Here is a 55910-nt window from a genome sequence, read left to right as displayed (position 1 = left end):
AAATGATTGTGTTCCATTCATTAGAAAAAGAACACTTAAAAGAAATTGTGACATTGATGACTGCACAATTAACAAAACGCTTGAAAGAGCAAGAAATCGAGCTTGAGTTAACTGAAGGAGCACAAGAGAAGATTGCGAAAGAAGGCTATGACCCGGAATATGGTGCCCGCCCACTTCGCCGAGCACTTCAAAAACATGTCGAAGATCGTTTGTCTGAAGAGTTGTTAAAAGGTACAGTATTAACAGGGCAAAATGTTGTTTTCGATGTAGAAGACGATCAATTTGTGGTTCGCATGAAAGAAGCAGAAGCAGAAGCAGTAACTTTATCTAAGTAAAATTAATGGGACATTCCGGCCATCTGTTCGGAATGCCCCTTTTTCTACATAACAGGAGGTACTATGGCTAAACGTAAAACGAAATTCATGTGTAACTCATGTGGCTACGAATCCGCAAAATGGATGGGACGCTGTCCGGGATGTGGAGAATGGAATACGATGGTGGAAGAAGTAGAAGTGGTGGTAAAGGGACCACGCAGAACTTTCCAGCACTCTGAAAAAATCGCACAAAAAGCAACACCTATTACCGCAGTTGAAACAGTCGAAGAACCGCGTGTTGATACTGACCTTTCAGAATTGAACCGTGTACTTGGAGGCGGTATTGTTCCGGGCTCACTCATACTGATTGGGGGAGATCCCGGAATCGGCAAATCAACTTTGCTTCTTCAAGTATCTTCCCTCCTTGCAAACAAAGGGCAGCGCGTATTGTATATGTCTGGAGAAGAATCGATTCGCCAAACAAAGCTACGGGCTGAGAGACTCGGCGTAGCGTCGTCAGAGCTCTATATCTATTCGGAAACAAACTTGGAATTGGTGAACGAGGCAATCGATCAAGTTGAGCCTAAGTTTGTTGTCATCGATTCGATTCAAACAGTTCATCATCCGGAAGTAACTTCTGCACCGGGGAGTGTTTCACAAGTCCGTGAATGTACAGCTGAATTAATGAGAATCGCAAAAACCAAAAACATAGCCATATTCTTAGTGGGTCATGTAACGAAAGAAGGTCAAATTGCGGGTCCACGTTTGCTCGAGCATATGGTGGATACTGTGCTTTACTTTGAAGGTGAACGCCATCATACATACCGTATTTTACGTTCGCAAAAGAATCGTTTTGGCTCAACGAATGAGATCGCGATATTTGAAATGTTACAAGGCGGTTTGAAAGAAGTACTGAATCCTTCTGAATTATTTTTACAAGAACGTTCACAAGGTGCTGCTGGATCTACCGTTGTGGCTTCAATGGAAGGGACTCGTCCAATTTTAGTCGAGATTCAAGCGTTGATTACCCCCACTAGTTTTAACTATCCGAAACGAATGGCAAGTGGAATCGATCTAAATCGTATTTCCTTGTTAATGGCCGTGTTGGAAAAACGAGTAGGCATGCTGCTACAAACTCAAGATGCATATATCAAAGTCGCAGGCGGTGTGAAGCTGGATGAGCCAGCAATCGACTTAGCTGTGTTGACAACAATCGTCTCAAGTTTCCGTGACGTGGCAGCTAGTGCCCATGACTGCTTCATCGGTGAAGTTGGACTAACGGGAGAAGTTCGTCGTGTTTCTCGTATCGAACAACGTGTGCTAGAAGCTGCGAAACTGGGCTTCAAACGTGCCATTATCCCTGCTTCTAACATTGGAGGATGGGATTTTCCTAAAGGGATACAAGTAATTGGGGTGGAAAATGTCAATGACGCATTAAAAGAAGCTTTTCCAAATGCGTAGTCGTTTTAGGGGAAGCTTTTATGAAAGGATAAATTTTGGAGATGCCATGATAGCAGTTGTCGTGGCATTTTTTAGTATTTTGAATTGATTCTTCATGGGGTAAACTGGGTAAAACCGAATAAAGTGAGTTTTAAGCCGATTAAATGATAAATTATGCGGAATAAAATGGTCGACATGTGGAATAAAATACAGTTCATGCCGATTAATTTCACAAATCGGTAGCATCAATTTTTCGCTATTGCTCATTACTAACAAATGGCTAACCCTCTTAGAAAGAAACTTTCCATATTCCTTTTCGTCATAAAGGTGAATCTATTTGAAAACGTGTATAATTAAAAATAGGAGGTGGTCTTGTGTTAAAGTGGATAATTCGCATTGCATTTATCTTGATCGGCGGAACGCTCGGGTTACTTTTATTACCGCAATTATATGAACTTATTAATTTTTCCTCAAACCCGTGGCTAAACAACCCCTATGTCTCTGTTCTCATAGGTGCCGTTCTATTGTATGTTCTTGCCCTACTGATGACCGATTACTTGATTGAATTTTTGAAGTGGATGGAAGACCGTTTGCTGAAAGCTCCGATTGGTGATTTATTATTCGGTACGATTGGTCTTGTTATCGGATTAAGTGTGGCATTCCTTTTAAGTTTTTCCGTGGACGCCATTGAACTCCCGGTGATTAATTCTGTGTTGCCTGTGCTTTTGACGATTATTTTAGGGTATCTTGGTTTCCAAGTAGGCTTTAAAAAGCGTGATGAAATCGTTCAAATGTTTATGGTGGGGAAAGCGACTTCTGCTAAGAAGAAATTTGATGAAACAAATCCGCAGGCGTTGCAACAATCATCTTATAAACTTCTCGATACGAGTGTTATTATCGATGGTCGTATTTCCGACATCTCGGCAACAGGTTTCATTGAAGGCGTTCTTGTAGTGCCGCAGTTTGTCTTAACTGAACTTCAACATATCGCCGATTCTTCCGATACGTTAAAAAGAACACGTGGACGTCGCGGTCTGGATATTTTAAATCGACTACAGAAGGAACGAGCATCAGCTGTGCTCATTACGGATGAAGATTTCGAAGATGTTCAGGAAGTTGACTTGAAATTGATGAGACTCGCGAAGAAAATGGAAGGCATGGTTGTTACGAATGATTTCAACTTAAATAAAGTGTGTGAGTTGCATCAAGTACCTGTGCTCAATATTAATGATCTTGCGAACGCGGTTAAACCGGTCGTGATACCTGGTGAAGAGATGCATGTTGTGGTGATTAAAGACGGGAAAGAACAAAATCAGGGCGTAGCCTATCTAGATGACGGAACGATGATTGTAGTGGAAGATGGTAAATCTTATATTGGTCAAGCGATTACCGTCATTGTTACAAGTGTCCTTCAAACATCTGCCGGACGTATGATTTTTGCGAAAACGAAATAGAGATTGAAACAATGTGAAACGGCAAGACACCATGTCTTGCCCTTTTCCATGAGTTGAGGTGATGGCATCAATGGAATATATCGTTGTATTACCTGCTGCAGGTAGTGGTAAACGAATGAATGCAGGGCATAATAAATTGTTCCTCACATTACGGGACAAACCAATTTTAATTCATACCCTCGAGGTTTTTGAGAAAGACGAGAACTGTACTGGAATTTGGCTCGCGGTAAAACCGGAAGAACGAGAGATTATTCAAGACATGTTGAAGCAGTACCATATAACGAAGGTCAAAGGGCTCCCTGCCGGTGGTGAGGAACGTCAACATAGTGTGTATGCGTGTATCCAAGCTGCTGGTAATGAATCTGAACTCATTCTTGTACATGATGCAGCCCGACCTTTTATCGAGCCGTCTGTAATAGCTCAATTAACCAATGCGGCTCAAAAAAACGGTGCTGCAATTGCTGGTGTGAAAGTAAAAGATACGATGAAACGCGTGCATAACAACGTCATCGAAGAAACAGTGGATCGGGAACAATTGTGGATGATTCAAACTCCGCAAGCTTTTCAAACAAGTATCTTAATTAATGCTCAAAAACAAGCTGCTCAAGACGATTTTCTTGGAACTGATGAATCCATGTTAGTTGAACGACTGGGCATCGCAGTGCATGTAGTCGAAAGTACGTATGATAATGTGAAAATGACGACACGAGAAGATTTACTCATTGGTGATGCCATTTTACAAAAAAGACAACAGGAGGGGATGTAAATGTTTAGAGTTGGACAAGGCTTTGATGTACACGAATTTGCAACGAATCGACCGCTTATTTTAGGTGGAGTAACGATTCCGTATGAGAAAGGGTTAATCGGTCATTCTGATGCCGATGTGTTGTTACATACTGTTACGGATGCAGCGCTTGGCGCGATTGGTGAAGGGGACATTGGTCGTCACTTTCCTGATACAGATCCAGAGTTCAAAGATGCCGATTCGGCTAAGTTGCTCCAATACATTTGGAATATCGTAGAGGAAAAAGGATATAAATTAGGGAACATTGACTGCACAATCATTGCACAAGCTCCTAAAATGGCACCATACATCAATGAAATGCGAGATCGTATTGCTCAACTTCTGAATGCTGAACCTTCTCAAGTAAATGTAAAAGCAACAACGACTGAAAAGCTTGGCTTTACAGGTCGTGGCGAAGGTATTGCGGCACAAGCTACGATATTACTCATTCAAAAATAAGTACGAACTGTGTTAAAATGAACAAAGTTTAGCACGTATCCGAGGAGGAAACACATATGACACAAGAAGTCCGCGTACGCTACGCACCAAGTCCCACAGGGAATCTACATATTGGTGGAGCACGAACAGCTTTATTTAACTATTTATTTGCCCGTCATCACGGCGGTAAGTTTATCGTTCGTATTGAAGATACGGACATTGAACGTAATATTGAAGGTGGCGAACTTTCTCAACTTGAAAACTTGAAATGGCTTGGCATTGACTACGATGAATCTGTGGATATCGGGGGACCTTATGCACCGTACCGTCAAATGGAACGTCTAGACATTTACAAAAAACATGCAGACGAAATGCTTGAAAAAGGACATGCCTATAAATGTTTCTGTACGTCTGAGGAGTTAGAGGCTGAACGTGAAGCGCAAAAAGCAAAGGGTGTAGCCGCTCCAATGTACAAAGGAACATGCCGTCACTTGTCTAAAGAAGAGGTTGCTTCGAAAGAAGATGCAGGCATGTCATATAACATTCGTATGCGTGTTCCAGCTGACGTGACGTATACATTTGAAGATTTAGTTCGTGGAACGGTTTCATTTGAATCGAAAGATGTAGGAGACTGGGTGCTAGTCAAAACAAACGGCATTCCAACTTATAACTACGCGGTTGTTTTAGATGATTACTTCATGAAAATTTCACACGTTTTCCGCGGGGAAGAGCATTTATCCAATACACCGAAACAAATGATGGTGTTTCAAGCATTTGGTTGGGAAGCACCGAAATACGGACATATGACATTAATCATTAACGAAAACCGTAAAAAACTTTCAAAACGTGACGAGTCGATTATTCAATTCGTTGCTCAATATAAAGATTTAGGGTATATCCCGGAAGCCATGTTTAATTTCTTTGGGTTACTTGGATGGTCTCCTGAAGGGGAAGAAGAAATCTTCTCGAAAGAAGACTTTATCCGTTTATTTGATGTTAATCGCTTATCAAAATCTCCATCAATGTTCGATAAAACAAAGTTAACATGGATGAACAACCAATACGTGAAGCAATTATCTCTTGATGAAGTGGTAGAGTTAGCTTTACCTCATTTACAACAAGCGGGTCGCTTGCCACAAAACTTATCCTCAGAGGAAAAGCTGTGGGCAACTGATGTGATCGCGCTTTATCATGAGCAAATGAGCTTCGGTGCAGAAATTACTGAGCTAACTGACCTATTCTTCAAAGAAGAACTAACATATGATGAAGAAGCAATGGTTGTTTTAAATGGAGAACAAGTGCCGGAAGTAATGGCAGCATTTAAAACGCAACTAGAGCAAGTAGAGACATTCGAGCCTGATGCAATCAAAGCAGCAATCAAAGCAGTCCAAAAAGAAACAGGACATAAAGGCAAGAACTTGTTCATGCCTATTCGCGTCGTGACGACAGGTCAAACGCATGGTCCAGAATTACCAAACTCGATTGCGTTAATTGGGAAAGAAAAAGTTCTTGCACGTGTGGAAAAATTCGCAAAACAATAAGTTTGACTTTCCAAGCTGATGATGCAAGAATGTAGTTGAATATATATAAAGCTTTGATGAGGAGAAGTACATATGGGCACGCTCTTTAGAGAGGACCACCACCGGCTGAAAGTGGTCTGAGCATAGGCACTATGGAAATGCACCTCTGAGCGCTCAGCTGAACCTTTTAGTAAGCGAGCCGTATCGTCTACGTTACAGTCGCCAAGCGGGAAGGATCTTAACTGAACCTTCCAACCAGAGTGGAACCGCGCATACAGCGTCTCTGTCATTTCAATGACAGGGGCGCTTTTTAATATGTCCTGGAGTAGTGGAAAGGTTTTCGTCTCGTCTAGTTAACTTGGTGGCGAGACGTGTTTGAGCGATAAACACGCCAGTTCGAGCATTAAATTTATCACGAGCCGAGTCTCTCTGAAAAATTACAAAGCAAAAGAAAAATAGGAGGAACGATGATGTTTAGTCGAATGAAAGAAGATGTCGAAGTCGTTTTCGAACAGGATCCCGCCGCCAGACGTGTCCTGGAAGTCGTACTGACATATTCAGGATTACATGCAATTTGGTCACACCGAATTGCCCATGCACTTTTTAAACGAAAACTTTTTTTCCTTGCTCGTGTCGTGTCACAAGTGAGTCGTTTTTTCACAGGGATTGAAATCCATCCTGGTGCAAAAATTGGTCGACGGTTTTTTATTGATCACGGGATGGGTGTGGTTATTGGTGAAACGTGTGAAATCGGCAACAATGTGACCATATTCCAAGGGGTTACACTTGGGGGAACAGGAAAAGAAAGAGGGAAACGACACCCGACGTTACATGATAACGTCTTGGTCGCTACAGGAGCGAAAGTACTTGGATCGATAACCATTGGAGAAAACAGCAAAGTTGGAGCTGGATCGGTTGTATTGAAAAATGTACCGCCCAATGCGACGGTTGTAGGTATTCCAGGGACTATCGTCGTGCAAGACGGAGTAAAAGTGAAACGAAACTTGGATCATCAAGATATGCCGGATCCGATTGCGGATAAATGTCAGCTGTTAGAAGGCAAGATTGCAGTGTTGCAGGAAGAAGTAGCGTATTTAAATCGACAACAAGAAAAGGAGCGAAACGTGAAATGAGCATTCAAATTTACAACACATTGACACGCCAAAAAGAACCATTTGTACCTTTAGAAGAGGGCAAGGTGAAAATGTATGTATGTGGTCCAACTGTCTACAACTACATCCATATCGGAAATTCGCGTCCCGTAATCGTCTATGATACAGTACGCCGCTACTTATCATATCGAGGATATGAAGTGAATTTCGTTTCAAACTTTACAGATGTTGATGACAAAATCATCAAGACTGCAAATGAATTAGGAGAAGAAGTATCGGAACTAACGGAGCGTTTTATTAAAGCTTACTTCGAGGATGTTAAAGCACTAGGTTGCCAAGAAGCGGACGCACATCCACGTGTAACCGAACATATGGATGGCATCATTGAATTTATCGAAGTGTTAGTGGAGAAGGGCTATGCCTATGAATCACAGGGGGATGTCTACTACCGAACACGTAAATTTGAAGGCTACGGTAAACTGTCTCACCAATCTGTAGATGACTTGAAAATTGGGGCACGTATTGAAACGGGCGAGAAGAAAGAAGATGCACTTGATTTCGCTTTATGGAAAGCGGTAAAACCTGGCGAGATCTTCTGGGAGAGTCCGTGGGGCAAAGGTCGTCCAGGTTGGCATATTGAATGTTCAGTTATGGCACGTGAACTTTTGGGCGATACGATTGACATTCATGCAGGTGGGCAAGACTTAACTTTCCCACATCACGAAAACGAAATCGCACAATCTGAAGCATACACAGGTAAGCCGTTTGCTCGTTACTGGATGCATAATGGGTATATCAATATTGACAATGAAAAAATGTCGAAGTCTCTCGGGAACTTTGTGTTAGTAAATGATATTCGTCAACAAATTGATCCTCAAGTGTTAAGGTTCTTTATGTTATCGGTTCATTATCGTCACCCAATTAACTTCTCACAAGAACTTGTGGAGAATGCAGAAAATGGGCTTTCACGCATTCGCACTTCATATGCAAATCTTTCACATCGCTTAGAAACGTCACCTGAACTTGGTGATCATGCAGATACGTGGTTGCACAAAATTGATGAAGTTCATCAGCAATTTATAACCGCTATGGACGATGATTTCAATTCTGCAAATGGGATCGCAGCACTATTTGAACTAGCGAGCTTAGCGAATATGTATTTAATTGAAAAACATACGGAAGCAAATGTACTTACAACATTTATGAATACATTGAAAGAATTGTCGAATGTCTTAGGTATTGAGGTAGAAGTGAGTGAAGTCGTGCTAGACGAAGATATTGATGCTCTAATTGCGGAAAGAATTCAAGCTCGTAAAAATAAAGACTTTGCACGGGCAGATGCGATTCGGGATCAGTTAAAAGAGATGAATATATTATTGGAAGACACGGCACAAGGCATCCGTTGGAAACGCGGATGAACAATGAATATTCTCTGCGCCCGGCAGATGTTAAACAATTAAATTCACTTGCATTGGCCTATATGGGCGATGCAGTTCTAGAGCAAGCCATTCGTGAACACTTACTTCGTTCAGGGCGTGTAAGACCTAACATACTGCACAAAGAAGCAACCAAATATGTATCAGCAAAAGCGCAAGCCTCAGTAGTTCGCGTTTTACAGGAAGAAAACTTCTTGACGGAAGAAGAAGAAGCGGTTCTCAGACGCGGGCGTAATGCCAAGTCTGGGTCTGTTCCAAAAAATACAAGCGTTACAACTTATAAATACAGTACAGGTTTTGAAGCGGTTCTAGGAAGTTTATATTTATATGGACAACAGGATCGAGTGAAAGAAATTATAGATAAAGCCATACTCATTATTGAAGATGTGAAAGGAGAATCAACATTGTGACAGAAGAACTAAACAATGAAATATTATCAGGAAAAAATCCAGTATTAGAAGCACTCCGTTCAGGACGTGATATGAATAAAGTGTGGGTCGCGGAAGGTGTTAAAAAAGCGGGTATCGCAGAGCTATTGCAACTTGCAAAAGAAGCGGGGATTGTCGTTCAGTTTGTACCGAAAAACAAAATAGATCAATTGACGGACGGAGCAACTCATCAGGGGATTGCCGCATCCGTTGCTGCATACCGATATGCAGAGATAGATGAGTTATTCGAACTTGCTGCATCTCGTAATGAAGATCCATTCTTCTTGATTTTAGATGAGTTAGAGGATCCACATAATCTTGGTTCGATTTTGCGAACAGCAGATGCAACAGGTGTACATGGCGTAATAATTCCGAAACGACGTGCGGTTGGATTAACAGCTGTCGTTGCAAAAACCTCAACAGGAGCAATTGAACATATTCCCGTAGCGCGCGTTGGAAACTTGGCCCAAACGGTGGAAGATTTGAAAAAAAGAGGTGTATGGGTCGCTGGAACAGATGCAAAAGGCTCGGCTGATTACCGTCGAATGGATGCCAAATTGCCATTGGCGATTATCATCGGTAGCGAAGGTAAAGGAATGAGTCGATTACTGAAAGAAAAGTGCGATTTCCTATATAACATGCCGATGGTTGGACAAGTTACCTCACTAAATGCATCTGTTGCAGCTGCCATCTTGATGTACGAAGTGTTGCGAAACCGTCAACCAGTTAATGGGTAATCAAAATGGACATATTGCTCGTCGATGGATATAACATAATCGGAGCATGGAAAGAGTTACGCGAGTTAAAGGCCAATAAACTCATAGATGCAAGAGATCGGCTTATTGAAATGATGGCTGAATACAAAGCGTTTTCTGGATTGCGAGTTATCGTGGTCTTCGATGCTTATCTTGTGCCAGGCATTGAAAAAAAGAAAAACAATTTGATGTCGAGGTAATTTTCACTCGGGAAAATGAAACTGCTGATGAACGTATCGAAAAGTTAACATCGCAATTAATGACGCGACGCGTTCAAATACATGTTGCAACATCAGATCTCACGGAGCAATGGGTAATCTTTGCTCAAGGTGCACTCAGAATATCTGCCCGCGAATTAGAAATTGAAATGGATTTAGTACATGAAAATATCACCAAGAAAGTCAAGGCTATACAAGACCAGCAGCCAATTTCAAAAATACAGCTCACCAATGAAGTGGCAGAAATTTTTGAAAAATGGCGCAGAGGGATTAAATGAAGCGTTGACGCTCGATTTCCACTTCCTGTATACTAGGGTCTAACTACGCAGACCGGCAGAGGTGATACTGTGATAAATAGTAACCATGTACACGTAAAACTACAACATTTTGAAGATTTACTAGATGAAGAGCTTGTGGAATTGGTCCATAGCGGAGATACGGATGCACTTGATTTTTTAATTACTAAGTATCGATCTTTTGTACGTATGAAAGCAAGATCATATTTTTTAATCGGGGCCGATAAGGAGGACATCATTCAAGAAGGAATGATTGGACTTTATAAATCGATTCGAGATTTCAGAGGGGACAAGCTCTCATCTTTTCGTGCATTTGCTGAACTTTGTATCACGCGCCAAATTATTACTGCGATAAAAACAGCTACTCGTCAAAAACATATTCCGCTCAATTCCTATGTATCATTAGACAAGCCGATTTTTGATGAAGAGTCAGATCGAACGTTGATGGATGTAATTTCAGGTTCCGTTATTGATGATCCAGAAGTTCTCATGATTCATCGTGAGGATTTTGATTACATGGAAGAAAAAATGGGTGAAATATTGAGTGAGCTAGAACGGCAAGTCCTGGCATTGTATTTAGATGGTCAGTCGTACCATGAGATTTCCGAAGAGTTAAATCGTCATGTGAAATCAATTGACAATGCGCTGCAAAGAGTGAAACGAAAACTTGAGCGACACATTGAAATCGGCGGGGTTCATTAATAGACTTATAGAACCGATTGTTGACAGTCAATACAGTAGATGATAGTCTTTAAACAGACAAATGTTGACTTAAAAGGTGATAATATGGCTAAAAAAGTCGTCCTAAGTTGTGAGCAATGTGGTTCAAGAAACTATACGGTCCCTACTTCAAAAGAAGGAACAAGTGAGCGTTTGGAACTAAAAAAGTTTTGCTCACATTGTAAGGCACATACGGTTCATAAACAAACGCTTTAACAAAAAACATATATATTTTTACTCGGGGGTAAAATTAGAATGGCTAATATCAGTGGTTTCTTTGGTAATGTTGTAAAGGAAATGAGAAAAGTTAGCTGGCCTAAACGTAAAGAAATGACTCGTTACACAGTCATCGTTCTTTCGACGGTTGTAGTTATGGCTGTATTTTTCGCGGTCATCGACTTAGGAATTTCGGAAGCGGTCCGCTGGTTCCTTGCGTTATAATTTGATAACAGATTATACTTGTGAAAATAGCCCGTCATAAACTGAGAACGGGTTTTTTCATTTGTCTAAGAAATGGAGGGACGGACGAAAAGTCCTGCTACTTATGGAGAAAAATTGGTATGTTGTACACACGTATTCTGGGTACGAAAATAAAGTAAAAGCAAATCTTGAAAAGCGTGTTGAAACAATGGGTATGTCAGATTTAATCTTCCGTGTAATTATCCCGGAAGAACAAGAAACAGATTTTAAAGATGGTAAAAAACGTGTTGTTATGCGTAAAACGTTCCCTGGGTATGTTTTAGTGGAGCTTGTAATGACAGATGATTCTTGGTATGTCGTACGTAACACACCTGGTGTTACTGGATTTATCGGATCTTCAGGTGGAGGGGCTAAACCAACTCCTTTGTTGCCGGAGGAAGTGGAATTTATCTTGAAACAAATGGGCATGACCGAACGTAAAATGGGAGCACAGTACGAAGTTGGTGAAATGGTTGAAGTTCTTGAAGGACCATTTGCACACTTCCAAGGAAAAGTGGAAGAAATTGATGAAGCTAAAGGTAAGTTGAAAGTTGCAGTTGATATGTTTGGACGTGAAACGAAAATGGAACTTGATTATGAACAAGTAATCAAAATGCCGTAAGAAAAGTGGGAATCGCCACTCTAGCTCAACACAATAAAATATGGAGTAGGCCGTTCAAATTCGAATCCTGCGCTGGAATCGAAAGTTAGCTTTCGCATGAAGGTCTGAAGCTTAGGTGTGAGCTAGCGTTTGAACTAGAAACAGCTGGCTAGTAGGAAAGAAAGTTCTGTCGAAATTCATATTTCATTATCTTTATAGAAACCACTTGATTAAATTTCGAAAAAGTGGTATTATTTCAAAGGTCAGACTGAAATTGAAAAAGTCTGCAAAAATTTTAGCTTATGTTCAGCTAGTAGCTGACAGACAGATATTGAGTGGGAGGGGCAACCCAATTACCACATCACGGACTTAAGGAGGTGTGTCTCGTGGCTAAAAAAGTTGTTAAGGTTGTTAAATTACAAATTCCTGCAGGTAAAGCAAATCCAGCGCCACCGGTTGGTCCAGCATTGGGTCAAGCAGGTGTTAATATCATGGGATTCTGTAAGGAGTTCAACGCACGTACTGCAGATCAAGCTGGACTAATTATCCCGGTTGAAATTTCTGTATTTGAAGACCGTTCATTTACATTCATTACAAAAACTCCACCTGCAGCAGTATTACTTAAAGTGGCGGCTGGAATTCAGTCAGGTTCTGGTGAACCAAACCGCAAAAAAGTTGCAACGGTGAAGCGTGATAAAGTTCGCGAAATCGCTGAACAAAAAATGCCAGACCTAAACGCAGCATCAGTAGAAGCAGCGATGTTGATGGTTGAAGGTACTGCGCGTAGCATGGGTATTGTCATCGAAGACTAATCCCTTCACTTGATGATGCATTTGTTTTTGGAGGGTTGCGGTCGAAAGGACACGCAACCCTTATTCGTGGGAGGTTCATTCCGCTAAAACCACAATCAAGGAGGACATTTTAAAATGGCTAAAAAAGGTAAAAAGTTACAAGATGCAGCGAAACTAGTAGACCGCACAAAATTATACGCGGCTCAAGAGGCAATTGAACTTGCTAAAAAAACAAGCACTGTTAACTTTGACGCAACAGTTGAAGTGGCATTCAAATTAGGAATCGACACACGTAAAAATGACCAACAAATCCGTGGAGCAGTAGTACTTCCAAACGGAACTGGTAAAACTCAACGTGTATTAGTTTTCGCTAAAGGCGAAAAATTAAAAGAAGCAGAAGCTGCTGGCGCTGACTTTGTTGGCGATGCAGAGTATATTGCTAAAATCCAACAAGGATGGTTTGACTTCGATGTAATCGTAGCTACTCCTGACATGATGGGTGAAGTTGGTAAATTAGGTCGTGTACTTGGACCTAAAGGTCTTATGCCTAACCCTAAAACGGGTACAGTAACATTTGACGTAACTAAAGCAATTGATGAAATCAAGGCTGGTAAAGTTGAATACCGTGCTGACAAAGCTGGTATCATTCATGCGCCAATCGGTAAAGTTTCTTTCGCAGACGACAAGTTAGTTGAAAACTTCTTAGCAGTATTTGATGTTGTTCAAAAAGCGAAACCAGCTGCATCTAAAGGGACTTACATGAAATCAGTTAACATTACAACTACGATGGGTCCATCTGTAAAAGTGGATTCTTCAAACGTAAAAGTTAACAAGTAATATTGACGGATTAAAGTCTATCTGTTAAGATAGTTTTTGTTATAAAAATTTATTTGTACCGTAGACAGTAGGGGCGACGTGTCGCATAATGATCCTACCGAGGACATGTATTCAGATTCTTTTAAAGATGACGTTTCAGCCCCTGTCTAATTTTAGATCAGGGGCTTTTCTTTTGCCGGTATAAATGACTCATTCTATTAGGAGGTGTCCAGATGAGCAGAACAATCGAAGCTAAAAAGGTTCGAGTTGAAGAAATTACAGAAAAGTTCACTACAGCTGCAACTGCAGTAGTAGTTGACTACCGTGGCTTGACAGTATCTCAAATTACGGAACTTCGTAAACAACTTCGTGAAGCTGGCGTTGAATTCAAAGTGTACAAAAACACGATGACTCGCCGTGCAACTGAAGCAGCAGGTCTTGCAGGATTGAATGAAAATCTTACAGGTCCTAACGCGATTGCATTTTCAACTGAAGATGTAGTAGCTCCAGCGAAAATCATCAACGATTTCGCTAAAAAGAACGATAAGCTTGAAATCAAAGCCGGTGTGATTGAAGGTACAATCGCAACTGCAGACGATATTAAAGCACTAGCTGAACTTCCTTCTCGCGAAGGTTTGTTGTCAATGCTATTAAGCGTTCTTCAAGCTCCAATGCGCAACTTCGCGCTTGCAACAAAAGCTGTTGCAGAACAAAAAGAAGAACAAGGCGCTTAATTCGTTACGTAGCTTAGTTTCTGAAAATCGGGGTAACCCAAACAAAAAAATATTCCTATTAGGAGGAACATACAATGAACAACACTCAAATCCTTGAAGCAATCAAAGGTATGACAGTTCTAGAATTAAACGACTTAGTAAAAGCGATCGAAGAAGAATTCGGCGTTACAGCTGCTGCACCAATGGCTATGGCAACTGGTGGCGGAGCTGCTGTTGAAGAAGAGCAAACTGAATTTGATGTAATCCTTAACTCTGCAGGAGATCAAAAAATCAAAGTAATCAAAGCAGTTCGTGAAATCACTGGATTGGGTCTTAAAGAAGCTAAAGAAGTTGTAGACAACGCTCCTAAAGCTCTTAAAGAAGGCATTTCTAAAGCAGAAGCAGAAGAAGTTAAAGCTAAACTTGAAGAAGTTGGCGCTTCAGTAGAAGTTAAATAATTTCTTTTCAAAAAGAAACGGAAAGCTCGTCGTCAGTTATCGACGGGCTTTTCTTCTATTTGCTTATATGTAAGAAAAAAAGAATGTATGCAAAGAGATTTTTTCATTCTAATGATGCAATGTCTAGCTACAAGTGCCAGTCCACAGCTAAGCTGCAGGAGGTCCTGCAAGCTGGTGTCAGACTAAGACGGCACTTTGCGCTTTTCTTATAAAGGTTGGAGGGTCCCCGAATGTCTGAACACTATTATTCAAAAAAACCTCAATCGGAAAGCAAGCCCAAATCATGGAGTTTTCCACTTCGTGGTGAGTTGTTTCAATTTGAAACAGATACAGGGGTTTTTAGTAAAAGCGAAGTAGATTTTGGCTCCCGTGTCTTAATTGATACGTTTGTAATGCCGACAACTGATGGACCGGTACTAGATGTGGGTTGTGGTTATGGGCCCATTGGATTATCCATTGCCAAAACCGAAATAAATCGTACGGTTCACATGGTGGACATTAATGAACGTGCGGTGCAGCTTTCGCGGAAAAATGCGGAAGTGAACGGGGTACAAAATGTGCGAATCTATGAAAGTGATGGCTTGACTGATGTTACGGAAGCTGACTTTGCTGCAATCTTAACAAACCCGCCAATTCGTGCAGGTAAAGAAACGATTTTTCGTTTTTATTTAGAGGCATATCGCAAGTTGAGTTTGGGTGGAGAATTGTGGGTAGTCATTCAGAAGAAACAAGGGGCACCGTCTTCTTTCGATCGATTAGAAGAAATTTTCGGTCAAGTTAAAGTGGTTGATAAAGTAAAAGGTTACTGGATTATCAAGGCTGAGAAAGTTAAATGAATATTTGACTTGACAAAATCGCTATGATATTATAATAAGATGCAAAAATATTATTTTGCGGTCGTATGCCTTTTTTGTATAAAGCTATTTTATAAGTGGGTATACTTACCAAGAATAAATGTGGTTAACCGAAAATGAGCTCTTGCAGATCTCGTTTTCTTTTTGTCTTTTCGACATCATACACTAAATATGGTGTAACGAAAAGTCCTAATATTGCTTTATTGAGGGGTGAATGAGTTGGCAGGTCAACTAGTTCAGTACGGACAACACCGCCAGCGCAGAAGTTTTGCGCGTATTACTGAGGTGCTGGAACTTCCGAATTTAATCGAAATTCAAACAGCATCTTATGAATGGTTCTTGGAAGAAGGCTTGCGTGAAATGTTCCGTGACATTTCACCAATCACAGACTTTACAGGTAATCTTTCACTTGAATTCATCGACTATACTTTAGCTGATCCGAAGTATCCGGTTGATGAATCAAAAGAACGTGACGTTACATACGCAGCACCACTTCGCGTAAAAGTACGTTTACACAACAAGGAAACAGAAGAAGTGAAAGAACAAGACGTCTTTATGGGTGATTTCCCACTAATGACTGAAACGGGTACTTTCGTTATTAACGGTGCGGAGCGAGTTATCGTTTCTCAGTTAGTGCGTTCACCAAGTGTTTACTTCCACGATAAGACGGATAAAAATGGTAAAAAAGGTTTCGGTGCAACGGTTATTCCAAACCGTGGTGCATGGTTAGAATATGAAATTGATGCAAAAGACGTAGTCTATGTACGTATCGATCGCACACGTAAATTACCAGTAACGGTTCTTTTACGTGCACTTGGTTTTGGTTCTGATCAAGAAATCATCGACTTAATTGGTGATAATGAATTCCTACGTAACACGCTTGAAAAAGACAACACGGAGAGCACAGAAAAAGCATTGCTTGAAATTTATGAGCGTCTTCGTCCAGGCGAGCCGCCAACAGTTGAAAGCGCAAAAAGTCTGTTGTACTCACGTTTCTTTGACCCAAAACGCTATGATTTAGCGAATGTTGGTCGATACAAAATGAATAAAAAACTTCACATAAAAAATCGTTTGTTCAATCAAACTGTGGCTGAAACGCTTGTAGATCCTGAAACTGGGGAAATCCTAGCAGAACAAGGCGCAGTGATTGACCGTCGTTTACTTGATCGTTTAATTCCCCATCTTGAGAATGGAATCGGATTCCAAACAATTTCTCAAATCGGTGGCGTATTAGATGGCGATATCACTTTGCAATCAATCAAAATTTATGCCCCAAATAACGAAGCCCAACAAGAAATCAATGTGATTAGCAACGCGTATATTGAAGATGCCATTAAAAATATTACACCGGCTGACATTATTTCTTCTATTAGTTACTTCTTCGGCTTACTGTACAACGTCGGAAACACTGATGACATTGATCATCTTGGTAACCGTCGCTTGCGTTCAGTAGGTGAATTACTGCAAAACCAATTCCGTATTGGTCTTTCTCGTATGGAACGTGTTGTACGTGAACGTATGTCAATCAATGACACACAATCTATTGTGCCACAACAATTGATTAATATCCGACCGGTTATTGCATCAATTAAAGAGTTCTTTGGTAGTTCTCAATTATCCCAATTCATGGATCAAACGAATCCGCTTGCTGAATTGACGCACAAACGCCGTCTATCGGCATTAGGACCAGGTGGTTTAACTCGTGAGCGTGCTGGTTTTGAAGTGCGTGACGTTCATTACTCTCACTATGGTCGTATGTGTCCGATTGAAACGCCTGAGGGGCCAAACATTGGATTGATTAACTCACTTTCTAGTTTCGCGAAAGTGAATAAGTTCGGATTTATTGAAACTCCTTATCGTCGTGTTGACCCTGAGACAGGGATCGTAACAGCTCGCATCGATTACTTAACTGCTGATGAAGAAGATAATTATGTAGTTGCACAAGCAAATGCACGGATATCTGAAACTGGTGAATTCGTAGATGAAGAAGTTGTAGGTCGCTTCCGTGGTGATAACACGGTATTCAAACGTAGCGCAATCGATTACATGGATGTTTCGCCGAAACAAGTAGTATCAGCAGCAACAGCTTGTATTCCATTCTTGGAAAACGATGACTCCAACCGTGCCCTAATGGGTGCGAACATGCAACGTCAAGCTGTTCCGTTATTAAACCCTGAAGCACCTTTCGTGGGAACAGGTATGGAACATGTAAACGCGCGTGATTCTGGAGCTGCAGTTATTGCGAAGTTTGATGGAATCGTTGAACATGTTGAGGCAAGAGAAATTCGAGTTCGTCGCATTGAAGAAATCGACGGAAAAGAAGTTAAAGGCGATTTAACTAAATATAAATTACAAAAATTCATTCGTTCAAACCAAGGAACAAGCTATAACCAACGTCCGATTGTCAAAGTTGGCGATCGTGTGAAACCACTTGATATTTTAGCAGATGGTCCATCTATGGAACGTGGAGAAATGGCTCTTGGACGTAACGTACTCGTTGCTTTCATGACTTGGGATGGATATAACTATGAAGATGCTGTAATCATGAGTGAACGACTAGTTAAAGATGATGTGTACACTTCTGTGCATATTGAAGAGTACGAGTCAGAATCGCGTGATACGAAACTTGGGCCTGAAGAAATCACTCGTGATATTCCGAATGTCGGGGAAGAAGCACTTCGTAATTTAGATGACCGTGGTATTATCCGTGTTGGTGCGGAAGTTCGCGACGGTGATATCTTAGTAGGTAAAGTAACACCTAAGGGCGTTACAGAATTAACGGCTGAAGAACGTTTATTACATGCGATTTTTGGTGAAAAAGCACGCGAAGTTCGTGATACGTCTCTACGTGTACCTCATGGTGCAGGCGGAATTATCTTGGACGTCAAAGTGTTTAACCGCGAAGATGGCGATGAGTTGCCACCTGGCGTAAATCAGTTGGTTCGTGCATATATCGTTCAAAAACGTAAAATTTCTGTTGGAGATAAAATGGCCGGTCGTCATGGTAACAAAGGTGTAATTTCACGTATTCTCCCAGAAGAAGATATGCCATTCATGCCGGATGGTACGCCTGTAGATATCATGCTTAACCCTCTTGGGGTTCCTTCTCGTATGAACATCGGACAAGTTTTGGAGCTTCACTTAGGTATGGCTTCTCGTAAACTTGGCATTCATATGGCTTCACCTGTATTTGATGGTGCCAATGAAGCAGATGTTTGGGATACGATGGAAGAAGCTGGTATGAACCGTGATGGTAAAACAACATTGTATGATGGTCGCTCTGGTGAACCATTTGACAACCGCGTTTCTGTCGGAATTATGTATATGATCAAGTTAGCGCACATGGTTGACGATAAGTTACATGCACGTTCAACTGGACCTTACTCTCTTGTTACGCAACAACCGCTTGGTGGTAAAGCACAATTCGGTGGACAACGTTTCGGTGAGATGGAGGTTTGGGCACTTGAGGCATACGGTGCTGCTTATACACTTCAAGAAATCTTGACAGTGAAATCCGATGACGTTGTGGGTCGTGTGAAAACATACGAAGCAATCGTTAAAGGCGAAAGTGTACCACAACCTGGTGTTCCAGAATCATTTAAAGTATTAATAAAAGAACTTCAAAGTTTAGGTATGGACGTTAAGATGTTAACAATCAACGACGAAGAAATTGAGCTGCGTGACTTGGATGAAGAAGATGATCTTCAACCGGCGGATGCACTCAATATCCTGCCAACTACGAACGAAGTACCAGTAGGTTCAGCTGAGTAAGGTTGACTGCTTGAATTACACATATAAATGAGTTTTAAGGATTGAGGGCAGGTATCTACCTGCCCGCATTTCCGATTCCATAAAAGTTATCCGCCTGAGCTAAGTGGATAAAGTCTTTATACCCAGACTAAGGGAGGTAGGCTCCTTGATAGACGTTAATGAATTTGAGTACATGAAGATTGGTTTAGCATCTCCTGACAAGATTCGTTCTTGGTCATATGGTGAAGTGAAGAAGCCTGAAACGATTAACTACCGCACACTGAAACCTGAAAAAGATGGTTTGTTCTGTGAACGCATTTTCGGACCAACAAAGGACTGGGAATGTCATTGTGGTAAATATAAGCGTGTTCGTTATAAAGGTGTTGTTTGTGATCGTTGTGGCGTTGAAGTTACACGTTCGAAAGTTCGTCGTGAACGCATGGGTCACATTGAATTAGCAGCTCCTGTATCACATATTTGGTATTTTAAAGGGATTCCAAGTCGTATGGGATTAATTTTAGATATGTCACCTCGTTCATTAGAAGAAGTAATTTACTTTGCTTCTTACGTAGTTGTAGACCCTGCGGATACTCCGCTTGAGCGTAAACAACTATTGTCTGAAAAAGAGTATCGTGCGTATCGTGAAAAATACGGCAAGAAATTTTATGCAGCAATGGGTGCAGAAGCCCTAAAACGCCTTCTTCAAGAACTTGATCTTGAAAAAGAAACGGAAGTTCTGAAGGAAGAGCTTAAAACTGCAGCTGGTCAACGACGCACGCGTGCAATTAAGCGTCTTGAAGTAGTTGAATCATTCCGTAACTCCGGTAATAAGCCGGATTGGATGATATTAGACGTACTGCCAGTGATTCCACCAGAACTACGACCAATGGTTCAATTAGATGGTGGCCGTTTTGCTACATCCGATTTGAATGATTTGTATCGTCGTGTAATTAACCGGAATAACCGTTTAAAACGCTTGCTGGATTTAGGTGCACCAAGCATCATCGTGCAAAACGAAAAACGTATGTTACAAGAAGCAGTAGATGCAATGATTGATAATGGTCGTCGTGGCCGTCCGGTTACTGGACCAGGTAACCGTCCATTAAAATCACTTTCACATATGTTGAAAGGGAAACAAGGACGTTTCCGTCAAAACTTACTTGGTAAACGCGTTGACTACTCTGGTCGTTCGGTTATCGTAGTAGGTCCAAACTTGAAAATGTATCAATGTGGTCTTCCGAAAGAAATGGCAATTGAATTATTCAAACCATTTGTTATGAAAGAGCTAGTTGGACGCGGCTTAGCACACAACATCAAGAGTGCGAAACGTAAAATTGAACGTATGCATCCAGAAGTTTGGGATGTATTAGAAGACGTTATTAAGGAGCATCCGGTTTTATTAAACCGTGCACCGACTCTTCACCGTCTAGGAATTCAAGCATTTGAACCAACATTAGTTGAAGGGCGTGCAATCCGTCTTCACCCACTAGTATGTACAGCTTATAACGCTGACTTCGATGGTGACCAAATGGCTGTTCACGTTCCTTTATCAGCAGAAGCACAAGCTGAAGCTCGTTTACTTATGTTGGCAGCACAAAACATTTTGAACCCGAAAGATGGAAAACCAGTTGTTACACCATCTCAAGATATGGTTTTAGGTAACTATTACTTAACACTTGAGCGCAAAGGTGCTACAGGTGAAGGTTCTACATTCTACGGTCCTAATGAAGCGTTAATTGCTTATCAAAATGGACATGCGCACTTGCATACACGTATTGCAATTTCAGCAGGATCTTTGAAAAACACAACATTTACTGAAGAACAAAACAAGATGTTGTTATTGACTACAGTAGGTAAAGTGATTTTCAATGAGATATTACCTGAAACATTCCCTTACATTAACGAACCAACGGATTTCAACCTTCAAGTTGAAACACCATCTAAATATTTTGTTCCTACAACTACAGATGTGCGTAAACACATTGAAGAAATGGAACTTGTATCACCATTCAAGAAGAAAATTCTTGGGAATATCATCGCTGAAGTATTCAAACGCTTCCACATTACGGAAACGTCTAAAATGCTTGACCGTATGAAAAATCTTGGATTCAAATACTCAACTAGAGCTGGTATTACAATCGGTATTTCAGATATCGTGGTACTTCCAGATAAAGGTGAGGTTCTTGAAGAAGCACAAGATAAAGTAGATAAAGTACTGAAGCAATTCCGTCGTGGTTTAATTACAGAAGAAGAGCGATATGATCGTGTTATTTCTTATTGGAGTGCTGCGAAGGACGTTATTCAGGAAAAACTAATGAAATCATTGAATAATTTAAACCCAATCTTCATGATGAGTGACTCAGGAGCGCGTGGTAACGCATCCAACTTCACTCAACTTGCTGGTATGCGTGGGTTGATGGCCAATCCGGCTGGTCGTATTATCGAACTTCCGATTAAGTCATCATTCCGTGAAGGTTTAACAGTTCTTGAATACTTCATCTCTACGCATGGTGCTCGTAAAGGTCTTGCCGATACAGCACTTAAAACAGCTGACTCAGGTTACCTAACTCGTCGATTAGTTGACGTTGCTCAAGATGTTATTGTTCGTGAAGATGAATGTGGAACGGACCGTGGCTTGTTGATTGGCGCATTAATGGACGGAACTGAAGTAATTGAAGGTTTCGACGAACGTATTGTTGGTCGTCATACACGCAAAACAATCTACCATCCAGAAACGAAAGAAGTTATTTTGGAAAAAGATGGTTTAATTACAGAAGACGTAGCTCGCGTTATTTTAGAGGCTGGATTCGAAGAGTTAACAATTCGTTCTGCTTTCACATGTAACACGAAACACGGCGTATGTAAAAAATGTTACGGGATCAACTTAGCAACTGGTGAAAACGTTGAAGTTGGAGAAGCAGTTGGGATTATTGCTGCACAATCAATCGGTGAACCGGGTACTCAGTTAACGATGCGTACATTCCATACCGGTGGGGTAGCTGGAGACGATATTACACAGGGTCTTCCACGTATCCAAGAGATTTTTGAATCTCGTAATCCTAAAGGTCAAGCTGTTATTTCTGAAATCACAGGTGTTATCACTGAAATTGAAGAAATTAAAGAGGGACAAAAAGAAATTACTATTCAAGGTGATGTTGAAACACGTAAATACCTTTCTCCTTATAATGGTCGCGTAAAAGTTCAAGTTAACGACCCTATTAAACGAGGCGAAGTATTAACGGAAGGTTCAATCGATCCGAAAGAATTACTAAAAGTAAAAGACGTTTCAACTGTTCAAGTTTATTTGTTGAAAGAAGTTCAAAAAGTATACCGTATGCAAGGGGTAGAAATCGGAGACAAACACATCGAAGTAATGGTACGCCAAATGCTTCGTAAAGTGCGTGTCATCGAGGCGGGTGAAACGGATCTATTGCCTGGTTCATTACTCGACATTCACCAATTTGCTGATGCGAATAAAGAAGCCGTGTTAAACGGGAGAATCCCAGCAACATGTCGCCCAGTTATTCTCGGTATTACGAAAGCGTCTCTTGAAACAGAATCATTCTTATCAGCAGCGTCATTCCAAGAAACAACGCGTGTGTTAACAGACGCGGCGATAAAAGGAAAACGTGATGAATTACTTGGCTTGAAAGAAAACGTTATTATTGGTAAACTCGTTCCAGCGGGTACTGGTATGCAACGTTACCGTCAAATCAAAATGGTTGCAGATAAGAGAAATGAATCCGGAGTAACTGTGAACGCAGAATAACTTCAACAAATTCCGGGGGAATATTATTGAAACATCCCCCCGGATATTTTCTGAAACAGGTTGACAGAAAAATTTTTGAATGTTAATATGTTTAAGGTTGATAGTTGAAGGTCTGGGTCTTTGGAGGATATGTAAATGTCTTATGAAAAAGTTAATCAGGCGAAGAAAACCGTCATCGGTACTAAGCAAGCAGTAAAAGCAATACACGGTGGCCATGTAGTAGAAATTCTCGTGGCTCGCGATGCAGACACTCGGATCACCCAATCGGCTATTCAATTAGCACAAGAAAAAGGTGTGAAGGTTGAATTTGTAGAGTCTAAAATAGAACTCGGTAAAGCCTGCGGACTTCAAGTAGGTGCAGCAGTAGTTGCAATTACTGTATAATGGTTTTTGTGTAAGAAAACACAAAAACTTTGTTTTTTACCCAAAAATGAACCACCTGGATGTGTGGTATTACAACGATAAGAAGAAGGGAGGAATAATCGATGCCTACAATTAACCAATTAGTACGTAAGCCTCGTAAATCCAAAAGTGTAAAATCAAACTCACCTGCGTTGAATAAAGGGTATAACAGCTCTAAAAAAACGTTAACAAACGTTAACTCTCCGCAAAAACGTGGGGTTTGTACACGTGTTGGTACAATGACGCCACGTAAACCTAACTCGGCATTACGTAAATATGCTCGTGTACGTTTAACTAACCTACTTGAGGTTACTGCGTACATCCCTGGTGAAGGTCACAACCTTCAAGAACACAGTGTTGTTCTAATCCGTGGAGGACGAGTAAAAGACTTAGCTGGAGTACGTTACCATATCGTACGTGGTGCTCTTGATACAGCTGGTGTAAACGGACGTATGCAAAGCCGTTCATTATACGGTACTAAACGCCCTAAAGTTAAAAAAAGCTAATATAAAATAAAACTATAGAAATACTCGAAAGGAGGAAAACACATGCCTCGTAAAGGTCCTGTTTCCAAACGTGACGTGTTACCAGATCCAATTTATAATTCGAAACTAGTAACTCGTTTAGTCAATAAAATGATGGTAGATGGTAAAAGAGGTACTTCTCAAAAAATTCTTTATGGAGCGTTCGAACTAGTTAAAGAACGTTCAGGTAAAGATCCTGTAGAAGTATTTGATGCTGCATTAGCAAACATCATGCCAGTCCTTGAAGTTAAAGCTCGCCGTGTTGGTGGTTCTAACTATCAGGTGCCAATCGAAGTACGCCCAGAACGTCGTTCTACACTAGGTCTTCGTTACTTAGTGAACTATTCTCGTCTTCGTGGGGAGAAAACAATGGAAGAGCGTCTAGCTAATGAAATTCTTGACGCTTCTAACAACACTGGTGCTTCAGTTAAAAAACGTGAAGATATGCACAAAATGGCAGAAGCGAACAAAGCATTCGCTCATTACCGCTGGTAGGATTTTTCATCCACTAATTACTCATTTGAGAGATGGAAGGAGAAATACAAAATGGCTAGAGAGTTCTCCTTAGAGAATACGCGTAATATCGGAATCATGGCTCATATCGATGCTGGTAAAACAACAACAACTGAGCGTGTTCTTTATTACACTGGTAAAATCCATAAAATTGGTGAAACGCATGAAGGTGCATCACAAATGGACTGGATGGAGCAAGAGCAAGAACGTGGTATCACTATCACATCTGCTGCTACAACAGCTTCTTGGAAGGGTCACCGCGTAAACATCATTGATACTCCTGGACACGTTGATTTCACTGTTGAAGTTGAACGTTCACTTCGAGTACTTGATGGAGCCGTTACTGTTCTAGATGCACAATCTGGTGTAGAACCACAAACTGAAACAGTGTGGCGTCAAGCGACAACTTATGGCGTACCACGTATTGTTTTCATTAACAAAATGGATAAAATGGGTGCAGACTTCCTATATTCTGTAGGAACTCTACACGATCGCCTTCAAGCGAACGCGCATCCAATCCAACTTCCAATTGGTGCTGAAGAAGAATTCAGTGCAATTATCGACCTTATTGAAATGAATGCTACTTTCTACGGTAACGAAGACGGTACTGCAGTTACAGAAGGCGAAATTCCTGAATCACATAAAGATCAAGCGGCAGAATATCGTGAGAAATTAATCGAAGCGGTAGCTAGCGTTGACGAAGATCTTATGGAGAAATACCTAGAAGGTGAAGAAATCTCAAATGCAGAGTTGAAAACGGCTATCCGTAAAGCGACAATTGCAGTTGAATTCTACCCAGTTATTTGTGGTTCAGCATTCAAACACAAAGGTGTTCGAAAAATGCTTGACGCAGTAGTTGATTATCTTCCAGCTCCAACAGACGTGCCAGCTATTAATGGTATATTACCTGATTCTGATGAAGAGGTTGTTCGTCATTCCGATGACAATGAACCATTCTCTGCATTGGCATTCAAAGTAATGACTGACCCTTATGTTGGTAAATTAACATTCTTCCGTGTGTACTCTGGTGTTCTTGAATCAGGTTCATACGTACAAAACTCTACAAAAGGTAAACGTGAGCGCGTAGGTCGTATCTTACAAATGCATGCGAACAGCCGTGAAGAGATTTCTAAAGTTTATTCTGGTGATATCGCTGCTGCTGTTGGTCTTAAAGACACTACAACTGGTGATACTCTATGTGACGAGAAAAACCAAGTTATTCTTGAATCAATGGAATTCCCAGAGCCAGTTATCTCTTTATCTGTAGAACCGAAATCAAAAGCTGACCAAGATAAAATGGGTCAAGCTTTACAAAAACTTCAAGAAGAAGATCCAACTTTCCGTGCTCATACTGACACAGAAACTGGACAAACAATCATCTCTGGTATGGGTGAACTTCACCTTGATATCTTAGTTGACCGTATGCGCCGTGAATTTAAAGTGGAAGCTAACGTTGGTGCTCCAATGGTATCTTACCGTGAGACATTCCGTGAGTCCGCTTCAGTTGAAGGTAAATTCGTTCGACAATCTGGTGGTCGTGGTCAATTCGGACACGTTTGGATTGAATTCTCTCCAAACGAAGAAGGAAAAGGCTTTGAATTCGTAAATGGCGTTGTCGGTGGTGTTGTACCACGTGAATACATCCCAGCTGTTGAAGCAGGTCTTCGTGACTCTTTAAACAATGGTGTAATTGCTGGATATCCACTTATCGACATTAAGGCTCGTCTATTTGACGGTTCTTACCATGATGTCGATTCAAATGAAATGGCGTTCAAAATTGCTGCATCTATGGCATTGAAAAACGCAATTTCAAAATGTAAACCAGTTCTTCTTGAGCCAATGATGAAAGTGGAAGTAGTAATTCCTGAAGAATACTTGGGAGATATTATGGGTAACATCACTTCTCGCCGTGGACGCGTAGAAGGTATGGATGCTCGTGGTAATTCACAAGTTGTTCGTTCAATGGTTCCACTTGCAGAAATGTTTGGTTATGCTACAACACTTCGTTCTGCGACTCAGGGGCGTGGAGTATTCTCTATGACTTTCGATCACTACGAAGAAGTACCTAAATCAATTTCAGAAGAAATTATCAAAAAAAATAAAGGTCAATAATTGAATTTTGACTTTTTATCAAGTATAACTATTTTGTAAGCTATGAATGATGTGGGATCGCGACCTTCATCATTCATACAAAAAACTATTAATATAATTTTGAGGAGGATTTCTCTAATGGCTAAAGCTAAATTTGATCGTTCTAAAACTCACGCAAACGTAGGAACAATCGGTCACGTTGACCATGGTAAAACAACTTTAACAGCTGCAATCGCAACAGTTCTTGCAAAACGCTCTGGTGGTACTGCAATGAGCTATGCACAAATCGATAACGCTCCTGAAGAAAAAGAGCGTGGAATCACAATCAACACTTCTCACGTTGAGTATGAAACTGCAACTCGTCACTATGCACACGTTGACTGCCCAGGACATGCCGATTATGTTAAAAACATGATCACTGGTGCTGCACAAATGGACGGTGGTATCTTAGTAGTATCTGCTGCTGACGGTCCAATGCCTCAAACTCGTGAGCACATCCTTCTTTCACGTCAAGTTGGTGTACCTTACTTAGTAGTATTCATGAACAAATGTGATATGGTTGACGACGAAGAGCTACTTGAATTAGTAGAAATGGAAATTCGTGACCTTCTTTCTGAATATGACTTCCCTGGCGATGACATTCCAGTAATTAAAGGTTCAGCTCTAAAAGCTCTTGAAGGCGAAGCTGATTGGGAAGAGAAAATCGTTGAATTAATGGACGCTGTTGATTCTTACATCCCAACTCCAGAACGTCAAACTGACAAACCATTCATGATGCCTGTTGAGGATGTATTCTCAATCACAGGTCGTGGAACAGTTGCAACTGGACGCGTTGATCGCGGACAAGTTAAAGTTGGAGACGTTGTTGATATCATCGGTATCGCAGAAGAACCAAAATCAACTACTGTAACTGGTGTTGAAATGTTCCGTAAATTACTTGACTATGCAGAAGCTGGTGACAACATCGGTGCTCTTCTTCGTGGGGTAGCTCGTGAAGATATCCAACGTGGACAAGTATTAGCTAAACCAGGTTCAATCACTCCACACACAGACTTCAAAGCTGAAGTTTATGTTTTATCAAAAGAAGAAGGTGGACGTCATACTCCATTCTTCACTAACTACCGTCCTCAGTTCTACTTCCGTACAACTGACGTAACTGGTGTTTGTAACTTACCTGAAGGCGTTGAAATGGTTATGCCTGGAGACAACATCGAAATGACTGTTTCTCTTATCGCTCCAATCGCGCTTGAAGAAGGTACTAAGTTCTCTATCCGTGAGGGTGGACGTACTGTTGGTGCTGGTGTAGTTGCTACTATTACTAAATAATTATTATTAAACTTTTAGAAAGACCTTGCCGGGACGCTGGCAAGGTCTTTTTTTCGTTTAGAATGTTTATCTAGTTAAAATTGTTTACAATACTATTTCCTAAGTAATGACATAACATGATGGAATTCAACGTGTCTCTGAAAATTATTTGATCAACAAGTTTTCAATGACAAATCTGAAATAGTCGATAAAATGATTGATCTATATTATTGCTTACTTACTACGTAGTTGCTTTTTGCTTTCAACAAAAGTTTACAAGAACAAAACCATTCAACTTCTCTCTTTTTCCTGTTTGTTCGAAGAATCTACCTATCGGTGTGACGAGTTTCATTGAAAAATCTCTAGGATGAGCGATAAACGTCTCAGCTTGTGCGTTAAATTTTTCATAAACGAAAAAGACACTCAAAGAATATCTCATATACATGCTGACTTGCTTATGAGTTTGTATTTGCTTGATAGATTGGATATCTACCACATAGCAATAATTGTTTCCAATAAATTGTTGATTCATAAATATTTTGATCTCTATTTTCTTATGTACTAACACACCAGTGGTCTAAAGTATAAAGAGGTTAATATAAATGAATGCAGTTGCAGTCGTGCTGATTTTGAACTTGCTGCGAGTAAATGTTTTACTTGGATTGGTTATTGGGGCAATTTCAAGTGTTCTAACTGGTGGGTTATCGTTGATCGATACCATCACTTCTTTCACGCATGGTTTGGGAGCTGTAGCCTCAATCGCACTAAGTTATGCCTTATTTGGTGGATTTGCTGTAGTGAGTTCAAAAAACGGGAATTCCAGAGCTTCTTGTGACAAGCATACATAAATTGATCATTAAAGATGGTGAAACAGAAAAGACAGGCTTTGCTAAAACTCTTATTATCTTAGCTTTGTTACTTATGGCGGTATTCTCACAAAATTATAAACCGATTCATATCGCATTTATTCCGTTACTCGAATCACTCAGCTTACATGTTATGAACCTATTGAAAACCGAATGCGCCTTATTGCTTTGGTGTTAACTTTTGGTTTCATCATAGAAGAATTCACTGCGACTCAAATAGATGTTGTTGGTCTTGCGATTGATTTAAAGGGTATCCGTTTGCAATGTTAATCCCGATGGTGAGTCCTTGTTGCTGGTTTGTTGAAGGCTGTTTATTTCATATTGAGAGCTTCGCAAATATGAAAGTGAGACTATTATAGAAGAAACTACTTTGGTTAAAGCCGATAATAAAGATACCATCTTTACTGTGATTGCATTAATTGCTGCATTGGTTGCTCAAATCTCAACGGATGTCTTAATTATTGGGGCACTTCCAGGAAAAGTTGCATTGTACATTTCGGGAACACTAAATTGGAAAGAGGGAGATACTGGGTGAGGGATGCGTATGATTGCGTTCAACGGATTCGTCATGATTGCTGCAAATGGGTTTGCTTCGGTGGTTCAAGCAACTGGAGACATTGAATCAATGGTTGGAAGTGCTGCATTATTAAAAGAAGGAAACAGGGGACTTATCGACTTATTGATTATGATGGGATCGGTACATCCTTTAGAACAATAGCGATTATCGTTGCAATATTCGTACCGTTAGAATTGGAATGCGGTTAAAGCACACTCGAAATCATATCATTAATAGGAACTGCTGGCGCACTAAGAGATACAGGATTATCAGCTTCGGATAGTACACCCGCATCAACTGCAGGATGATATGCCGATGGTCAGCAAAATCATATCTGGGATACTCGTGTTCCTACTTTCTTGCATTACAATATTCCGTTACTAGTTTTTGGTTGGATTACGGTCATGGTTCTTTAAGGTGAGAACTTAATGTTCGGACTATTTGTCTAGCTATTGAAATAAATGTAAAACCATCATACAATATAAAAAACAGCTTGCATCTACCTTGATGCAGGCTGATGTTTTTCTTATACTGATACTTGTAAACTTCATTGTTTATATAAGCATGAGTTAGTAAAAAGAATTTCGACAAAACACTTGCGGAATCCTTTTTCTATATGTTATAATGTTGAATGTTGGTCTTTGACTGCGATGATGCGAGAGGTTACTGACACACCCGGCCGCTTTGCCATGGCGGGTGGTTAGAAAATTTTCGTTGAGAATGTCTAGTAAATAGGCGAAAAGGAGGGAAAATAATGGCAAAACAAAAAATTCGTATCCGTTTGAAAGCGTATGATCACCGAATTCTTGATCAATCTGCTGAGAAAATTGTGGAAACTGCAAAACGTTCAGGTGCAAGTGTATCAGGTCCGATTCCACTTCCAACTGAGAAGTCTGTGTACACAATTCTTCGTGCGGTTCACAAGTACAAAGATTCTCGTGAACAATTCGAAATGCGTACGCATAAACGTCTGATCGATATCGTTAACCCAACACCACAAACTGTTGATGCGTTAATGAAGCTTGACTTACCATCTGGCGTTGATATTGAAATCAAACTTTAATGGTAAATAACAAATATAAAAACAATAACTGCAGGAGGTGTGACACATGACCAAAGGAATCTTAGGTAGAAAAATCGGTATGACGCAAGTATTTGCTGAGAACGGTGACTTAATCCCTGTAACTGTAATTGAAGCTTCTCCAAACGTGGTGCTTCAAAAGAAATCAGTTGAAACAGACGGCTACGAAGCAATCCAATTAGGTTTTGAAGATAAGCGTGAAAAGCTTTCTAACAAACCTGCAAAAGGACACGTAGCAAAAGCAAGCACTGCCCCTAAGCGCTTCATCCGTGAATTCCGCGGCTTGAATATTGCTGAGTACGAAGTTGGTCAAGAAGTCAAGGTTGAAAGTTTCGCAGAAGGCGATGTAATTGATGTATCTGGTGTGACAAAAGGTAAAGGTTTCCAAGGTGTTATTAAACGCCACGGACAATCTCGCGGACCTATGGCCCACGGATCTCGTTACCACCGTCGTCCAGGTTCAATGGGGCCAGTTGCTCCGAACCGTGTATTCAAACAAAAGAAATTACCTGGTCAAATGGGTGGCACAATGGTAACGATCCAAAACTTAGTAATTGTAAAAGTTGATGCTGATCGTAACTTGCTACTTGTTAAAGGTAATGTTCCTGGTTCTCGCAAAGCATTAGTGGTAGTTAAATCTGCTATTAAAGCTAACTAATTAAATAGAGAAAGGAGGATAACAGGAATGCCAAAAGTATCTTTACTTAACCAAACAGGTTCATCTGTTGGTGAAATCGAATTAAACGATGCGGTTTTCGGAATCGCACCAAACAATAATGTATTATTTGATGCAGTAGTCTCTCAAAGAGCTTCACTACGTCAAGGTAATCATAAAGTTAAAAACCGTTCTGAAGTTGCTGGTGGTGGTCGTAAGCCATGGAAACAAAAAGGAACAGGTCGTGCTCGTCAAGGTTCAATTCGTTCTCCACAATGGCGTGGCGGTGGTGTTGTTTTCGGTCCAGTTCCACGTAGCTACAGCTACAAATTGCCGAAAAAAGTTCGTCGCTTAGCTCTTCGTTCTGCTCTTTCTTCGAAAGTGTTAGAAGAGAACTTCATCGTTCTTGAAAGCTTAGCTTTAAACGCACCAAAAACAAAAGACTTCTTGAAAGTGTTGAAAGACCTTTCGATCGAGAAAAAAGCTTTGTTCGTTACAGCTGAACTTGATGAAAACGTAGCATTATCTGCTCGTAACATCCCAGGAGTATCAGTAGTAACAGCAACAGGCATTAATGTTCTTGACTTGCTTGGACACGAGAAAATTATCGTGACTAAAGCTGCTGTAGAAAAAATCGAGGAGGTGCTAGGATAATGGAAGCACGTGATATTATTAAACGTCCGGTCATTACCGAGCGTTCTTCAGAAGTCATGGAAGAGAAAAAGTACACTTTCTTAGTGGACACTCGCGCCAACAAAACTCAAGTTAAACATGCTGTTGAAGAAATCTTTGGAGTGAAAGTTGAGAAAGTCAACATCATGAACTACAAAGGTAAATTCAAACGTGTTGGTAAATTTGGTGGATATACTAACAAACGCCGTAAAGCAATTGTTAAGTTAACTGCTGAAAGCAAAGACATCGAATTATTCGAAGTTTAATCCATACAGGATTTAAATTGAACTAACAAGAAGGAGGGAATAAACATGGCGATTAAAAAGTACAAACCTACCTCCAACGGTCGACGTAACATGACAGCTTCAGATTTCGCTGAAATCACTACGAACAAGCCTGAAAAATCATTGCTTGAGCCTGTTAAACGTAAAGGCGGCCGTAATAACCAAGGTAAGTTAACTGTTCGTCATCATGGTGGCGGTCATAAGCGTCAATATCGTGTCATCGATTTCAAACGATTTAAAGATGGCATTCCAGGACGCGTTGCTACTATTGAGTACGATCCAAACCGCTCTGCAAACATTGCATTGATTAACTATTTAGATGGTGAAAAACGTTACATCTTAGCACCTAAAGGCTTAGAAGTTGGAATGACTATCGTTTCAGGTCCTGATGCTGATATTAAAGTGGGTAACGCATTACCATTACAAAACATTCCTATGGGTTCTACAATCCATAACATCGAAATGAAGCCTGGTAAAGGTGGACAATTAGTACGTTCTGCTGGTACATCTGCACAAGTACTAGGTAAAGAAGATAAGTACGTAATTATTCGTCTTCAATCTGGTGAAGTTCGTATGATTCTAGGAACTTGCCGTGCTACAATTGGTCAAGTTGGTAACGAACAACACGAATTGATTAACATCGGTAAGGCAGGTCGTAACCGTTGGTTAGGTAAACGCCCAACTGTACGTGGATCTGTAATGAACCCGAACGATCACCCACACGGTGGTGGTGAAGGTAAATCTCCAATCGGTCGTAAATCACCAATGTCTCCATGGGGTAAACCTACTCTTGGATACAAAACTCGTAAAAAGAAAAACAAATCCGACAAATTTATCATTCGTCGTCGTAAAAAATAATGTGATTCTTCTGCGGTTCGAAAAGAGAGCCGTAGCGAGTTCACTGAGGGAGGTTCCAAAATGGGTCGTAGCTTGAAAAAAGGACCTTTTGTTGATGACCATCTTATGAAGAAGGTTGACGCACAAAAGGATTCTGAGAAAAAACAAGTGATCAAAACTTGGTCTCGCCGTTCAACAATTTTCCCGACTTTTATCGGATTAACGATCGCAGTATATGACGGACGTAAACACGTTCCTGTATATGTGACTGAAGATATGGTAGGGCACAAATTGGGCGAATTCGCACCAACACGTGCGTATAAAGGCCATGGCAATGACGATAAGAAAACAAGACGCTAATTGAGAGGAGGATATCCTGATGCAAGCTAAAGCTATTGCTAAAACAGTGCGTATTGCCCCTCGTAAAGTACGATTAGTCGTTGATTTAATCCGAGGCAAGCAAATCGGTGAAGCAGTTGCGATTTTGCGCCTTACTCCTAAGGCGGCATCACCTGTTGTTGAAAAGGTGTTGAAATCTGCTGTTGCAAACGCTGAGCACAACTATGATTTAGATGTAAACAAACTAGTTATTTCTGAAGTTTTTGTTGACGAAGGTCCAACATTAAAACGTTTCCGTCCACGTGCTATGGGGCGTGCAAGCGCAATTAACAAACGCACAAGCCACATTACGATCGTGGTATCTGAGAAGAAGGAGGGATAATTCGTGGGTCAAAAAGTACATCCAATAGGATTACGTATCGGCATTATTCGTGACTGGGAGTCTAAATGGTATGCAGAAAAAGACTATGCAACTCTTCTTCACGAAGATATAAAAATTCGTAAATACATCGAAACACGTTTGAAAGAAGCTTCTGTTTCTAAAATTGAAATCGAGCGCGCTGCAAACCGTGTAAACGTAACAATTCACACTGCGAAACCAGGTATGGTTATTGGTAAAGGTGGTTCTGAAGTGGAAGCACTTCGTAAAAACCTAAATGCTACTACTGGCGGCAAACGTGTTCATATCAACATCGTTGAAATTAAACGTGCGGATCTAGATGCAAAATTAGTTGCTGAAAACATTGCGCGTCAATTAGAAAACCGCGTATCTTTCCGTCGTGCACAAAAACAATCATTACAACGCACAATGCGTGCTGGTGCTAAAGGGATTAAAACTCAAGTATCTGGACGTTTAGGCGGCGCAGACATCGCGCGTGCTGAACACTACAGTGAAGGAACTGTACCACTTCATACTTTACGTGCTGACATTGATTATGCACACGCTGAAGCTGACACAACTTATGGTAAGCTTGGTGTTAAAGTTTGGATCTATCGTGGTGAAGTCCTTCCAGTTAAGAAGAACTCGAACTCTGAGGAAGGAGGCAAATAATATGTTAATGCCTAAACGCGTTAAATATCGTCGTGAACACCGCGGGAAAATGCGCGGAGAAGCGAAAGGCGGTAAAGAAGTAACTTTTGGTGAATTCGGCTTACAAGCTGTTGAAGCTAGTTGGATCACAAACCGACAAATCGAAGCTTCTCGTATTGCAATGACACGTTACATGAAACGTGGCGGTAAAGTTTGGATTAAAATTTTCCCACATAAACCTTATACGAAAAAGCCTCTTGAGGTTCGCATGGGTTCCGGTAAAGGTTCTCCTGAAGGTTGGGTAGCGGTAGTTAAACCAGGAAAGATCATGTTCGAAATCGCTGGTGTCTCTGAAGAGGTAGCACGTGAAGCACTTCGACTTGCATCACATAAACTTCCTGTGAAAACTAAAATCGTAAAACGTGAAGAAATTGGTGGTGAATCTAATGAAAGCTAATGAACTCCGTGACCTTACCACTGCAGAAATCGAACAAAAAGTGAAATCACTGAAAGAAGAGCTTTTCAACCTTCGCTTCCAATTGGCGACTGGTCAATTAGAAAACACAGCACGCATTAGCCAAGTTCGTAAAGCTATTGCGCGTATGAAAACTGTGATTCGTGAAAGAGAAATCAGTGCAAATAACTGATAAAGGAGGTTTTCGAGCATGACTGAGCGTAATCAACGCAAAGTATACACGGGCCGTGTTGTTTCTGACAAAATGGACAAAACTGTAACTGTTATGATTGAAACATATAAAAAACATAAACTTTATGGTAAACGTGTTAAGTACTCTAAAAAGTTCAAGGCACATGATGAGCAAAACGAAGCTAAATTAGGCGACGTAGTTCGTATCATGGAAACTCGTCCGTTGTCTGCTACAAAACGTTTCCGTCTAGTGGAAGTTGTAGAAAAAGCGGTAATTATTTAAATACAAAAGTTCGGAACAGACCATATTCCGAGAGGAGGTTACCTAAGTGATCCAACAAGAGAGTCGTATGAAAGTTGCTGACAACTCAGGTGCACGTGAAGTTTTAACAATTAAAGTGCTTGGTGGTTCTGGTCGTAAAACTGCTAACATCGGCGATGTCGTTGTGTGTACAGTTAAGAAAGCAACACCAGGTGGCGTTGTCAAGAAAGGTGACGTCGTTAAAGCCGTTATCGTTCGCACTAAAAGCGGTGTACGCCGTAAAGACGGTACTTATATCAAATTTGATGAAAACGCATGCGTTATTATTAAAGATGATAAAGGCCCGCGCGGAACTCGTATTTTCGGACCTGTTGCACGTGAATTACGTGACAATAGCTTCATGAAAATCGTATCTTTAGCTCCGGAAGTTCTTTAATCTAGATGAAAGTGCCAATCAAGGAGGTGCGACAGAATGCATGTTAAAAAAGGCGACAAAGTTATGGTGATCTCAGGGAAAGAAAAAGGCAAAACTGGTACAATCATTGCTGCTTTTCCCAAGAAAGACCGTGTGCTAGTTGAAGGTATGAATCTTGTGAAAAAGCACATGAAACCAAACCAGGCAAATCCACAAGGTGGAATTGTCAGCCAAGAGGCATCAATTCACATATCGAACGTTATGTTAATCGACCCTAAATCAGGCGAGCCGACTCGCGTAGGTTATAAAATGGTAGATGGCAAAAAAGTTCGTGTTGCAAAAAAATCTGGCGAAACAATCGATAAATAAGTAAAAGAAGAAGGGAGGTACACACATGAACCGCCTAAAAGAAAAATTTCTTAAGGAAGTTTCTCCTGCTCTAATGAGCAAGTTTGAATACAAATCAGTTATGCAAGTGCCACAAGTGAACAAAATCGTAATCAACATGGGTGTTGGTGACGCTGTTCAAAACACTAAAGCACTAGATGCAGCTGTTGAAGAATTAACAATCATTACAGGTCAAAAACCTGTTGTAACTAAAGCTAAGAAATCTATAGCTGGCTTCCGTCTTCGTGAAGGTATGCCTATCGGCTGTAAAGTAACATTACGCGGTGAGCGTATGTATGAATTCTTGGATAAATTAATTGCTATCTCTCTTCCACGTGTACGTGACTTCCGTGGTGTTTCTAAAAAAGCATTCGACGGTCGCGGTAACTACACATTAGGTGTAAAAGAACAATTGATCTTCCCTGAAATCGACTACGATAAAGTGTCTAAAGTACGCGGTATGGATATCGTAATTGTAACAACTGCGAACTCTGACGAAGAAGCTCGTGAGTTATTAACACAATTCGGAATGCCGTTCCAAAAGTAAACATAAGGGAGGCGTAAACGTGGCTAAAAAATCAATGATCGCAAAACAAAAGCGCACGCCAAAGCATAATGTACAAGCTTATACACGTTGTGAACGTTGCGGACGTCCGCATTCGGTCTTACGTAAATTTAAACTTTGCCGTATTTGTTTCCGTGAACTTGCTTACAAGGGACAAATTCCTGGCGTGAAAAAAGCCAGCTGGTAATCCCCTAAACTGGGAAGGAGGTATATGTAATGACAATGACAGATCCGATTGCAGATATGCTTACACGTATTCGTAACGCGAACATGGTTCGCCACGAAAAATTGGAAGTACCTGCTTCAAACATGAAAAAAGAGATCGCTGAGATCCTTAAACGTGAAGGTTTTGTTCGTGACGTAGAATACGTAGAAGATAGCAAACAAGGTATCATCCGTATCTTCTTGAAATACGGTCAAAACAACGAACGCGTTATTACTGGTTTAAAACGTATTTCAAAACCTGGTCTTCGTGTATACGCGAAAACAAATGAAGTACCTAGAGTATTAAATGGCCTAGGAATTGCTTTAGTGTCAACTTCTAATGGTCTTCTAACTGATAAAGAAGCACGCGCTAAACAAGTTGGCGGCGAAATCGTAGCTTACGTTTGGTAAAAAGCAACAAACGAATGGAGGTGCAAATGAATGTCTCGTGTAGGTAAAAAACCAATTGAGGTTCCTGCTGACGTTACTGTAACAATTGGTGCAAACAATGAAGTTACTGTAAAAGGTCCAAAAGGCGAGCTTACTCGTACTTTTAATGCAGATATTAAAATCGAACAATCAGAGAACGTTGTTACATTAACACGTCCTTCTGAATCAAAAGAACACCGTACGATTCACGGTACAACTCGTGCTTTGCTTGCAAACATGGTTGAAGGTGTATCTAAAGGGTTCGAACGCAGTCTTGAATTAGTAGGGGTTGGGTACCGTGCTTCTTTACAAGGTGAAAAACTTGTATTGAACGTAGGTTTCTCTCATCCGGTTGAATTCACACCTGAAGCTGGCTTAGTAGTAGAAGTTCCTACTAACACTAAGATCATCATTAGAGGAATCAACAAAGAACGCGTTGGTGCATTAGCATCTAACATCCGTCAAACACGTCCACCAGAGCCGTATAAAGGTAAAGGTATTCGTTATGAAGGCGAAGTTGTTCGTCGTAAAGAAGGTAAAACAGGTAAATAATGCTGCCTAAGCATTAGAAAGGAGTGACCTCTGTGATTACGAAACAAGATAAAAATCAAGTTCGTAAAAAACGTCATGCACGTGTACGTTCAAAAATCACGGGTACAGCTGAACGTCCTCGTTTAAACGTATTCCGTTCTAATAAACATTTATATGCGCAATTAATTGACGATACTGCTGGTGTAACACTTGTAAGTGCTTCTACTATGGAAAAAGATTTCGATGGTAAAGGTAACTTGGAGTCTGCTATAGCAATCGGTGAATCAATCGCTAAACGTGCTACGGAAAAAAACATCAAAGTTGTTGTATTCGACCGTGGCGGTTACTTATATCATGGCCGCGTAAAAGCGTTAGCTGAAGCTGCTCGCGAAAACGGCTTACAATTTTAATAAGAAGGAGGGACACATTTCATGCGTCACATTGATCCAAACAAACTTGAACTTGAAGAGCGCGTAGTTACTATTAACCGCGTAGCTAAAGTTGTAAAAGGTGGACGTCGTTTCCGTTTCACTGCATTGGTTGTTGTTGGTGACAAGAATGGCCACGTAGGATTCGGTACTGGTAAAGCACAAGAAGTACCAGATGCTATCCGCAAAGCAGTTGAAGATGCGAAGAAAAACCTGATCGAAGTGCCTATGGTACGTGGTACTACTCCACACTTAATTATCGGTAACTTTGGCGCTGGTGAAATTTTAATTAAACCTGCTGCTCCAGGTACTGGTGTTATCGCTGGTGGTCCAGTTCGTGCTGTACTTGAGCTAGCTGGTATTACTGATATTCTTTCTAAATCTCTTGGTTCTAACACGCCAATCAATATGGTACGTGCTACAATCAACGGATTAACTGGATTAAAACGTGCAGATCAAGTTGCTAAATTGCGCGGTAAAACAGTTGAAGAGTTATTAGGTTAAGGGGGGAAATGACAATGGCAAAATTAGAAGTTACCCTCACTAAAAGCGTAATCGGTACAAAACCTGGTCAACGTAAAACTGTAGAAGCTCTAGGTCTACGTAAAATGCATCAAACTGTTGAGCATGCTGACAACGCAGCTATCCGTGGGATGGTTGAAAAAGTAGCTCATTTAGTTTCTGTAAAGGAACTATAATTAGGACTTTAGAATAAGGAGGTGCCACATCATATGAAACTTCATGAGTTAAAACCAGCAGAAGGATCTCGTTCTAACCGCAAACGCAAAGGACGCGGGATTGGTTCTGGTAATGGTAAAACTGCAGGTAAAGGTCATAAAGGTCAAAACGCTCGTTCTGGCGGCGGTGTTCGTCCAGGATTTGAAGGCGGTCAAAACCCATTATTCAGACGTTTACCAAAACGCGGCTTTACGAACATTAACCGTAAAGAATACGCTATTGTGAACCTTGATACATTAAACCGTTTCCAAGAAGGCACAGAGGTAACACCTGCATTGCTTATTGAAATTGGTTATGTGAGCAGCGAAAAAGCTGGAATCAAGATTCTTGGTAACGGAACACTTGATAAAAAGCTTACCGTAAAAGCTCATAAGTTCTCAGCTTCTGCAAAAGAAGCGATTGAGAACGCGGGCGGACAAACAGAGGTGGTTTAATGTTTCAGACAATCTCCAACTTTATGCGCGTTAGAGATATACGAAATAAAATCATTTTCACTCTGTTAATGCTGATCGTTTTCCGTATTGGAACTTTTATTCCGGTACCGAACGTTGATGCACAAGTCTTGCAAGCAACTGATCAATTTAGTTTAATTGGTTTTCTAAATACATTTGGTGGCGGTGCTCTTGCTAATTTCTCGATTTTAGCGATGGGAATTATGCCGTACATCACGGCATCCATCATTGTACAATTGTTACAAATGGATGTTGTACCGAAGTTTACGGAGTGGGCCAAACAAGGTGAAGTCGGAAGACGTAAACTTGCTCAGTTCACACGTTACTTCACGATTGTGTTGGCGTTCATCCAAGCGATTGCGATGTCTTACGGATTTAACCGCATGTATGGCGGATCTTTAATTAAAGACGATGGCATTTCAACGTATGTTGTTATAGCTCTAGTGTTAACAGCTGGAACTGCGTTCCTTCTTTGGTTATCTGAGCAGATCACTGCTAAAGGTGTTGGTAATGGGATTTCCATTATTATCTTTGCAGGTATCGTTGCTGCGATTCCAAGTGCTGCAAACCAAATCTATGCACAACAATTAGATGGCGCTGGTGATGATCTATTCATCCGTATCGCAATTATGGCTCTTCTTCTTTTAGCGATTATTGCTGTTACTGTAGGAGTTATTTACGTTCAACAAGCGTTGCGTAAAATTCCGATTCAGTACGCAAAACGTGTTGCTGGTCGCGGTGCTACTGGCGGTCAACAAACACATTTACCGTTAAAAGTGAATGCTGCTGGAGTTATCCCAGTAATCTTTGCGGTTGCGTTTATCATTACACCACAAACACTTTCTACTTTCTTTGGACAGAATGATGTAACGGATTTCATTCAGAACACATTTGATTATTCGAAACCGGTGGGCATGCTCATTTACGTGGCGTTAATCGTTGCATTTACGTATTTCTATGCGTTTATACAAGTGAATCCTGAAAACGTTGCTGATAACTTGAAAAAGCAAGGTGCTTATATTCCAGGAATTCGTCCAGGAAAAAACACACAAGACTACTTAACAACAGTTTTGTACCGTTTAACTTTCGTAGGTGCGATTTTCCTTTCATTAGTTGCTATCATGCCGATCTTGTTCATTAATTTTGCTGGTCTCCCAGCATCTGCACAAATCGGAGGTACTAGCTTGCTAATCGTTGTCGGTGTTGCACTGGAAACGATGAAACAGCTTGAATCACAATTAGTGAAACGTCATTATAAAGGCTTCATGAAATAATGTTTGGTTTTGAGGAACATCTTCGTTCCTTTTAACCTGCAAATTGTATGCAGGGGGCAATACGTATGAACATCGTTTTAATGGGTCTGCCAGGTGCAGGTAAAGGCACTCAAGCAGATAAAATTGTTGAGAAGTACGAAATCCCTCATATTTCTACAGGCGATATGTTCCGTGCAGCGATTAAAGGTGGTACGGAACTTGGCCTTAAAGCTAAATCGTTTATGGATGAAGGTGCATTAGTACCTGATGAAGTAACGATCGGTATTGTCCGTGAAAGATTAAGCAAAGCTGATTGTGACAAAGGATTTTTATTAGATGGGTTTCCACGTACAGTTCCTCAAGCTGAAGCACTTGATATGCTATTAGCTGACTTGAACAAAGATGTGGAGCACGTACTGAATATCCAAGTTGAGCAAGAAGAATTGATTAAGCGCTTAACGGGGCGTCGCATTTGTAAAGAATGTGGCACTGCGTACCATCTAGTCTTTAACCCACCTCAAGTAGATGGTGTTTGCGATAAAGATGGTGGCGAGCTTTACCAGCGCGCGGATGATAATCCGGAAACGGTCACCAATCGTCTGGAAGTAAATATGAAACAAACACAACCTTTACTTGACTATTATGGCAACAAAGGTGTGTTAACAAATATTAACGGTCAGCAAGACATTCATAAGGTATTTGCTGATTTGAACGCTCTTTTAGAGGGCAACCGCAGCTGAACCTAGCGGCACGCTTGTGAACGGAATTTATTTTCGAGAGCTGCAAAAGCAAATTATGCCCGATATACTCTAGGAAGAATTAGAACTTGTTACGTATAAGAGGATCCCTTTGTCCTTTCGTGCATTTCTAGTTCTGACAAGGTATAATGGGTTTCGTGGAAGCATCTGTGTAACGGATATGGTGGAACTCATCCAAGGCATTCCGAGCGGTCGTGTTTACATGAGGGAGACAAGGTTCACCCGGGTCAGTCTACTCCGTAGGTTGCCAGAAGCGAAGCCTGACGAGTGTCTTTCGAACATCTCTCATGCAAAACAAACATATGTTGAAACGAAAAGAGTCCATCTCGGATTTCGATTTGCGGAACATTCCGTTTGATTTGATGATGAGGACCTGATTTTTTATACAGAAGGGAGACAGGGTTGATGGCGAAAGACGATGTAATTGAAGTCGAAGGAACAGTTGTTGAGACTTTGCCAAACGCGATGTTTAAGGTAGAATTAGAAAATGGTCATATGATTCTTGCACATGTTTCTGGCAAAATCCGTATGCACTTTATTCGCATCCTACCTGGAGATAAAGTCACAATTGAACTTTCTCCTTACGATTTAACTCGCGGTCGTATCACATACCGTTTTAAATAATCTTTTGCACTCCGGACTATCTAAGGAGGTTGGGTTAGATGAAAGTGAGACCATCTGTGAAACCGATCTGCGAAAAATGTAAAGTAATTCGCCGACGCGGTAAAGTAATGGTAATCTGTGAAAATCCTAAACATAAACAAAAACAAGGCTAATTTGAAGGAGGTGCACGACACACATGGCTCGTATTGCTGGTGTTGACATTCCGCGCGATAAACGCGTTGTTATTTCATTAACATATATATTCGGTATTGGTAAAACGACTGCACAAAAAGTTTTAGCTACTGCAGGCGTTTCTGAAGATGCACGCGTTCGTGATCTTACAGAAGACGAATTAAACAAAATTCGTGAATCAATCGGTGCTTACAAGGTTGAAGGTGACCTTCGCCGTGAAGTATCATTAAATATTAAACGATTGATGGAGATCGGTTCATTCCGTGGTATCCGTCACCGTAGAGGTTTACCTGTTCGCGGTCAAAATACGAAGAACAATGCGCGTACGCGTAAAGGTCCTCGTAAAACTGTTGCTAACAAGAAAAAATAATACGTAAAGGAGGTTTCTTCCTAACATGGCACGTAAACAACAAACACGTAAGCGTCGTGTGAAAAAGAATATCGAATCTGGTATTGCACACATCCGCTCTACATTTAATAACACAATTGTAACGATTACAGATATGCAAGGTAACGCGGTATCTTGGTCAAGTGCTGGTTCACTTGGTTTCAAAGGTTCTCGTAAATCAACACCGTTTGCTGCACAAATGGCTGCTGAAGCCGCTGCAAAATCTTCTATTGAACACGGTCTTAAGACGTTAGAAGTTACGGTAAAAGGTCCTGGTGCCGGTCGTGAATCTGCAATTCGTGCACTTCAAGCTGCTGGTCTAGATGTTACAGCTATTAAAGATGTAACTCCAGTTCCACATAACGGTTGCCGACCACCAAAACGTCGTCGCGTGTAATAGGTGCTACTCATTTCAATTAATTGATTGAGAACATCATTTCTTGTACAAACTGAGTTGTGCAATCACCGATAAGTCTAGTTACTATCGATTTCATGATGGAACGAACCTATACATTCGATGTTTTGAAGGAGGGTATATTTGAATGATCGAAATTGAAAAACCAAAGATTGAAACGGTTGAGATCAGCGAAGGTGCCAAATTTGGCAAGTTTGTTGTAGAACCGCTTGAGCGTGGATATGGAAACACATTGGGTAATTCACTACGTCGTATCCTGTTGTCTTCTTTACCAGGAGCTGCTGTTACTTCTATTCAAATTGATGGCGTGCTTCACGAATTCTCTATTATTGAGGGTGTAGTTGAAGATGTTGCTTCAGTTATTATGAATGTGAAAAAATTAGCTCTTAAAATCTATTCTGATGAAGAAAAAGTCATCGAAATAGACGTTAAAGGCGATGGGCAGGTTACTGCTGCTGACATTACACATGACAGTGATGTAGAAATTTTAAATCCTGATCTCTATATTGCAACAATCGGTAAAAATGGTCATTTGCGTATGCGTATGTATGCACAACGCGGCCGCGGTTACACTCCTGCTGATCAAAACAAACGTGAGGATCTTCCTATCGGCGTGATCCCAATCGACTCTATTTACACTCCAGTTTCACGCGTCAATTTCCAAGTAGAAAATACTCGTGTTGGTCAAATGACGAACTTCGATAAACTTTCTCTAGATGTGTGGACAGATGGCAGCATCGGTCCAAAAGAGGCGATTTCGCTTGGTGCGAAAATTTTAACAGAGCATTTAAATATCTTCGTTGGTATGACGAACGAGGCACAAACGGCTGAAATTATGGTTGAAAAAGAAGAAGATCAAAAAGAAAAAGTGTTAGAGATGACGATCGAAGAACTTGATCTTTCTGTTCGTTCTTACAACTGCTTGAAGCGCGCTGGTATTAATACAGTACTAGAACTTGCGAACAAGTCAGAAGACGACATGATGAAAGTACGAAACCTTGGACGTAAATCACTTGAAGAAGTTAGAGCTAAGTTAGATGAGCTTGGCTTAGGATTACGCAAAGAAGACTAAGCGACTTTTTTGATATAAAAGTTCAATATTCAACAAAGGAGGTAAACATCTATGGGTTACAGAAAACTTGGACGTACAAGTTCTCAACGTAAAGCGATGTTGCGCGATTTAACAACAGATTTAATCATCAACGAGCGTATTCAAACGACTGAAGCTCGTGCGAAAGAATTGCGTTCTGTTTGTGAAAAAATGATTACATTAGGTAAACGTGGAGATTTGCATGCACGTCGTCAAGCTGCTGCATACATTCGTCGTGAACTAGTAACCGTTACTGATGAAGAAGGCAATGAATCAACAATTTATGCTTTGCAAAAATTGTTTGATGATGTAGCACCACGCTACGCTGATCGTCAAGGCGGATATACACGTATTATGAAAATGGGACCTCGTCGTGGAGACGGAGCACCTGTTGTAGTGATTGAATTAGTTTAATCATCACAATTTGAAGAGGGTTCTAGGTTAGTAGCCGCCCTCTTCTTTTTTAAAAAAAGATTTATACGACATAATGAAAAGCAGAGTGTTATGATGAGCGGGTCATTTGGCTGCGTCTTGTCTAGCTCTACGCACCTCATTCACGTAGACGGTCTGAGCAACCGAATACGAGACAGATATAGAAGAGCGCATTTCTCTGAATGAGGTGCGCGCTTTTTTATTTTGTCGTAAAATATATAAGAGTAGTTGAGTTGAGCTGAACGTGAGCGGAGTTTGAGGAGGTAAATGGCATGAATGAAATAGTATCGTTACAAGATGTTACGTATTCATATTCACCAGAAGATTCGGATATGCGAAAAGCAGTTGATGGCATATCATTTAATATCAACGATGGCGAGTGGATTGCAATTGTTGGTCATAATGGTTCAGGGAAGTCCACAATGGCGAAGCTAATGAATGGTTTATTATTTCCTCAAGAAGGAGTAGTGAGAGTTCTTGGTGAAACGCTGAATGAAGAAAACTTATGGGCAATTCGTTCACAAATGGGCATGGTGTTTCAAAATCCAGACAATCAGTTTGTCGGGGCTACCGTGCAAGACGATGTTGCTTTTGCTTTAGAAAATAACGGAATACCGTTCGAAGATATGGTTAAACGTGTCCATGAGTCACTTGCTCAAGTGAAAATGGAACGATTTTTAAATAGTGAACCTCATCATTTATCTGGTGGTCAAAAGCAACGTGTTGCAATCGCAGGTGCACTTGCTTTAAAACCAAGGATATTAATATTAGACGAAGCAACTTCAATGCTCGATCCTCAAGGACGAGAAGAAGTACTAACAACGGTACATAAATTACGTGAAGATACACGATTAACGGTGTTGTCGATCACACATGATTTAGAGGAAGCATTACTAGCTGATCGTATTTTGGTGATGAATCAAGGTAAAATGCATGCAGAAGGAACTCCAAGAGAAATTTTTGCAAGAGGACAAGAGTTGGTTGAGTTGGGTTTAGATTTGCCGTTTTCATTAAAAATGAGTAGCTTAATGCTCGCACAAGGCGTTAGTTTGGAAACAGAGCATATGTCAGAAGATGAGTTGGTGAAGGATATATGGATATCGAACTTCAACAAGTAGGATATGCCTACTCCAAAGGAACTCCTTTTGAAAAACAAGCTCTGACAGATGTTAATCTTCACATTCCATCAGGTTCTTATCAAGCAATCATTGGCCATACGGGATCTGGCAAGTCTACATTACTTCAACACTTAAATGCTTTATTGAAACCTACAGAAGGAACTGTAAAGCTCGGAGGTTTGGAGATTCGGGCGAATAAGAAAGCTAAGAACTTAAAACCCGTTCGTCAAAAAATTGGGATTGTCTTTCAGTTCCCAGAACATCAATTGTTCGATGAGACGGTGTTGAAAGATATTATGTTTGGTCCCTTAAACTTTGGTGTGCCAGCGGACGAGGCAGAACGTCGTGCACGTGCCTTGGTAGAGCAATTAGGGTTGCCAGAGGAAGTGCTCGAGAAGTCTCCATTTGATTTATCAGGTGGTCAGATGCGTAGAGTGGCCATTGCAGGGGTTTTAGCGATGGAACCTAGCGTATTAGTACTAGATGAACCTACAGCCGGCCTTGACCCTCGAGGTCGTCAAGAAATCATGGAGTTATTTCATCGGTTATATGTAGAAAAAGGATTAACTATCATTTTGGTTACCCATTCTATGGAAGATGCAGCACGCTATGCGAATCGGGTAGCGATTATGCATGAGGGACGTTGCGTACTAAGTGGAGACCCTGAAGAGATTTTTGGGGATGAACAACACTTATCTGAGTTTCAGCTTTCCGCTCCCCGTGTGGTGCGTTTACAACGTAGATTTGAATTGCTTCTTGGGTATTCGCTAGACAAACTTTGTTTAACGGAAGAACAGTTAGCAGTTGAAATGGGAAACATTGTTAGAAAGGAACGTGATTTCTAATGATGGAGAAGATGATTTTTGGTCGTTATATACCGGGAGACTCCTTTATTCATAAACTAGATCCACGCTCCAAATTAATTTTTGTTTTCCTGTTTATTGCCATTGTCTTTTTAGCAAATAATGCAGTGACCTACGCATTATTACTAGCATTCACACTTTTAACTGTCTTCTTTTCACGCATTCGACTGTATTTTTTGATTAATGGCTTAAAGCCCATTATATTTCTTCTGATTTTCACATTTTTATTACACCTTTTTTTCACAAAAGAAGGAGATTTATTATGGAAATGGCAATTCATCGAAGTGTATGAAGAAGGATTAAGACAAGGGATTTTTATTTCTGTTCGCTTTATGGTGTTGGTCTTTATTACATCGATCTTAACGTTAACAACTTCACCAATCTCGATTACAGATGGCATGGAAGTCTTGTTAAATCCGTTTAAACGATTTAAATTGCCCGTACATGAGCTGGCATTGATGATGTCCATTTCACTACGTTTTATTCCAACATTAATGGATGAAACAGATAAAATTATGAAAGCTCAAATGGCACGTGGTTCAGATATTAGTACTGGCTCGATTAAAGAGCGTCTTAAAGCGGTTGTGCCGTTATTAATCCCTTTGTTTGTCAGTGCATTTAAACGGGCTGAAGATTTAGCTGTGGCCATGGAGGTACGAGGATACCGTGGTGGTGAAGGACGCACTCGTTATCGTCAATTGAAATGGGATTGGCGCGATCACACGGCGCTTGTACTGCTGGGATTTGTAGCCGTGGTACTTTGGTGGTTACGATCTTAAGACAGGAGGGGATAGCCGTGAAACGCTTAAAAGCAGTTATCATGTATGACGGTTCAGGGTTCGCGGGGTATCAAGTACAGCCGAATGAACGAACTGTCCAACTTGAATTAGAACGGGTACTTACGAAGATGCATAAAGGTGTAAAGGTTCGTGTTGTGGCTAGTGGGCGGACGGATGCAGGTGTTCATGCCACTGGACAAGTCATACATTTTGACACGGACTTGCAATTCCCAATCGATCGCTGGCAACGTGCCTTAAATGTTCAACTACCTGGTGATATACGTGTTGTTTCTGTACAAGAAGTATCAAGTGATTTTCATGCGAGATACGGTACCTTAGGAAAAGTATATCGTTACAAATGGTGTCTAGGAGATGTAGAGAGTCCGTTTAAGCGACATTATGTCGTGCATATGCCTGGAGCTAAAGTAAATATCCCGCGTATGAGAGAAGCCGCTCAGGCGTTTCTAGGGGTACATGATTTCACTAGTTTTTGTTCTGCACGTACAGAAGTAGTAGATCGTATCCGTACTATTAGTCGATTGGATTTGATAGAAGTAGAACGGGACGAACTTCATATGATTATTGAAGGCGATGGTTTTTTATATAATATGGTCCGAATTATTGCGGGCAATTTATGGGAAGTTGGAATTGGTCGACGCGAACCTTCCGAGATGGCTACCATACTGGAAGCAATTGATCGAAAGAAAGCCGGCAAAACCGCTCCAGCTCATGGTTTGTACCTGGAAAATGTATTTTATTCTGATTGAAGCAACACGTCCAGGTGTTTTAAGAAAAACACTTGACTTTAATGCCTTGCCGTTATAAGATTACATATGGTATTTCATTAACTCCACGATAAGCCCCGAAACCTTATTGTTGATGATGATATGGAAAGTTTTAAATTAGATGAGATCGAATTAGGAGGACAAAATACATGCGTACAACATTCATGGCTAAAGGTCACGAAGTAGAGCGTAAGTGGTTAGTTGTAGACGCTGAAGGCCAAACTCTTGGACGTTTAGCTTCAGAAGTAGCTTCTATCTTACGTGGTAAATATAAACCATCTTTCACACCAAACGTTGACACAGGTGATCACGTGATCATCATTAACGCTGAAAAAATTGAATTGACTGGTAAAAAATTAACAGACAAAATTTACTACCGTCACACTCAATTTTCTGGTGGATTGAAACAACGTACAGCATTAGAAATGCGTACAAAATACCCAACAAAAATGTTGGAATTAGCAATCAAAGGAATGCTTCCTAAAAACTCTTTAGGTCGTCAAACGTTCACTAAACTTCACGTATACGCTGGAGCAGAACATCCACATGCAGCACAAAAACCAGAAGCTTACGAGCTTCGCGGATAATAAGAGGAGGATACAACCTTGGCACAAGTTCAATATATCGGCACAGGTCGTCGTAAAAGCTCAACAGCACGTGTACGTTTAGTACCAGGTGAAGGTAAAGTTGTTATCAACAAACGCGACGTAGAGGATTACGTACCGTTTGCAACATTACGCGAAATCATCAAACAACCACTTATAGCAACTGATACTCTAGGTAGCTATGATATCCATGTAAACGTAAATGGTGGTGGATACACAGGTCAAGCAGGCGCAATCCGTCATGGTATTGCTCGTGCACTACTTAACGTAGATCCTGATTTCCGTCCAGCGTTGAAATCTGCAGGATTATTAACTCGTGACTCACGCATGAAAGAACGTAAAAAACCAGGTCTTAAAGGCGCACGTCGTGCACCTCAGTTCTCAAAACGTTAATCAATATACACTTCAAGACCCTCAACCATTTTGGTTGGGGGTCTTTTTTGTGTGTGTAAAAAATTTTGACAACGTTTTGACCACAAACGATTACTAATCACAGTTCAGTATATCTTTCGATGATCATTGTTATTTGAATCTCAGAGGACAACATATAAAACCCTAGGATTTTGAAGAGGGGTAGTCGATAATGCAAATCGAATGATTACCTCAAAAGATACATATGATAAAAATGAAACCGAAAACTACTGAATACTAAGCTATGTTAAACAATCCTGTTGTTTATCGTACATTTACGCTAGCCACATGGTCCGAAGTATGAAAACCCCATACATGTAAGTATCATTCTTCACGGTATGCAAGGCGAAAATGCACGCTCACATCAACATCAACAGTATTCTTTAACCTAGCCCAATACTAAGAACTTGTGTAAACGCTTAAAGGAGGAAAACCAATCGGTTATTATATTGCGGTCGAAGAATGTGTGAATATTTACGTAGAAGACTTAGATCCAGGTAACGGAAGACCAATCCTATTTTTGCATGGATGGCCAGCCAATCACAAAATGTTTGAATATCAGTTTAATCAGCTTCCGGCAATGGGGTATCGATGTATCGGAATTGATCATCGGGGATTTGGGAAATCCGATCGTCCATGGATGGGTTATACGTACGATCGAATGGCAGACGACGTTCGCGTTGTAATTGATAAGCTTCAATTGGAGGATGTCATCTTGGCTGGACACTCGATGGGAGGGGCGATTGCTATTCGATATATGGCACGCCATGCTGGTCATAAAGTTTCTAAACTTGCCCTTTTTGGTGCAGCCGCACCTGTTTTCACGCAGCGTCCGGATTATCCGTATGGAATAACCAAAGACGAAGTAAACAAACTAATTGAAGACACTTATTCAAATCGTCCTCAAATGCTTGAGGGCTTTGGAGATATCTTTTTTGCTCGATACTTGACTGAAAGTTTTAAGGACTGGTTTCAGGGTTTAGGTTTAGAGGCTTCAAGTCATGCAACTGCTATGGCTCTCGTCTCACTCAGGGATGAAGATTTACGACAAGATTTAACCAAAATCAATGTTCCAACGGCCATATTTCATGGGAAACATGATAAAGTCTGCCCATTTGTATTTAGTGAACTCATGCATATGGGAATAAAAAATTCTGAATTGATCCCCTTTTATTATAGTGGGCATGGATTGTTTTATTGTGAAATGAAAAAATTTAATCGAGAACTTGTTCGCTTTATCGGATAACTCGTCAATTGATAATCGGAAATAGTTTTACTTTTAGTAAAGCTATCTTTTTTACCGGAATTAAGTACAAGCTGAATAGGATTTATTTATATACTTTAGTACGTCAATTATTAAAGGTGGTAAAGCATTGGCCATTTTACATAAATTTATAGCCGTCATTATCGGAAGTTTATTAATGGCGGTTGGTATTAATGTTTTTTTAGTTAATCATCAATTGTTGGATGGTGGTACTTTTGGTATGGGTTTGATATTACATTATCTGACCGGGGCACCTGTAGGGTTAGTAGTGATTTTGCTGAGTATCCCAGTTTTTTTTCTGGCGTGGTTCTACCACCGTCCTTTTTTCTATAATAGCTTACATGGCATGTTGTTTTCGTCTTTTATGATTGATTTGACATACCACCCGCTCCGTGGATTTGGGATTTATTTGGATCAAAACCCTTTTGTCAGTGCGATATTAGGTGGTTTGTTTGTGGGTTCGGGAATCGGAATTATGCTACATTTTGATGCGAGTATAGGTGGGACGGATTTACTTTGTCAGATGTTAGCCAACTATGCGAAATTAAACCCGGGAATTGTTATTTTTATTATTGATTTTATTATTGTTTGTATAGGAAGCATTTTTGTTGAAGAAGGCTCTATTCTTTTATCCTGTATAACAGTCATTTGTGTGGGAACTATGACCAGTCTGCTTTCTGTGAAAAGGAAAAACGAAAAAGTGTATGCGTATTAGTTGAAGGTTCTAAACATATAGCGCCGCCAAAAGCCCTTTTCATCTTATGGTGAAAGGGGCTTTTGTCATTGCTTAAATAGTAGGGAAATTAATAGCCGTGGTTTTTATATTTGTAGAACCAAAGAGGAGAAGAGAGATGAAAATGACGAGTAAGAGACCATTAATAAATCGTACACTATTAAATTCGGAATTAGTATTGCTCAAATGTATCACATCCTTCTTTTATTCATCCGTTTAGATAAAGCATCAAAAATTTCATCAACTGTCATATTTCCATTGCTGTTTAAGAATTCATCCATTGCATTTTCTTTGAAATCATCTATAGTTCGATACTTTCCAATCAATGAAATACCTATCGTTGGGGAATTCCGAAATAACTCAACTGAATCAACTTTTAATTTACCTAGGATCAGTAAGGAAGCCGCAATAATATCAAGGTCTTTCCCTTTCAATAAATCATTAAGGGTATAATCCGGATTAATATTTTTTTGAAACTGGCGATCTTTCATTTTAGATGCCCCCCCAATACTTATGGTATGTAACTTTAATGAATTTGTTCGGTGGTATATCAATAAGCCAGTCATACTTTTACAAATGACGATACTTTTTGGAATAAGTGATAATGATTAAGGAGACAATGAAGTTCAATGTAGCCAAAAAGAAGGGATTTTCAAATATGAATTTTGACGAATATAGCTTTTGGGAAATGCTTTTAAGAACAACTATTACTTTTGCAGTCTTGCTTTTTTTAGCTCGAATTTTAGGGAAAGAACAATTAAGCCAACTAACATTTTTTAATTACATCACAGGCATCACGATTGGATCAATCGCTGGAGAAATGGTTGCACATGATGATACACATTTCCTAAATTCAATCACCTCTTTGATATGGTGGTCGATTCTTACGATGGTCGTCAGTTTCATTTCATTAAAATCAAACAAAGTAAAAGCATTAGTAGATGATAAACCAACGATTGTCATAAAAAACGGAAAAATACTAGAAAAAGAACTCAAGAAAAGTCGCCTCCCTGTTAGTGATTTAACTATGTTGTTAAGGTTACAAGGTATTTTCTCAGTCAAAGATGTGCACTTTGCCGTATTAGAAACAAATGGAGAACTCAGTATCTTTAAAAAGGTTGCCCAACAAGCGGCAACGAAACAAGATGTGAAAGCTCAAATTATAATACCAGAGTATATGCCTACTACAATTATTGACGACGGTAAAATCGTATTAAAGAATTTGCAAGGGCTAAACTTAACTGAAGACTGGGTAATGAAGCAATTGAAAAAACATGGAGTTAATTCGCCGCAACAAGTATTTTATGCAGAAGTCGAGTCAGATGGTTCCGTCTACATGGACTTAAGGGATGACGATCACTAATACTTGTTAATAAAATTACTTTCCTAAAAGGACCTCTACTTTTGCTCATAGTTCGAATCGGACGTGCGTATAGTGAGTTTAAAAGGTGGTGTCGTAAGCGTTGAAACGCTGGATTGTAATTGGACTTTTATTGTTAGTGTCTGTAACTGTAGTGGTTTATGAAACGCAAGCATCGGACCGTGCATTCTTTTTACCTGCACCTCTTGGTGGGATGAAGATTGTGGTAGACCCGGGTCATGGTGGAATGGATGGTGGAGCTTCTGTAGGAGAAGTTGTAGAGAAAGACATTACACTTTCACTTGGAAAAGAGCTTGAGAAAGAATTAAAACGATTAGGTGCGGAAGTTGTGATGACGCGCTCGAAAGCGGAGGATGCAGTAGCGGAACATGACCCGAACGCAACGTTTTCAACGGTTCGTGCAAGAAAAGTGGCAGATTTAAAGTTGCGCGAAGAAATGATCGCTAGTTCAGATGCCGATTTATTTATTAGTGTACATGTGAATTCAATTCCTAATCCAAAGTGGCGTGGTGCTCAAGTCTTTTATCATAAGGATGGGCATGCAGAAGGAGCGGCTGTGGCAAAAGCAATTCAAGGGGCAATTCGCGAACATATTGGCAATACGGAGCGCGAAGCGTTAGCCATTAAGCAAGTATACTTACTGAAAAAAGCAACGGTCCCGGCAGTATTAGTTGAGACAGGTTTCTTGAGTAACCCTGAAGAATTAAAATTGTTAACCTCTAAAGAATATCAAGAAAAAATGGCAGAAGCGATTGCAGATGGTATCGAAGAATATGTCGATAGTCAAATGCAATAATGGTTGGTTGACAAGAACACTTCATCAATTCACTTCTCCTATAGCATAAATCATCCTACTCTACCTAGACAAATCCGATATGATATACTATAGGACGAAATGTACATAAAAGGAGTGTCTCAATTGATGAATGAACAACAGGTCCGTGAACTGCTAGGTCAACTACAGGATCCTTTTTTACATAAAACCTTAACCGAAACAGATGGCATCAAAGAAGTATCAATTAAAGAGGAAAAAAATCACGTTAGCGTTAAGATTGCGATTGCTAAAACAAATACGGCTGAGCAAATGCAATTGCAAATGAAAGTCGTAGATACATTGAAAGAAGCGGGTGTTGGCACTGTCGGCATTCGTTTTCAAGAATTGCCAGCAGAAGTATTGGCACAGTTCCGCGGTACTTCAACTGAATCAGAAGCACAAGATATATTGTCTCCATTAAACAAAGTGGAGTTTATCTCAATTGCATCAGGTAAAGGCGGAGTAGGGAAATCAACAGTATCTGTTAATTTAGCTGTAGCACTTGCACGTTTAGGGAAAAAAGTTGGATTAATTGATGCCGATATTTATGGGTTTAGTGTACCGGATATGATGGGGATTCAACAAAGTCCCAAAATTGAAGGCACCCGTATTATTCCGGTTGAGCGTTTTGGAGTAAAAGTCATTTCAATGGGCTTCTTCGTTGAAGATAATGCTCCAGTTGTATGGCGCGGGCCGATGCTCGGAAAAGTATTAGATCAATTCTTTAAAGATGTTGAGTGGGGCGAATTAGACTACTTATTACTTGATCTACCTCCAGGAACAGGTGATGTAGCACTTGATATCCATCAAATGATTCCGGCATCTAAAGAAATCGTCGTTACGACACCGCATCCAACAGCTGCATTTGTGGCTGCTCGTGCAGGTGCAATGGCACTTCAAACAAATCATGAAGTTCTGGGTGTAATTGAGAACATGGCATGGTTTGAATCGAAAACATCAGGTGAAAAAGAGTATGTTTTCGGTAAAGGTGGCGGGCCGAAGCTTGCAGATGAGCTTCGCACAGAACTACTTGGACAAATTCCATTAGGCCAACCGGATTGGAATGAAGCCGATTTTGCTCCTTCTGTTTATACAGCAACTCACCCAACAGGCATGTTATATGGAGAGATTGCTTCGAAAGTTATCAATAAATTAATAAAATAAAACAAAACAAAACAAACCCCCAACTCGCAACTTCAGCAAGTTAGGGGTTTTATTTTACGCCTATTTCTTTTCATTTCCGCCGCCACTACCGCTGCCTTCCGATGTCTTTTTCGCTTCGCCGCCACTGCCACCGCCACCGCCACCGCTTTCTTTTTGTTGCAGTCCAGCTTCCTTAACTAAATCCTGCCATTTCTTTTCAAGAAGTGGACTTTCTATTGTTTCTTGTACTATTTCCTCGATTTGTTTACGCATTGTTGATGCTTGCAGAATGGTTTCTAATTGCTTTTGCATGTCCGGCTGACCAAAAAAGGTTTCTAGTTCTTTTTGGAATGATGCATCCTTCATTAATTCAGTCATGATGTCTGATTGTTGATCTTTCATGCTTTTCGCAAAAGTTTCGGAGAAGGCAGGGTCCTTAAATGTATCTTTCCAAAACTTTTCTGCATCCTTTGTCAGAAGGGTGTTCTCAATAGAACTCTTAATTTCATCTGATTCAAGAATTAGAAGCTTCTTGAACTCTGGATCCGAAAGCATTTGACGTATCACTTTTTTGCCCTCTTCAGTTTGAAGTGTATCGGTGACCATTTTTTTCGTTTCTTCATAAGAGGGATTGCTTTGTGGTTGTGCTCCACATCCTGCTAATACGAAGATCACTATAAGAATTGCCCATTTTCGCATACTCAACCTCTTTTCTTCTCTGGACCTTTTCATTTATTGTTCACAAAATCGAGGAGATTATGTAGATTTTACTTTGTAAATTAGATTTTTTGCTTATTCGTTGTTACAATCAATAAAGGAACTCGAGAAAACGGAGGATTTTTTGTTGTGACGATAAGAAACTGGTTTATATTTTTCTTCAAGGCACTTGTAATTGGTGGAGTTGTCACCGGAGCACTTGCAATGATTATTCGATGGGATGACGCATTTTCTCCTTATTTGGCAAGTGGAGAGTACTTGGAATTTGCGGCAAGTTTATTGTGGTTTGTATTTCTTGGAATGACCATGAGCGTTCTAAGTCAAATGGGATTCTTTGCTTATTTAACTGTTCATCAATTTGGTGTTAATATTTTCAAAACGTTAACATTGTGGAATTGGGTTCAATTATTAATTATAGCTTTAGTAATTTTTGATTTAATTAAATTCCGTTTTATGCCGCTTGCCGACACACAAGCTCAACTATTGTTGTACTTGGGACTTTTAGCCATGTTAGTAATTACAGGCTTAGTGGTGGCATATTTCAAAGCAAAATGGACGAAAAAGCATGCGTTCATTTCAGCGTTATTTTTCATGATTGTTATTACAACATTAGAATGGTTACCAGTACTAATGGTTGATGAAAAAGATGTGGACCGTTATGTAACCCTTTTATTATTCCCACTATTAGCGGTTAATGCATACCAACTATTAAAACTTCCAAAATATAACGCGAAGTCTGAAGTGGATCGAATGAAATTAGAAGAACGTCGTAAAGCAAGAGCACAAGCTTCAAAAGCTAAAGCATAAAAATCAAAAGGCACCCAATTG

Annotated in this window: 75 protein-coding genes, 1 pseudogene and 2 other annotated features (1 of these 78 running past the window's edge); of the genes and pseudogenes, 73 read left to right on the top strand and 3 right to left on the bottom strand. The window is 40.4% G+C overall.

Annotated elements, in window-relative coordinates; genetic code table 11:
* From clpC to tuf, 27 genes and pseudogenes are all read left to right on the top strand, one after another.
* Positions 1-335: the end of an ATP-dependent protease ATP-binding subunit ClpC gene (gene clpC / locus GY23_RS16155; RefSeq protein WP_075620218.1), read on the top strand. 2122 nt of this gene lie to the left of the window's left edge; 335 of the gene's 2457 nt are visible here — the last part of the coding sequence; the start codon falls outside the window, past its left edge; it ends in the stop codon at positions 333-335.
* Between the two features lie 63 nt (positions 336-398).
* Complete coding sequence (gene radA, locus GY23_RS16150; protein WP_075620217.1) at positions 399-1775, top strand: DNA repair protein RadA; 1377 nt, start codon at positions 399-401, stop codon at positions 1773-1775.
* 353 nt (positions 1776-2128) lie between these two features.
* Positions 2129-3208 (top strand): PIN/TRAM domain-containing protein, encoded by a 1080-nt coding sequence (locus tag GY23_RS16145; RefSeq protein WP_075620216.1) that lies wholly within the window; start codon positions 2129-2131, stop codon positions 3206-3208.
* 70 nt (positions 3209-3278) lie between these two features.
* On the top strand, positions 3279-3974 hold the full coding sequence (gene ispD, locus GY23_RS16140) for a 2-C-methyl-D-erythritol 4-phosphate cytidylyltransferase (protein WP_075620309.1): 696 nt from the start codon (positions 3279-3281) through the stop codon (positions 3972-3974).
* A complete protein-coding gene (gene ispF, locus GY23_RS16135) occupies positions 3975-4451 on the top strand; it encodes a 2-C-methyl-D-erythritol 2,4-cyclodiphosphate synthase (protein ID WP_075620215.1) in 477 nt (158 codons plus the stop codon).
* A gap of 56 nt (positions 4452-4507) precedes the next feature.
* Positions 4508-5971 (top strand): glutamate--tRNA ligase, encoded by a 1464-nt coding sequence (gltX, locus tag GY23_RS16130; protein WP_075620214.1) that lies wholly within the window; start codon positions 4508-4510, stop codon positions 5969-5971.
* A gap of 44 nt (positions 5972-6015) precedes the next feature.
* Positions 6016-6238 (top strand) — a binding site (T-box leader).
* 182 nt (positions 6239-6420) lie between these two features.
* Positions 6421-7083 carry a serine O-acetyltransferase gene (cysE, locus tag GY23_RS16125; protein WP_075620213.1) on the top strand — a complete coding sequence of 221 codons (663 nt, stop codon included), beginning with the start codon at positions 6421-6423 and terminating at the stop codon, positions 7081-7083.
* Positions 7080-8480, top strand: coding sequence for a cysteine--tRNA ligase (gene cysS, locus GY23_RS16120; RefSeq protein WP_075620212.1), 1401 nt, complete (start codon positions 7080-7082; stop codon positions 8478-8480). The genes cysE and cysS overlap by 4 nt, the downstream gene beginning before the upstream one ends.
* Positions 8477-8908, top strand: coding sequence for a Mini-ribonuclease 3 (locus GY23_RS16115; RefSeq protein ID WP_075620211.1), 432 nt, complete (start codon positions 8477-8479; stop codon positions 8906-8908). The genes cysS and GY23_RS16115 overlap by 4 nt, the downstream gene beginning before the upstream one ends.
* Entirely contained in the window at positions 8905-9663 is a 759-nt protein-coding gene (gene rlmB / locus GY23_RS16110) for a 23S rRNA (guanosine(2251)-2'-O)-methyltransferase RlmB (RefSeq protein WP_075620210.1), read from the top strand. Before GY23_RS16115 ends, rlmB begins: the two co-directional genes overlap by 4 nt.
* A 5-nt stretch (positions 9664-9668) precedes the next feature.
* Positions 9669-10177 (top strand): annotated as a pseudogene (locus GY23_RS16105) (NYN domain-containing protein).
* A 69-nt stretch (positions 10178-10246) separates the two neighbouring features.
* Positions 10247-10897 (top strand): RNA polymerase sporulation sigma factor SigH, encoded by a 651-nt coding sequence (sigH, locus tag GY23_RS16100; RefSeq protein ID WP_075620209.1) that lies wholly within the window; start codon positions 10247-10249, stop codon positions 10895-10897.
* 39 nt (positions 10898-10936) lie between these two features.
* Complete coding sequence (rpmG, locus tag GY23_RS16095) at positions 10937-11131, top strand: 50S ribosomal protein L33 (protein ID WP_425435002.1); 195 nt, start codon at positions 10937-10939, stop codon at positions 11129-11131.
* Between the two features lie 39 nt (positions 11132-11170).
* Positions 11171-11356: a preprotein translocase subunit SecE gene (gene secE, locus GY23_RS16090; RefSeq protein ID WP_075620207.1), complete on the top strand. Its 186-nt coding sequence runs from the start codon at positions 11171-11173 to the stop codon at positions 11354-11356.
* Positions 11357-11459: 103 nt separating this feature from the next.
* Positions 11460-11996 (top strand): transcription termination/antitermination protein NusG, encoded by a 537-nt coding sequence (nusG, locus tag GY23_RS16085; protein WP_075620206.1) that lies wholly within the window; start codon positions 11460-11462, stop codon positions 11994-11996.
* Between the two features lie 365 nt (positions 11997-12361).
* On the top strand, positions 12362-12787 hold the full coding sequence (rplK, locus tag GY23_RS16080) for a 50S ribosomal protein L11 (protein WP_016429869.1): 426 nt from the start codon (positions 12362-12364) through the stop codon (positions 12785-12787).
* A 114-nt stretch (positions 12788-12901) separates the two neighbouring features.
* Positions 12902-13603 carry a 50S ribosomal protein L1 gene (gene rplA / locus GY23_RS16075; protein ID WP_075620205.1) on the top strand — a complete coding sequence of 234 codons (702 nt, stop codon included), beginning with the start codon at positions 12902-12904 and terminating at the stop codon, positions 13601-13603.
* Positions 13604-13643: 40 nt separating this feature from the next.
* Positions 13644-13783: a sequence feature (ribosomal protein L10 leader region), on the top strand.
* Positions 13784-13815: 32 nt separating this feature from the next.
* Positions 13816-14316 carry a 50S ribosomal protein L10 gene (gene rplJ, locus GY23_RS16070; protein WP_075620204.1) on the top strand — a complete coding sequence of 167 codons (501 nt, stop codon included), beginning with the start codon at positions 13816-13818 and terminating at the stop codon, positions 14314-14316.
* Positions 14317-14390: 74 nt separating this feature from the next.
* The gene (rplL, locus tag GY23_RS16065) at positions 14391-14753 is read left to right on the top strand and encodes a 50S ribosomal protein L7/L12 (RefSeq protein ID WP_075620203.1); all 363 of its coding nucleotides are present in this window, start codon (positions 14391-14393) and stop codon (positions 14751-14753) included.
* Between the two features lie 230 nt (positions 14754-14983).
* Entirely contained in the window at positions 14984-15589 is a 606-nt protein-coding gene (locus GY23_RS16060; protein WP_075620202.1) for a class I SAM-dependent methyltransferase, read from the top strand.
* Positions 15590-15826: 237 nt separating this feature from the next.
* Entirely contained in the window at positions 15827-19378 is a 3552-nt protein-coding gene (gene rpoB / locus GY23_RS16055; RefSeq protein ID WP_075620201.1) for a DNA-directed RNA polymerase subunit beta, read from the top strand.
* Positions 19379-19523: 145 nt separating this feature from the next.
* The gene (rpoC, locus tag GY23_RS16050; protein ID WP_075620200.1) at positions 19524-23126 is read left to right on the top strand and encodes a DNA-directed RNA polymerase subunit beta'; all 3603 of its coding nucleotides are present in this window, start codon (positions 19524-19526) and stop codon (positions 23124-23126) included.
* 135 nt (positions 23127-23261) lie between these two features.
* Positions 23262-23510 carry a ribosomal L7Ae/L30e/S12e/Gadd45 family protein gene (locus tag GY23_RS16045; protein ID WP_075620199.1) on the top strand — a complete coding sequence of 83 codons (249 nt, stop codon included), beginning with the start codon at positions 23262-23264 and terminating at the stop codon, positions 23508-23510.
* Positions 23511-23611: 101 nt separating this feature from the next.
* Positions 23612-24034: a 30S ribosomal protein S12 gene (rpsL, locus tag GY23_RS16040; RefSeq protein WP_075620198.1), complete on the top strand. Its 423-nt coding sequence runs from the start codon at positions 23612-23614 to the stop codon at positions 24032-24034.
* Positions 24035-24076: 42 nt separating this feature from the next.
* Positions 24077-24547 (top strand): 30S ribosomal protein S7, encoded by a 471-nt coding sequence (gene rpsG, locus GY23_RS16035; protein WP_075620197.1) that lies wholly within the window; start codon positions 24077-24079, stop codon positions 24545-24547.
* Between the two features lie 51 nt (positions 24548-24598).
* The gene (gene fusA / locus GY23_RS16030) at positions 24599-26677 is read left to right on the top strand and encodes an elongation factor G (protein ID WP_075620196.1); all 2079 of its coding nucleotides are present in this window, start codon (positions 24599-24601) and stop codon (positions 26675-26677) included.
* A 117-nt stretch (positions 26678-26794) separates the two neighbouring features.
* Positions 26795-27982 carry an elongation factor Tu gene (tuf, locus tag GY23_RS16025; protein WP_075620195.1) on the top strand — a complete coding sequence of 396 codons (1188 nt, stop codon included), beginning with the start codon at positions 26795-26797 and terminating at the stop codon, positions 27980-27982.
* A gap of 241 nt (positions 27983-28223) precedes the next feature.
* On the opposite strand, the gene GY23_RS18360 is transcribed toward tuf, so the two are convergent.
* Positions 28224-28493 (bottom strand): hypothetical protein, encoded by a 270-nt coding sequence (locus GY23_RS18360; protein ID WP_075620194.1) that lies wholly within the window; start codon positions 28491-28493, stop codon positions 28224-28226.
* A 70-nt stretch (positions 28494-28563) separates the two neighbouring features.
* On the opposite strand from GY23_RS18360, the gene GY23_RS18870 reads away from it, so the two are divergent.
* The 42 genes from GY23_RS18870 to GY23_RS15825 all read left to right on the top strand — a co-directional run bounded on the left by GY23_RS18870 (position 28564) and on the right by GY23_RS15825 (position 51009).
* Positions 28564-28809: a transporter permease gene (locus GY23_RS18870; RefSeq protein ID WP_245827684.1), complete on the top strand. Its 246-nt coding sequence runs from the start codon at positions 28564-28566 to the stop codon at positions 28807-28809.
* Positions 28793-29005, top strand: a complete 213-nt coding sequence (locus tag GY23_RS18865) for a hypothetical protein (protein WP_245827683.1) — start codon at positions 28793-28795, stop codon at positions 29003-29005. The genes GY23_RS18870 and GY23_RS18865 overlap by 17 nt, the downstream gene beginning before the upstream one ends.
* Positions 29006-29197: 192 nt before the next feature.
* Positions 29198-29362, top strand: coding sequence for a hypothetical protein (locus GY23_RS18860; protein ID WP_245827682.1), 165 nt, complete (start codon positions 29198-29200; stop codon positions 29360-29362).
* A 9-nt stretch (positions 29363-29371) separates the two neighbouring features.
* Positions 29372-29545 (top strand): hypothetical protein, encoded by a 174-nt coding sequence (locus GY23_RS18855; protein WP_245827681.1) that lies wholly within the window; start codon positions 29372-29374, stop codon positions 29543-29545.
* Positions 29546-29715: 170 nt separating this feature from the next.
* Positions 29716-29799 carry a hypothetical protein gene (locus GY23_RS18850; RefSeq protein WP_245827689.1) on the top strand — a complete coding sequence of 28 codons (84 nt, stop codon included), beginning with the start codon at positions 29716-29718 and terminating at the stop codon, positions 29797-29799.
* A gap of 338 nt (positions 29800-30137) precedes the next feature.
* Entirely contained in the window at positions 30138-30446 is a 309-nt protein-coding gene (rpsJ, locus tag GY23_RS16010; protein ID WP_004233624.1) for a 30S ribosomal protein S10, read from the top strand.
* A 46-nt stretch (positions 30447-30492) separates the two neighbouring features.
* Positions 30493-31122 (top strand): 50S ribosomal protein L3, encoded by a 630-nt coding sequence (rplC, locus tag GY23_RS16005; protein WP_075620193.1) that lies wholly within the window; start codon positions 30493-30495, stop codon positions 31120-31122.
* A gap of 27 nt (positions 31123-31149) precedes the next feature.
* Positions 31150-31773 (top strand): 50S ribosomal protein L4, encoded by a 624-nt coding sequence (gene rplD / locus GY23_RS16000; protein WP_075620192.1) that lies wholly within the window; start codon positions 31150-31152, stop codon positions 31771-31773.
* Positions 31773-32057, top strand: coding sequence for a 50S ribosomal protein L23 (rplW, locus tag GY23_RS15995; RefSeq protein ID WP_075620191.1), 285 nt, complete (start codon positions 31773-31775; stop codon positions 32055-32057). Before rplD ends, rplW begins: the two co-directional genes overlap by 1 nt.
* A gap of 45 nt (positions 32058-32102) precedes the next feature.
* Positions 32103-32933 (top strand): 50S ribosomal protein L2, encoded by an 831-nt coding sequence (gene rplB / locus GY23_RS15990; protein WP_075620190.1) that lies wholly within the window; start codon positions 32103-32105, stop codon positions 32931-32933.
* A 60-nt stretch (positions 32934-32993) separates the two neighbouring features.
* Positions 32994-33272 carry a 30S ribosomal protein S19 gene (gene rpsS, locus GY23_RS15985; protein ID WP_016429886.1) on the top strand — a complete coding sequence of 93 codons (279 nt, stop codon included), beginning with the start codon at positions 32994-32996 and terminating at the stop codon, positions 33270-33272.
* Positions 33273-33291: 19 nt separating this feature from the next.
* Positions 33292-33633: a 50S ribosomal protein L22 gene (rplV, locus tag GY23_RS15980; RefSeq protein ID WP_016429887.1), complete on the top strand. Its 342-nt coding sequence runs from the start codon at positions 33292-33294 to the stop codon at positions 33631-33633.
* 3 nt (positions 33634-33636) lie between these two features.
* Positions 33637-34302, top strand: a complete 666-nt coding sequence (rpsC, locus tag GY23_RS15975; RefSeq protein ID WP_075620189.1) for a 30S ribosomal protein S3 — start codon at positions 33637-33639, stop codon at positions 34300-34302.
* Between the two features lies 1 nt (position 34303).
* On the top strand, positions 34304-34738 hold the full coding sequence (rplP, locus tag GY23_RS15970; RefSeq protein WP_075620188.1) for a 50S ribosomal protein L16: 435 nt from the start codon (positions 34304-34306) through the stop codon (positions 34736-34738).
* Positions 34728-34928, top strand: coding sequence for a 50S ribosomal protein L29 (gene rpmC, locus GY23_RS15965; RefSeq protein ID WP_016429890.1), 201 nt, complete (start codon positions 34728-34730; stop codon positions 34926-34928). Before rplP ends, rpmC begins: the two co-directional genes overlap by 11 nt.
* Before the next feature lie 18 nt (positions 34929-34946).
* Complete coding sequence (gene rpsQ / locus GY23_RS15960; protein WP_075620187.1) at positions 34947-35210, top strand: 30S ribosomal protein S17; 264 nt, start codon at positions 34947-34949, stop codon at positions 35208-35210.
* A gap of 46 nt (positions 35211-35256) precedes the next feature.
* Positions 35257-35625 (top strand): 50S ribosomal protein L14, encoded by a 369-nt coding sequence (gene rplN, locus GY23_RS15955; RefSeq protein WP_024536511.1) that lies wholly within the window; start codon positions 35257-35259, stop codon positions 35623-35625.
* A gap of 36 nt (positions 35626-35661) precedes the next feature.
* Entirely contained in the window at positions 35662-35973 is a 312-nt protein-coding gene (gene rplX / locus GY23_RS15950) for a 50S ribosomal protein L24 (protein WP_075620186.1), read from the top strand.
* Between the two features lie 25 nt (positions 35974-35998).
* Entirely contained in the window at positions 35999-36538 is a 540-nt protein-coding gene (gene rplE / locus GY23_RS15945; protein ID WP_075620185.1) for a 50S ribosomal protein L5, read from the top strand.
* Between the two features lie 19 nt (positions 36539-36557).
* A complete protein-coding gene (locus tag GY23_RS15940; protein ID WP_016429895.1) occupies positions 36558-36743 on the top strand; it encodes a type Z 30S ribosomal protein S14 in 186 nt (61 codons plus the stop codon).
* 29 nt (positions 36744-36772) lie between these two features.
* The gene (gene rpsH, locus GY23_RS15935; protein ID WP_016429896.1) at positions 36773-37171 is read left to right on the top strand and encodes a 30S ribosomal protein S8; all 399 of its coding nucleotides are present in this window, start codon (positions 36773-36775) and stop codon (positions 37169-37171) included.
* Positions 37172-37201: 30 nt separating this feature from the next.
* The gene (gene rplF, locus GY23_RS15930) at positions 37202-37741 is read left to right on the top strand and encodes a 50S ribosomal protein L6 (RefSeq protein ID WP_075620184.1); all 540 of its coding nucleotides are present in this window, start codon (positions 37202-37204) and stop codon (positions 37739-37741) included.
* Between the two features lie 32 nt (positions 37742-37773).
* Positions 37774-38130, top strand: a complete 357-nt coding sequence (gene rplR / locus GY23_RS15925) for a 50S ribosomal protein L18 (protein ID WP_075620183.1) — start codon at positions 37774-37776, stop codon at positions 38128-38130.
* A 21-nt stretch (positions 38131-38151) separates the two neighbouring features.
* Positions 38152-38652, top strand: a complete 501-nt coding sequence (gene rpsE, locus GY23_RS15920; RefSeq protein WP_075620182.1) for a 30S ribosomal protein S5 — start codon at positions 38152-38154, stop codon at positions 38650-38652.
* A gap of 14 nt (positions 38653-38666) precedes the next feature.
* Positions 38667-38846: a 50S ribosomal protein L30 gene (gene rpmD, locus GY23_RS15915; protein ID WP_075620181.1), complete on the top strand. Its 180-nt coding sequence runs from the start codon at positions 38667-38669 to the stop codon at positions 38844-38846.
* A 33-nt stretch (positions 38847-38879) separates the two neighbouring features.
* The gene (gene rplO / locus GY23_RS15910) at positions 38880-39320 is read left to right on the top strand and encodes a 50S ribosomal protein L15 (RefSeq protein ID WP_075620180.1); all 441 of its coding nucleotides are present in this window, start codon (positions 38880-38882) and stop codon (positions 39318-39320) included.
* Positions 39320-40612, top strand: a complete 1293-nt coding sequence (gene secY, locus GY23_RS15905) for a preprotein translocase subunit SecY (RefSeq protein ID WP_075620179.1) — start codon at positions 39320-39322, stop codon at positions 40610-40612. The genes rplO and secY overlap by 1 nt, the downstream gene beginning before the upstream one ends.
* Before the next feature lie 65 nt (positions 40613-40677).
* Entirely contained in the window at positions 40678-41331 is a 654-nt protein-coding gene (locus GY23_RS15900) for an adenylate kinase (protein ID WP_075620178.1), read from the top strand.
* A gap of 423 nt (positions 41332-41754) precedes the next feature.
* A complete protein-coding gene (gene infA / locus GY23_RS15890) occupies positions 41755-41973 on the top strand; it encodes a translation initiation factor IF-1 (protein WP_075620176.1) in 219 nt (72 codons plus the stop codon).
* Positions 41974-42011: 38 nt separating this feature from the next.
* Positions 42012-42125 (top strand): 50S ribosomal protein L36, encoded by a 114-nt coding sequence (gene rpmJ / locus GY23_RS15885; protein WP_000868344.1) that lies wholly within the window; start codon positions 42012-42014, stop codon positions 42123-42125.
* A gap of 23 nt (positions 42126-42148) precedes the next feature.
* The gene (gene rpsM / locus GY23_RS15880) at positions 42149-42514 is read left to right on the top strand and encodes a 30S ribosomal protein S13 (RefSeq protein ID WP_075620175.1); all 366 of its coding nucleotides are present in this window, start codon (positions 42149-42151) and stop codon (positions 42512-42514) included.
* A 25-nt stretch (positions 42515-42539) separates the two neighbouring features.
* Entirely contained in the window at positions 42540-42929 is a 390-nt protein-coding gene (gene rpsK / locus GY23_RS15875) for a 30S ribosomal protein S11 (protein ID WP_075620174.1), read from the top strand.
* A 145-nt stretch (positions 42930-43074) separates the two neighbouring features.
* Positions 43075-44019: a DNA-directed RNA polymerase subunit alpha gene (locus GY23_RS15870; RefSeq protein WP_075620173.1), complete on the top strand. Its 945-nt coding sequence runs from the start codon at positions 43075-43077 to the stop codon at positions 44017-44019.
* A gap of 51 nt (positions 44020-44070) precedes the next feature.
* Positions 44071-44451: a 50S ribosomal protein L17 gene (gene rplQ / locus GY23_RS15865; RefSeq protein WP_075620172.1), complete on the top strand. Its 381-nt coding sequence runs from the start codon at positions 44071-44073 to the stop codon at positions 44449-44451.
* 290 nt (positions 44452-44741) lie between these two features.
* Positions 44742-45587 (top strand): energy-coupling factor ABC transporter ATP-binding protein, encoded by an 846-nt coding sequence (locus GY23_RS15860; RefSeq protein WP_075620171.1) that lies wholly within the window; start codon positions 44742-44744, stop codon positions 45585-45587.
* The gene (locus GY23_RS15855) at positions 45563-46432 is read left to right on the top strand and encodes an energy-coupling factor ABC transporter ATP-binding protein (protein ID WP_075620170.1); all 870 of its coding nucleotides are present in this window, start codon (positions 45563-45565) and stop codon (positions 46430-46432) included. Before GY23_RS15860 ends, GY23_RS15855 begins: the two co-directional genes overlap by 25 nt.
* The gene (locus GY23_RS15850; protein WP_075620169.1) at positions 46432-47229 is read left to right on the top strand and encodes an energy-coupling factor transporter transmembrane component T family protein; all 798 of its coding nucleotides are present in this window, start codon (positions 46432-46434) and stop codon (positions 47227-47229) included. Before GY23_RS15855 ends, GY23_RS15850 begins: the two co-directional genes overlap by 1 nt.
* Before the next feature lie 17 nt (positions 47230-47246).
* Positions 47247-47996, top strand: a complete 750-nt coding sequence (gene truA / locus GY23_RS15845) for a tRNA pseudouridine(38-40) synthase TruA (protein ID WP_075620168.1) — start codon at positions 47247-47249, stop codon at positions 47994-47996.
* 167 nt (positions 47997-48163) lie between these two features.
* Entirely contained in the window at positions 48164-48601 is a 438-nt protein-coding gene (gene rplM / locus GY23_RS15840) for a 50S ribosomal protein L13 (protein ID WP_075620167.1), read from the top strand.
* An 18-nt stretch (positions 48602-48619) separates the two neighbouring features.
* The gene (rpsI, locus tag GY23_RS15835) at positions 48620-49012 is read left to right on the top strand and encodes a 30S ribosomal protein S9 (RefSeq protein WP_075620166.1); all 393 of its coding nucleotides are present in this window, start codon (positions 48620-48622) and stop codon (positions 49010-49012) included.
* A gap of 454 nt (positions 49013-49466) precedes the next feature.
* A complete protein-coding gene (locus tag GY23_RS15830; RefSeq protein ID WP_075620165.1) occupies positions 49467-50276 on the top strand; it encodes an alpha/beta fold hydrolase in 810 nt (269 codons plus the stop codon).
* Positions 50277-50403: 127 nt separating this feature from the next.
* Entirely contained in the window at positions 50404-51009 is a 606-nt protein-coding gene (locus tag GY23_RS15825; protein ID WP_139311139.1) for a YitT family protein, read from the top strand.
* A gap of 209 nt (positions 51010-51218) precedes the next feature.
* On the opposite strand, the gene GY23_RS15820 is transcribed toward GY23_RS15825, so the two are convergent.
* Entirely contained in the window at positions 51219-51518 is a 300-nt protein-coding gene (locus tag GY23_RS15820) for a hypothetical protein (RefSeq protein WP_075620164.1), read from the bottom strand.
* A 167-nt stretch (positions 51519-51685) separates the two neighbouring features.
* Here GY23_RS15820 and GY23_RS15815 point away from each other — a divergent pair, with 167 nt between their 5' ends.
* The 3 genes from GY23_RS15815 to GY23_RS15805 all read left to right on the top strand — a co-directional run bounded on the left by GY23_RS15815 (position 51686) and on the right by GY23_RS15805 (position 54386).
* Positions 51686-52390 carry a YetF domain-containing protein gene (locus tag GY23_RS15815; protein WP_075620307.1) on the top strand — a complete coding sequence of 235 codons (705 nt, stop codon included), beginning with the start codon at positions 51686-51688 and terminating at the stop codon, positions 52388-52390.
* Positions 52391-52490: 100 nt separating this feature from the next.
* Positions 52491-53204, top strand: coding sequence for an N-acetylmuramoyl-L-alanine amidase (locus GY23_RS15810; protein ID WP_075620163.1), 714 nt, complete (start codon positions 52491-52493; stop codon positions 53202-53204).
* Between the two features lie 123 nt (positions 53205-53327).
* A complete protein-coding gene (locus GY23_RS15805; protein ID WP_211270694.1) occupies positions 53328-54386 on the top strand; it encodes a P-loop NTPase in 1059 nt (352 codons plus the stop codon).
* Positions 54387-54446: 60 nt separating this feature from the next.
* Here the strand turns inward: GY23_RS15805 and gerD are convergent, their stop codons facing one another.
* Positions 54447-55064 carry a spore germination lipoprotein GerD gene (gene gerD / locus GY23_RS15800; protein ID WP_075620161.1) on the bottom strand — a complete coding sequence of 206 codons (618 nt, stop codon included), beginning with the start codon at positions 55062-55064 and terminating at the stop codon, positions 54447-54449.
* Positions 55065-55211: 147 nt separating this feature from the next.
* Here gerD and GY23_RS15795 point away from each other — a divergent pair, with 147 nt between their 5' ends.
* Entirely contained in the window at positions 55212-55889 is a 678-nt protein-coding gene (locus GY23_RS15795; protein WP_075620160.1) for a KinB-signaling pathway activation protein, read from the top strand.
* Positions 55890-55910 lie beyond the last annotated feature (21 nt).

The organism is Paenisporosarcina indica, from assembly GCF_001939075.1.
Classification (GTDB): Bacteria; Bacillota; Bacilli; order Bacillales_A; family Planococcaceae; genus Paenisporosarcina; species Paenisporosarcina indica.
The sequence above is the reverse complement of the archived record's forward strand: the minus strand, read 5'-3'. Positions and strand labels throughout refer to the sequence as shown.

Excerpts from the sequence above, each read along its gene's own strand:
- rplC (WP_075620193.1), top strand. The coding sequence starts at position 30,493 with ATGACCAAAGGAATCTTAGGTAGAAAAATCGGTATGACGCAAGTATTT.
- GY23_RS18870 (WP_245827684.1), top strand. The coding sequence starts at position 28,564 with ATGAATGCAGTTGCAGTCGTGCTGATTTTGAACTTGCTGCGAGTAAAT.
- rplM (WP_075620167.1), top strand. The coding sequence starts at position 48,164 with ATGCGTACAACATTCATGGCTAAAGGTCACGAAGTAGAGCGTAAGTGG.
- gltX (WP_075620214.1), top strand. The coding sequence starts at position 4,508 with ATGACACAAGAAGTCCGCGTACGCTACGCACCAAGTCCCACAGGGAAT.
- cysE (WP_075620213.1), top strand. The coding sequence starts at position 6,421 with ATGTTTAGTCGAATGAAAGAAGATGTCGAAGTCGTTTTCGAACAGGAT.
- GY23_RS16045 (WP_075620199.1), top strand. The coding sequence starts at position 23,262 with ATGTCTTATGAAAAAGTTAATCAGGCGAAGAAAACCGTCATCGGTACT.
- rpsE (WP_075620182.1), top strand. The coding sequence starts at position 38,152 with ATGCGTCACATTGATCCAAACAAACTTGAACTTGAAGAGCGCGTAGTT.
- rplO (WP_075620180.1), top strand. The coding sequence starts at position 38,880 with ATGAAACTTCATGAGTTAAAACCAGCAGAAGGATCTCGTTCTAACCGC.
- rplE (WP_075620185.1), top strand. The coding sequence starts at position 35,999 with ATGAACCGCCTAAAAGAAAAATTTCTTAAGGAAGTTTCTCCTGCTCTA.
- rpsK (WP_075620174.1), top strand. The coding sequence starts at position 42,540 with ATGGCACGTAAACAACAAACACGTAAGCGTCGTGTGAAAAAGAATATC.
- GY23_RS18855 (WP_245827681.1), top strand. The coding sequence starts at position 29,372 with ATGATTGCGTTCAACGGATTCGTCATGATTGCTGCAAATGGGTTTGCT.
- rplV (WP_016429887.1), top strand. The coding sequence starts at position 33,292 with ATGCAAGCTAAAGCTATTGCTAAAACAGTGCGTATTGCCCCTCGTAAA.
- rpsQ (WP_075620187.1), top strand. The coding sequence starts at position 34,947 with ATGACTGAGCGTAATCAACGCAAAGTATACACGGGCCGTGTTGTTTCT.
- rpmC (WP_016429890.1), top strand. The coding sequence starts at position 34,728 with ATGAAAGCTAATGAACTCCGTGACCTTACCACTGCAGAAATCGAACAA.
- rpmG (WP_425435002.1), top strand. The coding sequence starts at position 10,937 with ATGATAGTCTTTAAACAGACAAATGTTGACTTAAAAGGTGATAATATG.
- rplL (WP_075620203.1), top strand. The coding sequence starts at position 14,391 with ATGAACAACACTCAAATCCTTGAAGCAATCAAAGGTATGACAGTTCTA.
- radA (WP_075620217.1), top strand. The coding sequence starts at position 399 with ATGGCTAAACGTAAAACGAAATTCATGTGTAACTCATGTGGCTACGAA.
- rpsL (WP_075620198.1), top strand. The coding sequence starts at position 23,612 with ATGCCTACAATTAACCAATTAGTACGTAAGCCTCGTAAATCCAAAAGT.
- secY (WP_075620179.1), top strand. The coding sequence starts at position 39,320 with ATGTTTCAGACAATCTCCAACTTTATGCGCGTTAGAGATATACGAAAT.
- GY23_RS15815 (WP_075620307.1), top strand. The coding sequence starts at position 51,686 with ATGAATTTTGACGAATATAGCTTTTGGGAAATGCTTTTAAGAACAACT.
- GY23_RS15860 (WP_075620171.1), top strand. The coding sequence starts at position 44,742 with ATGAATGAAATAGTATCGTTACAAGATGTTACGTATTCATATTCACCA.
- rplB (WP_075620190.1), top strand. The coding sequence starts at position 32,103 with ATGGCGATTAAAAAGTACAAACCTACCTCCAACGGTCGACGTAACATG.
- rpsG (WP_075620197.1), top strand. The coding sequence starts at position 24,077 with ATGCCTCGTAAAGGTCCTGTTTCCAAACGTGACGTGTTACCAGATCCA.
- rplA (WP_075620205.1), top strand. The coding sequence starts at position 12,902 with ATGGCTAAAAAAGGTAAAAAGTTACAAGATGCAGCGAAACTAGTAGAC.
- cysS (WP_075620212.1), top strand. The coding sequence starts at position 7,080 with ATGAGCATTCAAATTTACAACACATTGACACGCCAAAAAGAACCATTT.
- rplQ (WP_075620172.1), top strand. The coding sequence starts at position 44,071 with ATGGGTTACAGAAAACTTGGACGTACAAGTTCTCAACGTAAAGCGATG.
- fusA (WP_075620196.1), top strand. The coding sequence starts at position 24,599 with ATGGCTAGAGAGTTCTCCTTAGAGAATACGCGTAATATCGGAATCATG.
- GY23_RS15820 (WP_075620164.1), bottom strand. The coding sequence starts at position 51,518 with ATGAAAGATCGCCAGTTTCAAAAAAATATTAATCCGGATTATACCCTT.
- GY23_RS18360 (WP_075620194.1), bottom strand. The coding sequence starts at position 28,493 with ATGAATCAACAATTTATTGGAAACAATTATTGCTATGTGGTAGATATC.
- rplJ (WP_075620204.1), top strand. The coding sequence starts at position 13,816 with ATGAGCAGAACAATCGAAGCTAAAAAGGTTCGAGTTGAAGAAATTACA.
- rplF (WP_075620184.1), top strand. The coding sequence starts at position 37,202 with ATGTCTCGTGTAGGTAAAAAACCAATTGAGGTTCCTGCTGACGTTACT.
- rpsH (WP_016429896.1), top strand. The coding sequence starts at position 36,773 with ATGACAATGACAGATCCGATTGCAGATATGCTTACACGTATTCGTAAC.
- infA (WP_075620176.1), top strand. The coding sequence starts at position 41,755 with ATGGCGAAAGACGATGTAATTGAAGTCGAAGGAACAGTTGTTGAGACT.
- GY23_RS16060 (WP_075620202.1), top strand. The coding sequence starts at position 14,984 with ATGTCTGAACACTATTATTCAAAAAAACCTCAATCGGAAAGCAAGCCC.
- rpmD (WP_075620181.1), top strand. The coding sequence starts at position 38,667 with ATGGCAAAATTAGAAGTTACCCTCACTAAAAGCGTAATCGGTACAAAA.
- rplP (WP_075620188.1), top strand. The coding sequence starts at position 34,304 with ATGTTAATGCCTAAACGCGTTAAATATCGTCGTGAACACCGCGGGAAA.
- rpmJ (WP_000868344.1), top strand. The coding sequence starts at position 42,012 with ATGAAAGTGAGACCATCTGTGAAACCGATCTGCGAAAAATGTAAAGTA.
- GY23_RS15855 (WP_075620170.1), top strand. The coding sequence starts at position 45,563 with ATGGATATCGAACTTCAACAAGTAGGATATGCCTACTCCAAAGGAACT.
- GY23_RS16115 (WP_075620211.1), top strand. The coding sequence starts at position 8,477 with ATGAACAATGAATATTCTCTGCGCCCGGCAGATGTTAAACAATTAAAT.
- ispF (WP_075620215.1), top strand. The coding sequence starts at position 3,975 with ATGTTTAGAGTTGGACAAGGCTTTGATGTACACGAATTTGCAACGAAT.
- nusG (WP_075620206.1), top strand. The coding sequence starts at position 11,460 with ATGGAGAAAAATTGGTATGTTGTACACACGTATTCTGGGTACGAAAAT.
- GY23_RS15870 (WP_075620173.1), top strand. The coding sequence starts at position 43,075 with ATGATCGAAATTGAAAAACCAAAGATTGAAACGGTTGAGATCAGCGAA.
- rplX (WP_075620186.1), top strand. The coding sequence starts at position 35,662 with ATGCATGTTAAAAAAGGCGACAAAGTTATGGTGATCTCAGGGAAAGAA.
- secE (WP_075620207.1), top strand. The coding sequence starts at position 11,171 with ATGGCTAATATCAGTGGTTTCTTTGGTAATGTTGTAAAGGAAATGAGA.
- rpsS (WP_016429886.1), top strand. The coding sequence starts at position 32,994 with ATGGGTCGTAGCTTGAAAAAAGGACCTTTTGTTGATGACCATCTTATG.
- rpsM (WP_075620175.1), top strand. The coding sequence starts at position 42,149 with ATGGCTCGTATTGCTGGTGTTGACATTCCGCGCGATAAACGCGTTGTT.
- GY23_RS15900 (WP_075620178.1), top strand. The coding sequence starts at position 40,678 with ATGAACATCGTTTTAATGGGTCTGCCAGGTGCAGGTAAAGGCACTCAA.
- GY23_RS15850 (WP_075620169.1), top strand. The coding sequence starts at position 46,432 with ATGATGGAGAAGATGATTTTTGGTCGTTATATACCGGGAGACTCCTTT.
- rpsJ (WP_004233624.1), top strand. The coding sequence starts at position 30,138 with ATGGCAAAACAAAAAATTCGTATCCGTTTGAAAGCGTATGATCACCGA.
- ispD (WP_075620309.1), top strand. The coding sequence starts at position 3,279 with ATGGAATATATCGTTGTATTACCTGCTGCAGGTAGTGGTAAACGAATG.
- rplD (WP_075620192.1), top strand. The coding sequence starts at position 31,150 with ATGCCAAAAGTATCTTTACTTAACCAAACAGGTTCATCTGTTGGTGAA.
- tuf (WP_075620195.1), top strand. The coding sequence starts at position 26,795 with ATGGCTAAAGCTAAATTTGATCGTTCTAAAACTCACGCAAACGTAGGA.
- rplW (WP_075620191.1), top strand. The coding sequence starts at position 31,773 with ATGGAAGCACGTGATATTATTAAACGTCCGGTCATTACCGAGCGTTCT.
- gerD (WP_075620161.1), bottom strand. The coding sequence starts at position 55,064 with ATGCGAAAATGGGCAATTCTTATAGTGATCTTCGTATTAGCAGGATGT.